Origin of the sequence: Streptomyces sp. 840.1, assembly GCF_003751445.1 — a bacterium.
Lineage (GTDB): Bacteria > Actinomycetota > Actinomycetes > Streptomycetales > Streptomycetaceae > Streptomyces.
Map to the genome: position 1 here is coordinate 4,830,196 of NZ_RJUU01000001.1, position 57,178 is coordinate 4,887,373.

Here is a 57,178-nt window from a genome sequence, read left to right on the forward strand (position 1 = left end):
CGACGCAGTGCTCATCGACTTCTCTGGGCGACAGGGGAGGATCCTGAGCCCGTACTCCAAGCTGACCAAGCTCTGAGAGAAGCCACGAGCACGCGCCGCGTCCGCCGTAGTCCTCGTCGTCTGCTCTGCCGACGGCCTCTTTCCCGCCGACGGCCTTCAGGGGCACCCGCACCAGCCGGGTGCCCCTGAAGCCGTTCCGCCCTAGAGCGACTGGGCCGCAGGCTTCACCATGCCCCGGACGGTGCGTGACTTCACGAAGTCGCCCACCGCTGTCATCTCCCACTCGCCGGAGAACTGCTTGATCAGCTTGGCCATGATCACGCCTGTCTGGGCCTCGGCGCTCGTCAGGTCGAAGCGGACCAGCTCCTCGCCGGTGGCCGCGTCGATCAGCCGGCAGTAGGCCTTGGCCACCTCGGTGAACTTCTGGCCGGTGAAGGAGTTGACCGTGAAGACGAGGCCGGTGGCCTCCGCCGGGATGCGGCCCAGGTCGACGACGATCACCTCGTCGTCCCCGGCGCCCTCGCCCGTGAGGTTGTCGCCCGAGTGCTTGATGGCGCCGTTGAGGATGGAGAGCTTGCCGAAGTAGCAGCTGTCCAGGTGGTTGCGGTTGGGCCCGTAGGCGATCACCGACGCGTCCAGGTCGATGTCCTTGCCCCGGAACGCGGGCTCCCAGCCGAGGCCCATCTTGACCTGGGAGAGCAGCGGCCGGCCGCCCTTGACCAGCGACACCGTCTGGTTCTTCTGCAGGTTGACCCGGCCCTTGTCCAGGTTGATCCGGCCCGGGGCGGGGGCCGCCGGAGGGGCGGCGGGCGGGGCCGGCGGCGCGGCGGGCACCGGCGGGGCGGCGAGCCTCGGGTCCACCGGTGCGGCGGCGGGCGCCGGGGGCGCCGCGGGGGCGGGCGCGGCGGCGGGCACCGGGGCGGCCGCGGGCTCGTCCTCGACGGAGACGCCGAAGTCGGTGGCGATGCCCGCCAGCCCGTTGGCATAGCCCTGGCCGACCGCGCGTGCCTTCCAGGCCCCACCCCTGCGGTACACCTCGATGACCACGAGCGCGGTTTCGGCGCCCAGCTGCGGCGGGGTGAAGGTGGCGAGCGCGCTGCCGTCGTCCGCGTTGCGCACGGTGGCGGTCGGCTCGATGCCCTGGAAGGTCTGACCCGCTCCGTCCGGGCTCGCGGTCACGACGATCTTCTCGATGCCGGGCGGCACCGCCGCGGTGTCCACCACGATCGCGTCGGGCGCCGTGCCGCCGCCGGAGCGGTAGGTCACACCGGGGCCCGAGGGCTGGTTGTAGAAGATGAAGTCGTCGTCGGAGCGCACCTTGCCGTCGGCGGTGAGCAGCAGGCCCGACACGTCGAGCCGCACCGGAGCGGCGACGTCCACCGCCACGCGGGAGGCGGAGAGAGGGATGTTCGAGCCGGGTGTCATAGCGGTCATGTCGGGGCTAACGAATGACCTGGCTTTGCCGTTCCCTTACCTAACGGGCTCGTCAGTGCGGCCAGATCGGCGGGTTGGTGCAGAAGTGGCCGCCGAGGTGGGCGTGGTCCGGGTTGTCCGGGTCGAGTTCGCCCTGCTCGGCGATGAGCTTCGCCGCGTACGGCTCCGAGTCGTCCTGCGGTTCGTAGCCGAGCGAGCGTGCCGAGGCCAGGTCCCACCAGAGCCGGGTGTTGTCGGACGAGCCGTGGATGACCGTGTGTCCGACGTTCTCGGCGGTGAGCGCGGCGTCGAACAGGCGGGCGCCGTCGCCGGGGCTCATCCAGACCGAGAGCATCCGTACGGAGGTCGGTTCCGGGAAGCAGGAGCCGATGCGCACCGAGACGGTCTCCAGCCCGTGCCGGTCCCAGTAGAGCTGGGCGAGGTCCTCGCCGAAGGACTTGGAGAGCCCGTAGAACGTGTCCGGGCGGCGCGGGGTCCCGATCGGGATCAGCGGGTCGCCCGGGAGCGGTCGGGGGGTGAATCCGACGGCGTGGTTGGAGGAGGCGAAGACGATCCGCCGTACGCCCTCCGCGAGGGCGGCCTCGTAGAGGTTGTAGGTGCCCTCGATGTTCGCCCGGAGAATCTTGTCGAACGAGGCTTCCAGTGAGATCCCCGCGAGGTGGATGATCGCGTCGACACCCCGCACCGCCTCCCGCAGCGCCTCCGTGTCTGCCAGGTCGGCGGTGATCGCGTCCGGCTCGCCCTCGACGGGGACCATGTCCAGGAGGCGGAGCCGGTAGCCGTGGGCGGGCAGCAGTCCGCGCATCAGGGTGCCGAGGCCGCCTGCGGCGCCGGTGAGCAGGACGGTGCGGGGAGCGGGCATACGCGGATCTCCTCGGTACGGGGGCGGCTGCGCTCGCCGGGTCCTTGGATGGGGTTCACATGCGTGGACAAAATATGGAGCGGGATGGGGTGGCGTCAAGAGGGATCACCCCGGACCGGCGCGCGGGATTCCGTCCTCGGCCGTCGGACCGGCTTGATTGGAACCCGAGCCTGTCCGGCGCTTGAGGACGGAACCCCCACTCCGGACCGGAGTGACCTGTCTTGACCCCGGTAAGCCGCTGCTCTAGCGTGAAGGTGTTCATGAATATGGACACCAGTCAGAATTGTGCACGCCTGAATCCGCTCAGGGAGCGCCCGTGACCTCAGCCCCTCTTGCCGCCCGACTCACCGCTGTCGCCGGGCCGCTCTTCTTCCCCGTCACCCCTTACGGACCCGACGGCTCCGTCGACCTGGAGGTCTTCCGCGCGCACGTGCGCACGGGCATCGACGCCGGTGCGGCGGCGGTCTTCGCCTGCTGCGGGACCGGTGAGTTCCACGCCCTGACGCCCGAGGAGTTCCGGCTCGTCGTCGCGGCGGCCGTCGAGGAGACGGCCGGCCAGGTGCCCGTCGTGGCGGGCGCCGGATACGGCACCGCGCTCGCGGTCCAGTTCGCGAGGCTCGCGGAGGAGGCGGGCGCGGACGGGCTCCTCGCCATGCCGCCGTACCTGGTCGTGGCCGACCAGGAGGGGCTGCTGGCCCACTACACGGCGCTCGCCGCCGCCACGGGCCTTGAGACGATCGTCTACCAGCGCGACAACGCCGTCTTCACCCCGCAGACGGTCCTCGCCCTGGCGCAGACGCCGGGCATCATCGGCCTCAAGGACGGTTACGGCGACCTCGACCTGATGCAGCGCATCGTCAGCGCCGTCCGCACCGGACTGCCCGGCCGGGACTTCCTGTACTTCAACGGGCTGCCCACCGCCGAGCTCACCGGCCTCGCCTACCGGGGCATCGGCGTCACGCTCTACTCCTCCGCCGTCTTTGCCTTCGCGCCCGATATCGCGCTGGCCTTCTACCGGGCCCTGGAAGCGGGCGACGACGACCTCGTCAACGCGCTGCTCGACCACTTCTACCGGCCGCTCGTCGAACTGCGGTCCAAGGGCCGCGGCTACGCCGTCTCACTGGTCAAGGCGGCCGTCCGGCTCCAGGGCCTGGACGTCGGTGAGGTGCGCAGCCCGCTCACCGAGCCGCCCGCCGCGCACATCGAGGAGCTGACCGGGATCATCGCGAGCGGCCGCGCGCTGCTGGAGCGGAACGCCGCCGGCGCCGGGGAGCGCGGGTGAGGACCTCCGCCTTCCTGTACCCCTGGGACGTCGTCGGGGACCCGGACGCGGCCGCCCGCGTCGCGGACCTCGGCGTCCAGCAGGTCACCCTCGCCGCCGCCTACCACTCCACCCGGGCGCTGACCCCGCGCCACCCCGGCCACCGCATCGTCACGGCCGAACACGCGGCGGTGCTCTACCCGTCGGACGCCGCACGCTGGGCGGGGCGCCGGCTGCGCCCCCACGCACAGTCCTGGGTGGACGCGCGGGACCCCTACGCCGAGGCCGCCGAGGCGCTGACCGGTGCGGGGCTCCAGGTGCACAGCTGGGTGGTCCTCGCGCACAGCTCCCGGCTGGGCGCCGAGCACCCGGACACCTCCGTGGTCAACGCCTACGGCGACCGCTACCCGTGGGCACCGTGCATCGCCCGGCCCGAGGTCCGCGCCTACCTGGTGGATCTGGCGGCGGAGGCGGCGGTGCGCGGCGGCACGCACGGCACCGAGCTGGAGTCCTGCGGCTGGTACGGCTTCGCGCATCTGCACGCCCACGACAAGATCGCGGGCGTCAGCCTCGGTGACGCGGCCCAGTACCTGATGTCGCTCTGCTTCTGTCCCGACTGCCGGGCCGGGTACGCGGGTCAGGGCCTGGACGCCGACGAACTGGCAGGGGCGGTACGCCGGGCCCTGGAGCCGGCCTGGTCCGGCGCCGGCTCCCCGGAAGCCGGCTGGTCCGGCATCGAGAAGCTCCTCGGCGCGGACCTCGCCGCCGCCACGCTCGGGTGGCGCACCGAGGTGGCCCGCGGCCTCCAGGAGTCGGTGGTCGGCGCGGTGCGGGCGGCGGCCGCACCGGACTTCCAGGTGCTGCTGCACGCCGACCCCGCGCCGTACCGCACCGGCGCGAACGTGGGCGTGGACCCGGAGCACATCCTGTCCGTGGCGGACGGCGTGGTGCTGCCGTGCACCGGCGCCGACCCGGTGCGCGAGGCCGTGCTCGGCCCGTTCACCGGGCGGGCCGGTGTGCTCGCGGCCAACCTCACCGCGGTGCGGGGGATGGGCGGCAGCCCGGACACCCTGGAGCGCGACGCGCGGCACGCGCTCTCGCTCGGCGCGAACCAACTGCGCCTGTACCACGCGGGGCTGGCATCGGACCCGGATCTGCGGAGCGTCACCGAAGCGCTCTCACGCCTGGGCCGATGAGGGGAGCGGGCCGGCGGGGACCCGCCGCCGGCCCGTGACCAGTACGGCCGCGCACGCCAGCGCCACCGCTCCCACCAGCACCACCAGCACCGTTACGTCCACCAGCGCGACCAGCCCCGCGCCCAGCGCCAGCGCCACCGCGTTGGGCGCGAACATCAGCGTGCCGGCGGCCGCCGCCGTCCGGCCCAGCAGGGCGTCCGGCGTCTCCCGCTGCACCGCCGTCATCGCGGCGATCAGCACGCACGGCAGTCCGGCCCCGATCAGCCCGCACGCCACCAGTGCCACCGCGTCGCACGGCACCGCGCGCAGCCCCACCGCCGCCCCGAACACGGCGATGCCCGCCGCCGTGAACACCCGCTCCGGCAGCCGCCGCAGCAGCGGTCCGGCCAGCAGCCCGACCGCGACGGACCCGACGCCCTGCGCCATGGAGAGCACACCCGCGTACGCGGGGGAGTGGCCGAGGACCCGGTCCACGACGGCGTACAGCGTCGCCCCGTTGAGCCCGGCGCACAGCATCGTGACCGATCCGGCGAGCACCAGCGGCCGCAGTACCGGCGAACCCCACACCTGCCGCACCCCGGCGCTCCAGCCGCCCGCCGCACCCCCGGCCGTCGCCGGGGCCGCCCGCCGCACCCGCAGCAGCCCGTAGAGCCCGGCGGCCAGCGCGAAGGAGGCCGCGTCCAGCAGGGCCACCGAGGCGCCTCCGAAGCGGGTGAAGAGCGCCGCGCCGGTGAGCGGGGCCACCAGCTTCATGCCCTCGTTCGCCGTCATCCGCAGCCCGTTGAAGTCGCCCAGCAGCCCGGCGTCCACGGCCCCCGCGACCAGCGCCGACTCCGCCGAGTCCATCAGCGCGGAGCTCGTCCCGTAGGCCATGAGCACCGCGAACAGGATCCAGACCCGGCCCGCCGAGTCCACCGCGGTCAGGGTGGTGAGCAGCACGGCCATGACGACGTTCGCCCCGACCAGCAGCGGCTTCCTGGGCAACCGGTCGGCCAACGCCCCGAGGACCGGCCCGAAGAGCACCGGCAGCCAGACGCTGAACAGGGCGAGCGCCGCCAGACTGTCCGAGCCCGTGAGCGACTTGACCCAGATCCCGGCCGCGAGTGACATCGCGGAGCTGCCGAACCCGGAGACGACGACCGCCGCGAAGAAGAGACCCGCCGTCCGGTCGCCCAGTACCCGTCCCGCCGCCGAACCCGCCATCGTTCCCACCGAACCCCCCTGACCTGCACCTGTGTTGTGCGATCAGGCTGGCGGCTGAGGCGGGCGCGGGGCATCGGGAGGATGCCGTAGGCCGTCCGGCGGGGCGGCCCGCCGCCGGGACGCGGGTACGGCACACGTCGTAGTCCGGCGAAGTTCTTCTGCCGGAAGCGTTGACGAAACATTCCCGGCGCCTCTAGCTTCATCGCGTCGTACTTCGTACGTCATATATGAGACGCGATACGCGAGATGCGAGAGCCCTTCACCCATGACCTTTGCGCCCACCCCGATTCCGTCCCGCACCCAGTACGTGCTGGAGGCGATCAAGCACGCGATCCTCACGGCGCAGCTGAGACCAGGGCAGGCGCTCGTGGAGACCGAACTGGCCGCGCAGTTCGGGGTCTCCAAGACCCCCGTCCGCGAGGCGCTCAAGACCCTCGCCGGCACCGGACTCGTCGTCATGAGCCAGTACAAGGGCGTGACCGTGCGCCTGGTCGACGCGACCATGGCCAGGGAGGTGTACGACGTACGGCTGCTGCTCGAACCGGAGGCGCTGCGCCGCTCCATCACCCGCAAGGCCTCGCTCGACGCGGCCCAGGAGGCCCTGGAGCGGGCCGACTCGGCCGGCGACAAGGCGGACAGGTCGCTCGCCAACCGGGACTTCCACCGGGCCCTCTACCTGCCCTGCGGAAACCCGCTGCTGTCGCGGATGCTCGACGAGGTCCGCGACCAGGCGGCCCTCGTGTCGACCGTCGCCTGGGCGACCATCCCGTCCTGGGAGCGGGAGGCGGCCGAGCACCGGGAGATCCTGCGGCTCGCGCTCGCCGACGACGCGGACGCCGCGGCCGGCGCCCTGCACGACCACATCGCGTCATTCGTCCGCCGCGCCTTCCCCGACGACGAGGACGGGGGCGGTGCGGCGTGAACCACCGGCACACCGACGAAAGGCCGGTCCGCATGGACCTCACACCGCTCAGGGCAGCCCTCGCGGACGTCGTGGCGATCCCGGTCACCCCGTTCGCCGAGGACGGCACCGTCGACACCGCGGCGCACCGCGCCCTGCTGCGGAGGCTGCTCGACGGCGGCGTCCGCATCCTCACCCCCAACGGCAACACCGGCGAGTTCTACGCGCTCACCCCCGAGGAGCGGCGCTCCGTCACCGAGCTGACCATCGACGAGGCGGGCGGCCGCGCCACGATCCTGGTCGGCGTCGGCCACGACGTGCCGACCGCCGTCGCCGCCGCCGAGCACGCCCGGGACACCGGCGCCGACATGGTGATGGTGCACCAGCCCGTCCACCCGTACGTCTCGCAGGGCGGCTGGATCGACTACCACCTGGCCATCGCGGAGGCCGTCCCCGGACTCGGCGTGGTGCCCTACATCCGCAACCCGCAGCTGGACGGCGAGACCCTGGCCGTGCTCGCGGACCGCTGCCCCAACGTCATCGGCGTCAAGTACGCCGTCCCGGACGCAGCCCGCTTCGCCGCCTTCGCCCGGGACGCGGGCCTGGAACGGTTCGTCTGGATCGCCGGGCTCGCCGAGCTGTACGCCCCCTCGTACTTCTCCGCCGGCGCCACCGGATTCACCTCCGGCCTCGTCAACGTCGCCCCCGGCGTCTCGCTGGCCATGCTGGAGGCGCTGCGGGCCGGCGACCACCCGGCCGCCATGAAGGTCTGGGAGCGCATCCGCCGCTTCGAGGAACTGCGCGCCGAGGGGCAGTCCGCCAACAACGTGACCGTCGTCAAGGAGGCCCTGGCCTCGCTCGGGCTCTGCGGCCGCGAGGTCCGCCCGCCCAGCCGGGTGCTGCCCGAGGCGCTGCGCGCCGAGGTCGCGGACCAGGTCGCGGGGTGGTCCATATGACCGGCCGCATCGCCCCCGGGGAACTGCGCAGCCACCAGTGGTACGGCACCGACGGGCTCCGCTCCTTCAGCCACCGCGCCCGCACCCGCCAGCTCGGCTACCTCCCCGAGGAGCACCTCGGCAAGCCGGTCGTCGCGATCCTCAACACCTGGTCCGACATCAACCCCTGCCACGTCCATCTGCGCGACCGCGCCCAGGCGGTCAAGCGGGGCGTCTGGCAGGCGGGCGGCTTCCCGCTCGAATTCCCGGTCTCCACCCTCTCGGAGACGTTCCAGAAGCCGACCCCGATGCTCTACCGCAACATGCTGGCGATGGAGACGGAGGAGCTGCTGCGCTCCTACCCCGTCGACGGCGCGGTGCTGCTCGGCGGCTGCGACAAGTCGACGCCCGCGCTGCTGATGGGCGCCGCCTCCGCCGACCTGCCGGCCGTGTTCGTACCGGCCGGGCCGATGCTGCCGGGGCACTGGCGCAACGAGGTCCTCGGCTCCGGCACCGACATGTGGAAGTACTGGGACGACAAGCGGGCCGGACTCATCGGCGACTGCGAGATGGCCGAACTGGAGAACGGGCTCGCCCGCTCGCCCGGCCACTGCATGACGATGGGCACCGCCTCCACCCTGACCGCCGCCGCCGAGGCGCTCGGAGTCACCGTCCCCGGCGCCTCCTCCATCCCGGCCGTCGACTCCGGCCACGACCGGATGGCCGCCCGCTCCGGCCTCGCGATCGTCGAACTGGTCTGGCGGCAGCGGAAGCTGTCCGACATCCTCACCGCCCAGGCGTACGAGGACGCCGTCGCCACCGTCCTCGCGCTCGGCGGCTCCACCAACGCCGTCATCCACCTCATCGCGATGGCGGGCCGCTCCGGGGTCAGGCTCACCCTCGACGACTTCGACCGCGTCGCCCGCACCGTCCCCGTGCTGGCCAATCTGCGGCCCGGCGGGAAGTACCTCATGGAGGACTTCCACTTCGCCGGCGGGCTGCCCGGCTTCCTGTCCCGGCTCACCGACGTACTGCACCTGGACCGCCCCACGGTCACGCACGACACCCTGCGCGCACAGCTCGACGGGGCGCTCGTGCACAACAGCGACGTCATCCGGGAACGCGACAACCCTCTCGCGGAGGAGGGCGGCGTGGCGGTGCTGCGCGGCAACCTCTGCCCCGACGGCGCCGTCATCAAGCACATCGCCGCCGAACCGCACCTGCTGCGCCACACCGGTCCGGCGGTCGTGTTCGACGACTACCGGGAGATGCAGCGCACCATCAACGACCCGGCCCTGGCCCTCACCCCGGACCATGTGCTGGTGCTCCGCAACGCCGGCCCCAAGGGCGGCCCCGGCATGCCCGAGTACGGCATGCTGCCGATCCCCGACTACCTGCTGAAGCAGGGCGTACGGGACATGGTGCGGCTCTCCGACGCCCGGATGAGCGGCACCAGTTACGGGGCCTGCGTGCTGCACATCGCGCCCGAGTCCTACGTCGGCGGCCCGCTCGCCCTCGTCCGCACCGGCGACCCGATCACCCTGGACGTCGAGGCGCGCCTGCTCCACCTCGACGTGAGCGAGGAGGAGCTGGAGCGGCGCAGGGCCGAGTGGAAGCCGCCGGCCAACCGGTACGAGCGCGGATACGCGGCGCTCTACCAGGACCAGATCACCCAGGCCGACACCGGCTGCGACTTCGCCTTCCTGGCCCGGCCGGGAGAAGTCCCCGACCCGTACGCCGGCTGAACGGCCCACCGGAATTCCGCGCAAGGCCTTGTTCGATATGCCGAACGCTATGCGGCAAGCGCTTGCGCACTACACGCATCACCCGCACCCGAAGCACCCGCACCAGACGCACCCGCACCCGCAGCACCCGTATCCCGTACCACCAGAGAACGGAGACGTGTCATGGCCCAAGCCGCCGCTGTGGCCACACCGCCCAAGGTGCCCAGGCGCCGCTCCGCGAGTCCCCGCCGGCTGCCGTACCTGCTGATCGCCCCGGCGGGACTGCTGATGCTCGGCTTCATCGCCTACCCGGTGATCAGCGTCTTCTACTACAGCCTGCAGAACTACAACGTCACCAAGCCGTGGCGGAACGGCTTCGCGGGCTTCGACAACTTCACCCGGATCTTCACCGAGGACGACCAGTTCTGGACCACCCTGGGTTTCAGCGCCCAGTGGGTGGTCACGCAGGTCGCGCTCCAGCTCGCCCTCGGCCTCGCGCTCGCCCTGATCGTCAACCAGACCTTCATCGGCCGCGGCATCTCCCGCGCCATGGTCTTCTCCCCGTGGGCCGTCTCCGGCGTGCTGACCAGCACCATCTGGATCCTGCTCTACAACTCCTCGACCGGCTTCAGCCGCTACCTCGCGGATGCCGGCATCGGGGACTACGGCACCTCGGTGCTCTCCGACACCGGCACCGTCTTCTGGGCGGCGACCGTCGCCGAACTCTGGCGCGGGGTCCCCTTCTTCGCCATCCTCATCCTCGCCGACCTCCAGTCCGTCTCCAAGGAGCTGTACGAGGCGGCGTCCGTCGACGGCGCGGGGCGGCTGCGCCAGTTCTTCCACATCACGCTGCCGCACCTGCGGGACGCGATCATCCTCGCCACCCTGCTGCGCGGCGTCTGGGAGTTCAACAACGTCGACCTGCTCTACACCCTCACCGGCGGCGGCCCGGCCGGCGAGACCACCACACTGCCGCTCTACGTCGCCAACACCGGCATCGAGGGCCACGACTTCGGCTACGCCTCGGCGCTCACCACCGTCGCCTTCGTGATCCTCCTCTTCTGCTCGATCGTCTATCTACGCCTGAGCAAGTTCGGAGGCGACCACAAGTGACTGCCGCCCTGGCCGAGAAGAACGGCACCCACTCCGCGCACCCGCCCGCGCCGCACACCCGCCCGCCCGCCGCGCACCGGCGCCGCAGGCCCGGCCGCGAGCGCGCCTTCGACGAGGTGCCGCGCTGGCAGATCTACGTACCCCTCGGCATCTACCTGGTCTTCACCCTCATCCCGTTCTACTGGATGCTGCTGTTCGCCGTGCGCCCCGCCGGCTCCACCTCGCTGGTGCCCTGGCCGATGACCGGCGAGCACTTCGACAAGGTCTGGAACGAGCGCAGCTTCGCCGTCTTCTTCCAGAACAGCATGATCGTCGGCATCTGCACCCTGGTCACCACCACGCTCGTCGCGCTGGCCGGCGGCTACGCACTGGCCCGGTTCAACTTCCGGATCAAGAACGCCTTCATGCTGGCGCTGCTCTGCTCGCAGTTCATCCCGGGCGCGCTGATGCTCGTACCGCTCTTCGAGATCTTCAAGAACCTCCAGCTGATCAACTCGCTGGGCAGCGTGGTCATCGCCGAGACGGTCTTCCAGCTGCCGCTCTCCATCATCCTGATCAGCGGATTCATCAAGAACGTGCCGGTCTCCCTGGAGGAGGCCGCCTGGGTGGACGGCTGCTCGCGCTTCCGGGCCTTCTGCGCGGTGGTGCTGCCGCTGCTGAGGCCGGGGCTGATCGCCGTCGGCTCGTTCGCCTTCGTGCACAGCTGGAACCACTTCCTGTTCGCCCTGATGTTCCTCAGCGAGCAGGACAAGCAGACGATCCCGGTCGGCCTGAACACCCTCATCGGCGCGGACAGCGTCGACCTGGGCGCGCTCGCCGCGGGCGGGGTGATCGCCGCGGTCCCCGTGGTGATCGTCTTCGCCTTCATCCAGAAGTGGCTGATCACCGGCTTCAGCGCCGGCGCCGTGAAGGGGTGACCGACATGCCGTCCCTGCCCACGACCACACCCGTCCCGATCGTCCTCGCGGGCGCCCGCGGTCACGGCCGCTGGCACCTCGCCAACATCCGCCGCCTCCAGGACCAGGGCCTCGTCCGGCTCGCCGGGGTCTGCGAACTCAAGCCCCTCGACGACGGCGAACTCGGCGCCTTCGCCGGCGAACTCCCCGAGCAGTCCGCCGACTTCGGGGCGCTCCTGGACTCCACCGGGGCCCGCGCCGCCGTCATCTGCACCCCCATCCAGACCCATGCCGGGCTGGCCCTCACCGCCGCCGCACGCGGCGTCCACCTCCTGCTGGAGAAACCGCCCGCCGCGACCCTCGCCGACTTCCAACGGATCCTGACCGGGGTACGGAAGGCGGGCGTCGCCTGCCAGGTCGGCTTCCAGTCCTTCGGCTCGCACGCCGTGCCCGCCATCCGCGAACTGGTCCGCACCGGCGCCGTCGGCACCGTGCGCGGCTACGGGGCCGCGGGCGCCTGGGTCCGCGACGACGCCTACTACCGGCGGGCGCCCTGGGCGGGGCGGCGGCGGATCGGCGGCACCGACGTCGTCGACGGCGTCCTGACCAACCCGCTCGCCCACGCCGTCGCCACCGCACTCGAACTCGCCGGCAGCGGCGAGGCGCGGGACATCACGTCGATCGAGACCGAACTCTTCCGCGCCCACGACATCGAGGCCGACGACACCTCCTGCGTACGCCTCACCACCACGTCCGGCCCGCCCGTCACGGCCGCCGTCACACTCTGCGCCGAACAGGCCGGGGAACCCTATGTGACCGTCCACGGCGACCGGGGCCGGATCACCTTCTGGTACAAGCAGGACCGGGTCCTCGTCCAGCGCGCCGGTCACGGCCCCCAGGAGACCGTCCACGGGCGGACCGACCTGCTGGCGAACCTCGTCGACCACCTGACGCACGGCACCGCGCTACTGGTGCCGCCGCACCGCACCGGCGCGTTCATGGAGGTCGTCGAGGCCGTACGCACCGCCCCCGAACCGCGCGCCCTGCCCTCCGGCGCCTGGCACACCGCCCCCGCCCTCACCGGCGGCGGCACCCGCCGGGTGGTGCGCGGGATCGACGCCCTGGTCGCCGAGGGCGCCGACACCCTCGCGCTCTTCTCCGAACTCGGCGCCCCCTGGGCGCTCCCGACCGAGGTGAGTTCACCGTGACGACCACCGCACTCCTGAGCTGCGCCGGCCGCCCCGTCGGCCGCTACACCTACCTCCCCGCCCCCGACGGCCGCCCCTACCTCCACCCGGTCACCACCCTCGGCGGCACCCCGGTCACCGAGGAGCACCCGGCCGACCACCTGCACCACCTGGGCACCTCCGTCGCCGTGCCCGACGTGGCGGGGCACAACTTCTGGGGCGGCCGCACCTTCGTCCGCGACCAGGGCCCCACCGCACTCGACAACCACGGGATCCAGCGCCACCTCGGCTGGAAGCTCCGCGACCCGGACGGCTTCGTCGAGGAGCTCAGCTGGGAGGCCGGCGACACCGAACTGCTCCGGGAGCACCGCACCGTCGCCACCGCCGAACTCTCCGCCACCGCCTGGGCGCTGGACTTCTCCTTCTCGCTCACCAACCGGGGCACCTCGGACCTGTCGATCGGCAGCCCCGCCACCAACGGCCGGCCGGGCGCCGGATACGGCGGCTTCTTCTGGCGCGCGCCCAAGGAGCCCTCGGCGCCGGCCGTGTTCAGCGGCCGGGGGGACGGCGAGGACGCGGTGCACGGGCACCCCGCCGACTGGGTCGCGATGAGCGGCGACGGCTGGACCCTGGTGTTCGCGGGCGCCACCGAGGAGACCAGGCAGGACCCGTGGTTCGTGCGCACCACCGAGTACCCGGGCGTCGGCTCGTCCCTCGCCGCCGCCCGCCGGCTGCCCGTCCCCGCCGGTGCCACCGTGGTGCGCCGGGTCGTCACCGTGATCGCGGACGGCCGCCTGGACCGGGACGGGGCCGCGGCCTACGTCCGCCGGGCGGTGACCGCGTGAGCACCGCCCGGGAGCGCCGCCCCTGGACCGCCGACCTGGGGGACGGCACCTACCGCAACCCGGTGCTCAACGCCGACTGGTCCGACCCGGACGTGGTGCGGGTCGGCGAGGACTTCTACCTCACCGCCTCCAGCTTCGGCCGGGCCCCCGGACTGCCGCTGCTGCACTCGCGGGACCTGGTCAACTGGTCGATCGTCGGCCACGCCCTGGACCGCCTCGAACCCGCCGCTGACTTCGCCGTACCGCGCCACGACCGAGGCGTGTGGGCGCCGTCGCTGCGGCACCACGCCGGACGGTTCTGGATCTTCTGGGGCGACCCCGACCACGGCATCCAGCAGATCAGCGCCGAGGACATCCGGGGCCCGTGGACCGCGCCCCACCTGGTGAAGGCGGGCAAGGGGCTGATCGACGCCTGCCCGCTGTGGGACGAGGAGACCGGCGAGGCGTACCTGGTGCACGCCTGGGCCAAGTCCCGCTCGGGGATCAAGAACCGGCTCACCGGCCACCGGATGAGCCCGGACGGCCGGGAACTGCTCGACGAGGGCAAGACCCTGGTCGACGCCGACACGATCCCCGGCTGGTTCACCCTGGAGGGCCCCAAGCTCTACCGGCACGAGGGCGAGTTCTGGATCCTCGCCCCGGCCGGCGGCGTGGCGACGGGCTGGCAGGGCGCCTTCCGCTCCCGCGACTTCTTCGGCCCGTACGAGGAGCGGGTCGTGCTCGCCCAGGGCCGCACCCAGGTCAACGGACCGCACCAGGGCAGCTGGGTCCGCACGGCGGCCGACGAGGACTGGTTCCTGCACTTCCAGGAGCGCGGGGCGTACGGCAGGGTCGTCCACCTCCAGCCGATGCGCTGGGCCGCCGAGGACGGCGGCTGGCCGGTCATCGGCGACGCGGGCGAACCCGTCCGCGCACACCCGAAGCCGGCCGCGCCCCGCCAGGTCGTCGAGGCCCCGGCGAGCAGCGACAGCTTCCCCGGTGGCCGCTACGGCAGGCAGTGGCAGTGGACCGCCAACCCCCGCCCCGGCTGGACCGTCGAGCACGGCGGGGACGGGCTGCGGCTCGGCTGCGTACGGACCGCGTACGCGCACGACCTGCGGGCCCTGCCCAACGTGCTGGTCCAGCGGCTGCCCGCCGAGACGTTCACCGCCGAGGTGGAGCTCTCCCTGAGCAGCGAGGAGGCGGGCGCCAAGGCGGGGCTCGCCGTGCTCGGGGACGCGTTCGGCTGGATCGGCCTGGAGCGGTCGGGTAGCGGGGAAGTGCGGCTCGTCCACCGGTACGCCGAGACCGTCGCCGAACACGAACGGGACGCCGAGCACAGCCGGCCGGCCCCCGAGGGGTGGGCCCGGCTGCGGATCGAGGTGGCGCCCGGAGCTCGCTGCCGCTTCCACGCCGACACGGGGGACGGGACCGGATCCAGGCCATCGGGCCAGGTCTTCGCCGCGACGCCCTGGCGCTGGGTCGGCGCCCTGCTCGGACTGTTCGCCACCGCACCCACCGGGACCGGGCCGGCCGGAACGGCCTGCTTCACCCGGTTCCGCACCACCGCCTGACCGTACGAAGCCCCCCACGCAGCAACCCGTCACCCGGACCACCCACAGAGAAGAGCCGACCATGAAGATCTCGAAGACGCAGCGGGGGCGTGCCGCGGCAGCGGTCTCCGTCGCGGCGGTACTCGCGCTGACCGCCACCGCCTGCGGCGACGACGGCAGCGGGAGCGGAACCGAGGGCAGCGGCAAGGGCGAAATCACCTTCTGGGACAACAACGGCGGTCCGCGCACCGCCATCTGGACCGAGATCATCAAGGATTTCGAGAAGGCGAACCCGGACATCAAGGTCAAGTACGTGCCCATCCCGATCGCCGACGTGCAGTCCAAGTACGACACGGCCATCGCCGGCGGCGGGCTGCCCGACGTGGGCGGCGTCGGCACGGCCTACCTCGCCAACATGGTCTCGCAGGAGGCACTGGAGCCGCTCGGCGAGCGGATCAAGGGCTCCGCGCTGAAGGGCAAGCTCGTCGAGGGCATGGTCGAGAGCGTCAAGGACGCGGGCGGCCGGGGCGCCGACATGTTCGCGGTGCCGACCTCCGCCAACAACGGCGCCCTCTGGTACCGCACCGACCTGTTCGAGTCCGCAGGCCTGAAGGCGCCCGCCACCTGGGCCGACTTCTACAAGGCGGCCGACAGGCTCACCGACGCCAGGAAGAACAGGTTCGGCTACACCATCAGGGGCGGCGCCGGATCCATCGCCCAGGCCATGGACGCCGCGTACGGCCAGTCCGGCATCACGGAGTTCTGGAACGGCGACAGGACGACCCTCAACGACCCGAAGAACGTCGCCGCGCTGGAGAAGTACGCCGCGCTCTACAAGAAGTCGACGCCCGCCGCCGACGTCAACAACGACTTCACCAAGATGGTCGCCCAGTGGGACACCGGCACCATCGGGATGCTCAGCCACAACCTCGGCTCCTACCAGGACCACCTGAAGGCCCTGGGCAAGGAGAAGTTCGCCGGGATACCCAACCCCATCGGGGACGGCGGCACCCGGGTCCAGGTCTCCAACCCGGTCGACGGCCTCGGCCTGTTCCGGTCCAGCGAGAACAAGACGGCCGCCTGGAAGTTCATCGAGTTCGCCGCCTCGCACGCCTCGAACAGCAAGTGGAACGAGTCAGCCGGCGCCATCCCGGCCAACACCGAGGCCGCCAAGGACCCCTGGATCAGCGAGGCCGAACCGACCGAGCTGGCCGCGAAGGCCCTCACCGACGGCTCCACCAAGATCGTGCAGCTGCCGTACTACCTGCCCGACTGGAACAACATCAGCAAGGCGGACAACGAGCCGGAGTTCCAGAAGCTGCTGCTCGGCAAGGTCACGGCCAAGGCCTTCCTGGACAAGATCGCCGAGGAGCTGAACAAGGCCCAGGCGGAGTGGAAGGAGATCGGCAACGGCTGATCCGGCCGCCCGCCGGGCCGGCGCCCCGGTGACCGGGGGGCCGGCGGCGGTTCGGGTCGCCTCCCGCCGCCGGTCCCTTCCGCCCGCACTTCTTCTCCGGTACTCCGTACCGCGGTCCGCACGTCGTCGTACGCACCGCTACGCATCCACGAGAGAGGCAGTCCCACCGTGTCACTCACGCGCAGGCAGACCGCGGCAGCCATCGCCGCGCTGCCCCTGGTGCTCGCCACCGGCACCGCGGCGGCGGCGCACAGTCCGGGCGGCCGCCCCCGTACCGTGCACATCGCCGGCGATTCGACGGCCGCACAGAAGTACGCCGACGCGGCGCCCGAGACCGGCTGGGGCATGGCCCTGCCGTTCTTCCTCGGCCGCCCCCTGGCCGTCGCCAACCACGCGATGAACGGCCGCAGTTCCAAGAGTTTCATCGACGAGGGGCTGCTCGCCGCCCTGTTGGAAGAGGTGCGCGAGGGTGATCTCCTGCTGATCCAGTTCGGACACAACGACGAGAAGACCGAGGATCCGGCCCGGGGTACCGACCCGTACACCACCTATCAGGACTGTCTGCGCCGGTACGTGCACGGCGCACGGTCCCGCGGGGCGCGGCCGGTCCTGCTCACCCCGGTGGAGCGCCGCCGGTTCGCCGAGGACGGTACGGCGAAGCCCAGCCACGGCGAGTACCCGGCCGCGATGCGCGCGCTGGCCGCCGAGGAGCGCGTACCCCTGCTCGACCTCCAGGCGCTCACGCTCGCGCGCTGGCAGGAACTCGGGCCCGACGGTACGACGGCGTACTTCAACTGGCTGGAGCCGGGCCGGTCCCCGAACTACCCCGACGGCCAACAGGACAACACGCACTTCCAGCCCCGCGGTGCCATCGAGGCCGCGCGGCTCGTCGCCCGTGCCCTCGTGGCCGGGAAGGTACTCGCCGCGCGCGAGGTACGACGCACCGATTCCGCGGTCCCGCCCGAATGGATCACCTGGCCGCAGGCCTGAGCCGGCCGCCGCCCCCGCCCCCCTCCTCCTCTTTCACCTCACCTCACCTCACCATCGAAGGATCCGCCATGCCCGCACGCATCTGTCATGCTCGCGCCATCGCCTTGGTGATGGGCTGCGCCTCCCTGGCGCTCGCCGTGTCCGTACCCGCCCAGGCCACCGGGCGACCGGGCGGGGCCCCCAAGGGCATCGACCGGGCCGTCCTCGCCCAGAACGACGGCTGGGCCGCCGCCGAGGGCTCCACCACCGGCGGCTCCGCCGCCACCCCGGACCACGTCTACACCGTGAGCAACCGGGCTGAACTCATCGCCGCCTTCGAGGACGCGGGCGATGCACCCAAGATCATCAAGATCGACGGCACCGTCCACGGGAACTCCGACGCCGAGGGCACCCCGATCGGCTGCGAGGCGTACCGGACCGACGGCTACACCCTGGACAAGTACCTCGCCGCCTACGACCCGGCCACCTGGGGCCGCACCGAGGTTCCGTCGGGCCCTCTGGAGGACGCCCGGCTCGCCTCTGCCAAGCTGCAGAAGGCCGCCGTGAACGTCTACGTACCGTCCAACACCACGCTCATCGGCGCCGGCAAGGACGCGAAGGTCATCGGTGCCAGCCTCCAGATCCAGAGCGTCTCCAACGTCATCGTCCGGAACATCTCGTTCGAGGACACCTATGACTGCTTCCCCCAGTGGGACCCCACCGACGGTGAGACCGGGCACTGGAACTCCGAGTACGACAACCTCGTCGTCTACGGATCCGACCACGTCTGGGTCGATCACAACACCTTCAGCGACGATGACCGCCCCGACGCCGGTCAGCCGGTCTACTTCAACGAGCGGTTCCAGCAGCACGACGGACTCTTCGACATCGTCAAGGGCGCCGACCTCGTCACCGCCTCGTACAACGTCCTCAAGGACCACGACAAGACGATGCTCATCGGCAACAGCGACGGTGCCGGTGCCACCGACAGCGGCAAGCTCCGGGTCACCCTGCACCACAACCTCTTCAAGGACGTGAACGAGCGCGCGCCCCGCGTCCGCTTCGGGCAGGTCGACTCGTACAACAACCACTTCGTCGCCACCAAGGGCAGCGTCTACGGCTACACGTACGGCATCGGCTCGAAGTCCCAGCTGGTCGCCGAGCACAACGCGTTCACTCTCAGCGGTGAGTTCGACAAGGCGAAGATCCTCAAGAAGTGGTCCGAGTCCCCGCTCACCGCAGCGGACAACTACGTCAACGGCCGCCGGACGGACCTCATCGCCGTCCACAACGCGGGTGTTCCCGAGGAGCGGCTCACCGCAGGCGCCGGCTGGACGCCGGCGCTGCGCACCAGGGTCGACCACCCGCTGCTCGTGCCCCTGATCGTCGGCCTCACGGCGGGCGCCGGCCGGATTCCGGGTGCCTGACCACTCGTAGAGCCCCGTACCGGACGGGATTCCCACCGGTTGCCTCTCCGGAACCGTGCGGATCCCGTCCGGACCCGTCGCGCACCCGCGTAAGGAAGTAAGGAAGTACCGCCATGCCCAGCAGACGCAGCGCCCTGGCCCTGCTCGCGGGCGGCAGCGCCGCCCTCGCCATCGGCGCGGCCCCCGGCGCGCACGCCCACGGCCGGCCCGACGCACGCCGCCCCTTCGGACGCCACGGCTCACCGTCGTCACGCCTCGACGCCGCCACGCTGTACGTCGACGTCCACGGCAGGGGCGACCACACCACCGTCCAGGCCGCCGTGGACGCCGCGACCGGCACCGGCCGCACCCTGGTGATCGCCCCCGGCACCTACCGCGAGACGGTCGACATCCCGGCCGACCGGACCGGACTCACCCTCATCGGCGCGAGCGAGGACCCGCACGACACCGTCATCGTGTACGACAACGCCAACGGCACCCCGCGGCCCGACGGTTCGGGAACCTACGGCACCAGCGGCTCCGCCACCGTCACCGCCGGTCCCGCAGGACTCACCGCCCGGAACCTGACCTTCGCCAACGACTGGCTGCGCGCCGACCACCCCGAATACACCGGGACCCAGGCCGTTGCCATCAAGGTGCAGGGCGACCGCTCGGCGTTCTACGGCTGCCGCTTCCTCGGGCACCAGGACACCCTGTACGCCGATTCCCGCACCCTGTCCGACGTCGCCCGCCAGTACTACCGCGACTGCTACGTCGAAGGAGACGTCGACTTCGTCTTCGGCCGGGCCACCGCCGTCCTCGACCGCTGCCACCTGCGCACCCTGAACCGCACCGACCTGGCGGCAGAGCCCTACGGCTTCGTCTTCGCACCCAGCACCGCCGGCGCCAACCCGCACGGTTACCTGGTGCTGCGCTCCGCCGTCACCAGCACCGCGCCGGACGGGTACTTCAAACTGGCCCGCCCCTGGGTGCCCTCCTCCGACCTCACCGCACACCCGATGCTGACCGTGCGCGACAGCCACCTCGGCGCCGGGATCGACACGGACGAGCCGTACGGCACCATGGCCGCGGGCTTCCCCTGGCAGGAGCAGCGGTTCGCCGAGTACCACAACACGGGCCCCGGCGCGCGCGTCACCGTGCCCGCCAACCGCCCCCGGCTGTCCGTGTCCGAGGCACGCCTGCACACCCCGGCCGCCTGGTTGGGCGACTGGCGTCCGTTCCGGTAGAACACGCTCCGCGCATGACGGGGCCCCGCCGGACCGGTCCGGCGGGGCCCCGTCATACGCGGGACGAGGCTCAGTCGTAGCTGATGTCCGAGCTGCTGTACTTGCAGTACGTGCCGTCCGGCCCGCTGCCCGTCTCCGTCGGCTCGTCACCGTCGTCGTTGCCCGTGTAGCGCACGCACGGCTTGATCTTCTTGCTGCTGTCACCGTGGATCCGGACCGACTTCAGGGTCGCGGTGTCCCCGTAGTTGGTGTTGATCCCGGCCAGGGCCTTGCCGGGCGCCGTCACATCGACGTCGCTGACCACGATCGTGCGCTTGTACTGCTTGGAGCAGTTGCCGCAGGACCGCACGAGCTTGCCGAAGTCCGAGACCTGGAAGCCGCTGATGGTGAGTGTGCCCGCGCCGTTGAACTGGAAGACCTTGTCCTCGGCCTTCCTGGCGCCGCCGCCGGTCACCTTGTACGTGGCGCCCGGCGAGGTGCCCTTGAAGGACGCGGCGTCCTCGCCGACGTCCTCCCACCACACGTTCTGGATCGTGCAGCTGCCCGCGCAGTGAATGCCGTCGGCGGCGGGCGAGCCGATGACCACGTTCTTCAGGACCGCCCCGTCGGCCAGTTCGAAGATCGGGTCCTGGCCCTCCTCCTGGCCGTCGCCGCCCAGGTCCCCGCTGCCGTAGAAGCGCTTCAGGGTGCCGTCGTACGTTCCGGAGACCTCGATGGTCGCTGGGACGGCCTGCGAACCTGCGGGGGTGGGCCAGGCGGCGGCCGCGGGCGCCGCGTCGGCCGACTGGACCAGCAGGCCGGTGGAGAGCGCGGCGCCGGTGAGCGCCAGCGCGGCGGCCGAGGCGGAGATCGTGCGGCGGCGGCCGGTGCGCCGTGCACCGCTGCCGGGAATTGCGGCTCGTTTCGTCATGTCGGTGTCCTGTTCCTCGATGGTGGGGGGAGCGTTGCGCTCCTGGGTCGCCGCCGAGGGGAGGAAGGGTTGCCGGGTCGGGGAAACATCCGGGGATTCCTTGCCGGAGGTCCGGAGGCCGAGAGGAGCCCGGCGGTCGCGGTCGCGGTCAGCGCTCCCGGCCGAAGGAGTAGCGAACCGTGGCCGGTTGGCCGGAGGCGCGCACGGCGTGCGCCGTCAGGTAGTCGCCCGAGGCGTCCCGGGCGCCCTCCGCGTGGTTGTACTGCCCGGCGAACGTGTGCGTGCCGGCCGGGACCGTGCGCCCCGGTTTCAGCGTCCAGCGGTAGACGAGGAAGCCGCCGTCCTCGGTCGCGGACACCGTGAAGTCGCGCTCGGGCAGCGAGCGCCAGGAACCGGTGCCGGCCACCCCGCCGGTGAGCGCGATCCGCAGCTCGACGGTGAGCGAGGAGAGGGCTTCGCTCGTCCGCAGCGTCACATTGCTCTGCGCCCAGTACGCGTTGCTGTGCGGGTCGACGGCGCCGTCCGCCCTGAGCGGCCCGTCCTCCGCGCGCGGCGCACCGTCCGGTGCGGACGGCGTGGCGACAGCGGACGGCGGCGGGGCCGCCGCCCGCTCCCCGGACGGCCCGTCACCGCCCGCCGACGTGACCGCGAACGCCCCGGCCGCCAGCACCGCGCACACCGCCACCGTCGCCCCCGCGACCCGCAGCCACGGCGTCGCCGCCCGCGGCGGACGCGCGACCCGCGCCGGCGTGCGGCCCCCGGCCATGCCGCGCGCCACCCGGGCCCGCATCCGCTCCCGGTCCGGCCGGTGCGCCTGGGCGGCGCCCCGCAGCCGCCCAGGCAACTCCTCGTCCATCACTGGCTTCCTCCGGTGCGCTGCGCCGCGACGGCCACGTGCACGTGCGCGGCGGGCGTATCGGGACCGAGCAGCCGCTGCAGTTCCGCGACGGCGCGCGAGGTCTGGCTCTTCACCGTACCCACCGAGACCCCGAGCACCAGTGAGGTGTCCCGCTCGGAGAGGTCGAAGGCGTGCCGCAGCACCACGCAGGCGCGCTTGCGGAACGGCAGTCTGCGCAGCGCCTCCTGGACGTCGACCACCGCCGACACGTCCGGGTCCTCGACCGCGTACCCGTCCCCGCCGCCGCGTGGCGCCCAGAACAGCGCGATCCGGCGGCGCTCGCGCACCGCGCTGCGGATCCGGGTCCTGGCCAGATTGGCGACCACCCCGCGCGCGTACGCCACCGGATGATCGGCGTTCCTGACCCGGTCCCAGCGGTGCCAGAGCGCCAGCAGGGCGTCGGCGGCCAGGTCGTCGGCGGCGTCGGCCTCACCGGTCAGCAGGTGGGCGAGCCGGGCGAGTTCGGCGTAATGGGCCTCGAAGAACGCATGGAACTCGGCGGCGGCATCGTCGGCGTCGATGGATGTGCCCACAGCTACCCCGTCCCTGCGCTCGGATGCCGGTGCCCGTGTCGGCCCCGGCCGTGCACGTTGCCGGCCGGGTACGCCCCGGACACCGCCCGTGGTGTGCGGGCGGGGGGCGAGAGCGTACCAGCGCACCCCGGAAGCGCTTCGACACGGGTGCGTAACCAAGTAAGGCGCACCACGGCGAAAACCTGAAGGGCCCGGGACACGCGAACACCTGAGGACACGCGAACGCCCGGGGACACGCGAACGCCCGGGGACACGCGGACACGCGAACGCCCCGGGGGGACGCGGACACCTGAGGACACGCGAACGCCCCGGTATCCCGAACCGGGGTACCGGGGCGTCGTGCCGTGCCGGTCACCGCTGGAGCGCGGCCTTCATCATCTTCTGCGCGATCGGGGCCGCGAGGCCGTTTCCGCTGACCTCGGAGGCCGCCGAACCGGAGTCCTCCACGATCACGGCGACCGCGACCTCCTGGCCGCTCGACCTGTCCTTCGCGTACGAGGTGAACCAGGCATACGGGGTGTTGCTGTTGCCCACACCGTTCTCCGCCGTACCCGTCTTGCCGCCGACCTCCGCGCCGCCGATCCGGGCGTTGGTGCCGGTGCCCTGCTCCACGACGGTCACCATCGCGCTGCGCAGCTGCTTGGCGGTGGACTCGGAGACGATGCGCTTCATGTCGCCGTCCGCGAAGTCCTCCAGCGTGCCGCCCTTGGAGTCCGTCACCTTGGAGACCATGTGCGGCGCCGCCAGCTCACCGCCGTTGGCGAGGGCCGAGGAGACCATCGCCATCTGGAGCGGGGTCGCGGTGACCTCGAACTGGCCGATGCCCGACAGCGCCGTCTGCGCGTCGTCCATCTTCGCCGGGTAGACGCTCTTGTACGCCCTGACCGGGACGTCGAGGTCATCCGTGTTGAAGCCGAACTTCTCGGCCATCGCCCGCACCTTGTCCTGGCCCAGGTCGGCGGCGACCTTGCCGAAGACGTTGTTGCACGAGTACTGGAGCGCCACCCGCAACGTCGCGTTCTCGCAAGGTGCGGAGGCGCTCTCGTTCTTCAGCGGGGTGCTGGTGCCGGGCAGCGTGTACGGCACCGGGCTCTTGGTGGCCTCGTCGACCGAGCTGTACAGCCCGTTCTCCAGCGCGGCGGACGCCACCACCAGCTTGAACGTCGAACCGGGTGCCAGCGGCTGCCGCAGCGCGCGGTTGACCAGCGGCTTGTCCGGGTCCGCGAGCAGCTTCTTCCAGGTGTCGCCGTCCGTCGTCCCGCTGATGTCGGACGGGTCGTAGGACGGCGAGGAGACCATGCCCAGGATCTGCCCGCTCTTCGGGTCGATCGCCACGGCCGCGCCCTTGTCGTCGCCGAGGGCGTCGGACGCCGCCTTCTGCACGTCCGGGTCGATCGTGGTCAGCACGCTGCCCGGGGCGGTCTTCTCACCCGTCACCACGTTCAGCGGGTTCTTCAGCCGGTCGTCGGTGCCGTCCAGCACATGGCTGTAGATCCCTTCGAGCTGGGTGGAGCCGTAGGCCTGCGAGCTGTACCCGGTGACGGCGGCGTAGAGGTCGCCCTGCTTGTAGGTGCGCTTGTACGCGAGATCACTTCCCTTCGTCCTCTTCGATCCGGTGACCGGCGAGCCGGCCACGATGATGTCCCCGAGCGGCTGCGCGTACTGCGCGATGGTGTTCCGCCGGTTGTGGTCGTCGTCTGCGAGCGCCCGTGCCTGGTACGCCTGCACCCATGTCGCCCGCCCCAGCAGGGCGAGGACCAGCAGCAGGCAGAAGACCGAGGCGCGCCTTATGGTCTTGTTCATCCCGTACAGGGGACGTGCGGGGCGCGGTGCGGCGTTCCCCGTTGTGCCGCTTCTCACCCATTACTCATCGTCGCGCTCACCGGCGCCGCCGCTCGTCACCGCCCCCGCCCGGCGCGATGAACCCCGACTCGTAAGCGGCGATGACCGCCTGGGTACGGTCCCGGGCACCGGTCTTCGCGAGGACGCCCGCCACATGGGTCTTCGCCGTCGCCGCGCCCACCCCCAGCCGGGCGGCGATCTCCGCGTTGGTGAGGCCCGCCGCCATCAGCCGCAGGACGTCCGCCTCCCGGTCGGTGAGCCGGGCCGCCCAGGCGGGCGCGGCGGCGGGCCGGCCCCGCCCGTACTCGGCCGCCAGATCCCGCACCGCGGCGGGGAAGAGCAACGAGTCGCTGCGGGCCACCAGCCGCACCGCCTGCACCAGGTCCTCGGCCGCCGCCCGCTTGAGGAGGAAGCCGGCGGCCCCGGCGCGCAGCGCCTCGTACACGTAGGCGTCGTGCTCGAAGGTGGTGACGACGACGACGCGGGGCGCCGGGTCGACCAGGGCCAGGATCCGCTCGGTGGCCCGGATGCCGTCGGTCTCCGGCATCCGCACGTCCATCAGCACCACGTCGGGGCGCAGCGCCCGCACCACCGAGACCGCCTCGGCGCCGGTCGCGGCCTCGCCCACGACCTCCAGTCCGGTTTCGGCGTCCAGGATGACCCGCAGGGCGGTGCGGACCATGCGCTCGTCGTCGGCCACGACGATCCGGACCGGCGTGCTCATGGCCGCTCCCGGGCGCGCAGGGGGAGGCAGGCGGTCAGCCGCCAACCGCCCTCGTGCGGCCCGGCTCCGGCCCGGCCGCCGAGCAGTACGGCGCGCTCGTGGACGCCGCGCAGCCCTCGGCCGCCGCCGGGGCGTGCCGGGGGCGGCCGTCCGGGCAGCGCGCTGTCCATGACGATTTCCAGTTCCTCCGTGCCCACGGTGATCCGCAACCGCACCGGCGCACCGTGCCCGCCGTGCCGCAGCGCGTTGCTCAGCCCCTCCTGCACGATCCGGTACGCCTCGCGCGCCACGGCGTCGGGCACCGGGCCCCGGTCGCCCTCGGCCGTGTAGGCGACGGGCACCCCGCAACGCGCCAGCAGCCCGTCCAGCGCGTCGAGCCCGGGGCCGGCCGGGCCGCCGGTGCTGTCGGCGTCCTGCCGGAGCAGCCCGAGCACCGAGTCGAGTTCGTCGACCGTGCGCCGCGTCGTCTCCTCTATCGCGGTCAGCGCCTCGCGGACGAACTCCGGGTCGCTGTCCAGAACCCTGCGGGCGGCGCCGGCCTGGAGGGTGACGGCGCTGAGCGCGTGGCCGACGGAGTCGTGCAGCTCCCGGGCCAGCCGGTTGCGTACCGCGAGGGCGGCCGCCCGGCGCTCGGCGGCGGCCAGCCGGTCGTCCGGGGTCGGCCCCAGCAGTACCGGTGCCCGGTTCGCCAGCAGCGCCCCGGCCGCCGCCGCGCAGCCCGCCATCGCCGCCAGCATCGCGATCCCGGCGAGCGGCGCCAGGACCGGGAGCCACGGCCCGTCCAGCGCCTGCGGCACATCGATCACAGGGGAGTCGCGCACGGCCGCGAACAACGGCAGCAGCGTCACGCCCACCGCGAAGGGGGTCAGCGCCAGCGTCATGCCGCTGACGATGCCGCCGAGCGCCACGTGCAGGGTGTACCAGAGCGCCGTGCGGACTCTGGCCTGCCCGGTCCTGGCCGGCCCGTCCGCGAGCGGCCGGTCCGGCGGCAGGCCGCACAGGGCGCGGGCGGCGGACACCGACAGCGGCCGGGCGAGCGGGAAGAGCGCGGTGAGCGCGGCCATCGGCAGCGCGAAGGCGAACGCGGTCAGCTGGCCCACCGGCGAGCTGAACACATGGGCGCCTGCCCGGAACGAGCCGACGATCACCGTGCCCACCAGGAAGTACGGCATCAACAGGGCGCCGCCGATGATCAGATGGAGCCAGCGCAGCCGGGCCCGCCGCCCGAGCAGCGGCCTCACGCCCGGAGACCGGACGGCGGTCGCGCACCGGCCGCGCGCTCGGTCAGGAAGTACGCGCCCATGGCCACCACCAGCGTTCCGACCAGCATCTGCACAGCGTAGGTCAGCACCACGGCCGCGGTGGGCCGATGGGCGATGTCGTCGACGCTGGTCAGCGCGGCGAGGCCCATCCAGCCGCCCCAGCAGCCCACCGCGCCGGAGCCGCCCCAGGCCAGCGCGAGCGGCACCCGCAGCGGCAGCGCGGAGCTCCGGCGGAAGGCGAGGAGCAGCACCCCGGCGGCCGCGGCGGCGGTGAACAGGACATGCACCGCGTCCACGACGTGGGAGCCGCTGTTGCTCTCCGCTATCAGCGCCGCGTTGAGGCCGGCGGTCGACCCGGCGGCCCAGAGCAGATGCATGGTGCCGGGGATCAGGGCGATCAGCGAGGCCGCGACGGCGCAGGCCCGCAGGGCGGGAGCCGTGGGACTGGCGGGCAGATCACGCAGGGTGCCCTGCCAGAGGTGGCCCCAGCGGTCCTTCGCGTAGAGGGCGAAGAGAGCTCCCAGGGTCAGGCCCTGGACGATGAAGCCGGTGTAGACGACGGCGAAGACCCACTGGTCGAGGAAGGGCCGGGCGGATCCGGCGCTGCCGGTGATCTCGCCGCCCAGGGCCTGGACCAGCAGCTGGAGCGGATAGCCGGCCATGATCGGCAGCAGCAGACCCGTCGCCACCCACATCGGCAGAACGAGCAGCCAGGTGGTCACGCGCCGGCCCCAGGCCTGGGTGAGCAGCAGGGCGATGACCACGACCGCGCCGTCCATCAGGACCGAGCAGCTGTTGGCGACGATCATCGTGGCGCGGTGGTCGAGCAGCGAGCTGTCGTCGGGGATGCCGAGGTGACTGCCCGAGATCCAGGCGGTCTTGAGCACGATGTAGGGCAGGCAGGCGACGATCGCGAGGACGCGCAGCACGGTGCGCGTCCGCGGAGTGACCGGGGCGGCCGCCGGTGCGGGGGCCGCTGCGAGCGGTGTCTGTGTCATGCCGTCCACGCTCCCGCGCGGGCGGCTCGCGCACCTCATACCGGATGGTGATCCGCCTCCCCCGCGCGGGGGAGGCGGGCCGCCCGCCGCTCATCCGGGCAGGGTGAACAGCAGCTCGGCCGTCTCCTCGCCGCGGGCATGCGCGTAGCCGCGGTCCTTGCCCGTCACGGTGAACCCGCACTTCTCCAGTACCCGCCGCGACCCCGCGTTGTCCGCCGCGGCGCGCGCGTACAGCGGACGTTCCGGCACGCGGACCAGCAGCGCCCGCAGCGCCGCGGTGGCCAGCCCCTGGCCCCATCGCGCACGGTCGATCCAGTAGGTGACATCGCGGTCGTCCGGCGGTCCGTAGACCCCGGCGTTGCCGACCACCGCGCCGTCGGCGAGGACGCTGCACATCACGACCGACGGGTCGGCCAGGATCCGCGCCCAGTGGGCGTCGAACGCGTGCCGGTCCGTGGGGTCCTCACTGGTGAACGCGGCGGCGTGGACCGCCACCGGGTCGGACATCCAGTCGAAGAACAGCGGCAGATCGCCGTCCCGCACCGGGCGCAGTGTGACCTCCACGGTCAGAGCCTCCGGGTCGCGAGGGTCAGCCGGTCGCGCGCGTCGAACAGTGAGTCCTTGACGGTCTGTTCGTGCGCGGGCGTGAGCCGGGCGACCGGCACCGAGCAGCTGATCGCGTCGCGCGCCGGGGTGCGGTACGGGATCGCGACGCCGAAGCAGCGCAGCCCCAGGGTGTTCTCCTCGCGGTCCACCGCGTATCCCTGCTCGCGGATCAGGTGCAGCTCCTCGATGAGCTTCTCCCGGTCGGTCAGGGTGTGCTCGGTCAGCGCGGGCAGCGTCTCGGGCATCATCTTGCGTACCTGCTCGTCGCTGTGGGTGGCCAGCAGGGCCTTGCCGAGCGAGGTGGAGTGCGCGGGCAGCCGGCGGCCGACCCGGGTGAAGGGGCGCAGATAGTGCTGGGACTGCCGGGTGGCGAGGTACACCACGTTCGTCCCGTCCAGGCGGGCCAGGTGGATGGTCTCGGTGGTGTCGTCGGAGAGCCGGTCCAGGGTGGGGCGGGAGGCCGCGACGACCTCGTCGCCGTCGATGTACGAGGTGCCGACCAGCAGCGCCCGTACGCCGATCCCGTAACGCGTCCCGGTCGCGTCCGTCTCCACCCAGCCCAGCTCGACCAGGGTCCGCAACAGCATGTAGAGGCTGGACTTGGGATATCCGACGGCCTCCTGCACCGCCGCGAGCGAGTGCATGCCGGGCCGCCCGGCGAAGTACTCCAGCAGCTCCACCGTCCGCACCGCGGACTTGACCTGTGCCCCACCAGACTCGGCAACCGACATCGCCCTACGCCCCTTCCAGCCCACTCTACGAAACCTGCCCACTTATGAACCCGCCCGCGCGCGGAACCCGCCCGCTTACGGAACCCACGACTTCTTGCCAACACCGAACGCCCGGAAATAGAGTCGCTTCATATTCACGATCAGGAACTTTGTTCAGAATACCGAACAACTTCCGATGTGTGGCAGTGGAGCGGAAGGAAAAAACGGTGGCAGCAGCACCAGTCTGGAGCGTCGACCCCCGCACCGGGAACCCGCGTGAGCAGGTTGCGGTGGAGGCTACAGCGGAGGAGGTCGACCGGGCGGTCCGGGCCGCCCACGCCGTCCGCGCCTCGCTCGCCGACCGCACCGTGCGCGCCGCGTTCCTGCGCACCGCGGCCGACCTGCTCGCCGAGGCAGGGGAGCACGTCATCGAGGCCGCCGACGCCGAGACCGCGCTCGGCCCGGCCCGGCTCACCGGTGAACTCGCGCGCACCGCAGCCCAGTTGAGGGCCTTCGCCGAGGTCGTGGACGAGGGTGCGTTCCTCGACATCCACATCGACCACGAGGACGCCACCCGCACCCCGCCCTGGCCCGACCTGCGCCGCTACAAGATCCCGCTCGGGGTCGTCGCCGTCTACGCGGCCAGCAATTTCCCGCTCGCGTTCTCCGTACCCGGCGGCGACACCGCCAGCGCGCTGGCGGCCGGCTGCCCGGTCGTCGTCAAGGCCCACCCCGACCACCCGGCGACCTCCGAACTCTGCGCCTCCGTGCTGCGCAGGGCCGCCGCCCAGGCAGGACTGCCCGAGGACGTCGTCACCGTCGTGCACGGCTTCGAAGCCGGCGTCGAACTGGTCAGGCACCCCCTCGTCAGCGCGGCCGGCTTCACCGGCTCGGTGCGCGGCGGCCGCGCCCTCTTCGACGCGGCGGCGGCCAGGCCCGCCCCCATCCCCTTCCACGGCGAGCTCGGCTCCCTCAACCCCGTCGTCGTCACCGAGGCGGCCGCCGCCGAGCGCGGCGAGCAGATCGGCACCGGGCTCGCGGGCTCGATGACCATGGGCGCGGGCCAGTTCTGCACCAAGCCCGGATTCGTCCTCGCCCCCGCGGGCGATACCGGCGACCGGCTCCTGAAGTCCCTCACCGAAGCCGTCAGCGACACCGAGGCGGGCGTCCTGCTCGACCACCGGATGCGCGACGCCTTCCTCGCCGGAGTGCGCGAGCGCGCCGGACTCCCGGACGTGCAGGCCCCGGTCACCCCGGGCGCGGGCGGCGAGCACACCGTCGCGGCCGGCTTCCTGACCGTACCGGCGGCACTGCTCACCGCCGAGGGCCCGCACGACGCCCTCCTGGAGGAGTGTTTCGGCCCGGTCACCGTGGTGGCCCGCTACACCTCCCAGGAAGAGGTCGCCGCGGTCCTGTCCCGGCTGCCCGGCAACCTCACCGCCACCCTCCAGATCGCCACGGAGGAGGCCGACGACGACGCCGCCGGACTCCTGGCCGCGCTCACCCCGCTGGCGGGCCGCGTCCTGGTCAACGGCTGGCCGACCGGCGTCGCCGTCGCGCCCGCCCAGCACCACGGCGGCCCCTACCCGGCCACCACCTCCACCTCCACCTCGGTCGGTGCCACCGCGATCGAGCGCTGGCTGCGCCCGGTCAGCTACCAGACCACCCCCGAGGCCCTGCTCCCGCCGGAGCTCCGCGAGGACAACCCGCTGGGCCTGCCCCGCCGGGTGGACGGGCGGCGCGCATGACCCTGCGACTCCCCGAACTCCCCTTCGGCCTCGAACCGTCCGGCCCCGCCACCGGGTGGAGCTACGAGGACGGCACCCTGACCGCTCGCGCGGGCGCCCGGCAGGACCGATTCGTCCCGCCGGCCGGCGATGCCACCGACCCCGCGAGCGACGCGCCCCGGCTCCTGGGCACCGCCCCGGAGGGCGACTTCCAGCTGATCGCCCGGGTACGGGTCGGCTTCGCCGCCCCCTTCGACGCGGGCGTCCTCTACCTCCACGTCGGCGACCGCGAGTGGGCCAAGCTCTGCCTGGAGCTCTCCCCGGACCGCCCCACCATCTGTACGGTCGTCACCCGCGGCCACTCCGACGACGTCAACTCCGCCGTCGTGGACGGCGACACCCACTGGCTGCGCCTGAGCCGTACCGGCAAGGCCTTCGCCTGCCACGCCTCCGCCGACGGCGAGAAGTGGACCTTCGTCCGCGTCTTCGCCCTGGGCACCCCGGAGCAGGCGGCCGCCGCGTCCATCGGCTTCCTGGTCCAGTCACCCACGGGCGACGGCTGCGAGGCCGCCTTCGACCGGATCACGTTCCGCCCGAGGGGGCTGGTGGACCTGCGCGACGGGAGCTGACCGGACCGCACGCCCCCGAGCGTGTTCGACGGGCAAGGTGCGGGATAGTCATGGATGCTACTTTTCGACGGTTTTTCGCGGTTTTTGTCGAAAGGTGACGAACGGTGACGTCTCTCTACGATGCGGACCTGACGGGCGACGAGACGATCGAGACCCCTTTCGGTGCGCTCACGCTCGAACACACCTTGCCCACCGATGAGACCTCCGAGCTGCTGTTCGATCAGATGGACGCGCAGCGCGCCGCCCAGGCGTACGTGTGGATGAAGACCGTCGCCCGGGACGGCTGGTTCGTCCACTTCCGCCTCTACGGTCCCACCCAGCCGTTCTTCGACCGGAGCTGGGCCCTGCCCGACTTCCGAGCCGTGTGACGGCCGGGGGTCCGGAGTCCGGTGAGGGCTGCGGGGCGGGTGCGCGCCGCGGGCGCAGGCTTCCGTCCGCTGAACGGAAATCACCTCCTCGACCCGGCAACCCCCCGCCCTCCGGCGACGACTACAGGGAGCCAGCGGCCGCCAAGCGAGCGCACCGCGCCGCGTACGAGCCGCTCGGCACAGCACCCTCCCCGCACGTCGTCGTACCGAAGGGACATCATGCGCACCCAACTCCGCACCCGCAGCCGTGGCCTCACGGCCCTCGCCGCCGGGACAGTCGCCGTCGTCGCCGTCGCCCTGCTCCCGGGCTCCGCCGGGGCCGCCGAAACCTCTCCCGTGGGCTACGGGGCCGGCACGACCGGCGGCGGCAGCACCGCCGCCGTGACCGTCACCAGCCTCGACGCGTTCAAGACGGCCGTCACCGGCACCGCCGCCAAGACCGTCAAGGTCAGCGGGATCATCTCGCTCAGCGGCCAGGTCGACATCGGGTCCAACACCACCGTCCTGGGCGTCGGTTCGTCCTCCGGGTTCACCGGTGGCGGGCTGCGGCTGAAGAACTCGACGAACATCGTGATCCGCAACCTCAACATCAGCAAGCCGGTCGCCCCCGCCGACGGGATCACCGTCCAGAAGTCCACCAAGGTGTGGATCGACCACAACACCTTCTCCGCCGACCGCGACCACGACAAGGACTACTACGACGGTCTGCTCGACATCACCCACGCCTCCGACCAGGTCACCGTCTCCTGGAACACCTTCAAGGACCACTACAAGGGCAGCCTGGTCGGCCACAGCGACAACAACGCGAGCGAGGACACCGGCCACCTCCATGTGACCTACCACCACAACTACTTCAACAACGTCAACTCCCGTATCCCCAGCCTCCGGTTCGGCACCGGCCACTTCTACGACAACTACGTCGTGGGCGCCTCGACGGCCGTGCACTCCCGGATGGGCGCGCAGATGCTGGTGGAGAACAACGTCTTCCGCAGTACCGGTGTAGCCATCACCACCATCCGGGACAGCGACGAGGACGGCTACGTCGTGGAACGCGGCAACGACCTCGGCGGCGCGGCCACCGAGATCTCGCAGGTCGGTACGTTGACCCGGGCGCCGTACTCGTACACCGCCGAACCTGCCTCGTCCGTGGTCTCCTCGGTGACCGGCGGAGCGGGCGCCGGGAAGATCTAGGGCCTCTCGTCCGGATCATGCCGGGCTCGCGGTGTCCGGTGCGCACATCTGCGGCGTTCCGTCGGTCGCCAATGCTCCTTTCCCAGGCTCTCGGCTTCGCTCGGGCAGGGGAGGCCCCATCCCGCTCCCTCGTCCGCCTCGCAGCTGCACGCACCGGACACCGCTCCCTGATCCGGCCTGATCCACCGAAAGACCCCAGTGCTGTGACTGCATACGTTCACCGTGCCCCCGCACCGCCCGGGGCGCGGCCCGCTGCCGGTCCGGCCGCAACCCGTCGCCGGTCCGGCGCGTCCCCTTCAGCATGATCCGAACAGCCACGCCCGCCGATCTCGACGACATAGTCCGCCTGCACACCGAAGCGCGTGCCACCTACTACCGAGGCCACCTCCCGGAGGAGGAGTACCTGGGCGCCGAGGAGGTCGGCCGCAGCCGGGGCGGCTGGGCGCGCGCCGTCGACCGGGAAGGCGCCACCGTGCTCTGCGCGGAGCGCGACGGCGTCCTCGCCGGCATCGCGGCCCACGCCGTCCGCGACGGCGTCATGCACCTGACCCAGCTCCACGTGGCACCGGACCGGTGGCGCCAGGGCGTCGGCACCGAGCTGCACGAGGCGTGCGTGGCGGCCTGGCAGCGCGACGGGGTGGCTGAGGCCCGGCTGGAGGTCTTCGTCCACAACACCCGCGCCCAGTCCTTCTACGTGGCCAGGGGCTGGGCCCCCGATCCGGATCATCCCCGCACGAGCGACCATCTGGTGCTGCGCCTGGCGGTGCCGGCCGGGGTACGCGCCTGAGCGGGGCGGGAACGAGCGGGCGGGAATGACCCGGGCCCGGACAGGTGTTCCCACAGGAGCGGAGGGTCCCTCCGCGCTGTTTTCGAGCAGCCCCCGAGAGCCCGGAGAGTTGAAGAGTCATGCGCGTCGAGATCTGGAGCGACATCGCCTGCCCGTGGTGCTACATCGGCAAGGCCCGTTTCGAGAAGGGCCTGGCCGGGTTCGCCCACCGTGACGAGGTCGAGGTGGTGCACCGCTCCTTCGAGCTCGACCCGGGGCGGGCCAAGGGCGACACCGTGCAGGTCCTCGACATGCTGGCGCGGAAGTACGGGCGCAGCCCCGAGGAGGCGCGGTCCATGGAGGCGAACGTCGCCGCCAACGCGCACTCCGAGGGGCTCGGCTACCGCACCGAGGGGCGGGACCACGGCAGCACCTTCGACATCCACCGGCTGCTGCACCTGGCCAAGGCCCGCGGGCGTCAGAACGAGCTGCTGGACCTCGCCTACCGGGCGAACTTCGCCGAGGAGCGGTCCGTCTTCGACGGCGAGGTGCTGGCCGAGCTCGCCGTGGAGGCCGGACTGGACGCCGACGAGGCGCGTGCCGTGCTCGCCGACCCCGAGGCGTACGCGGACGAGGTGCGGGCCGACGAGCGGGAGGCGTCCGAGCTGGGCGCCAACGGGGTGCCGTTCTTCGTGCTGGACCGGCGGTACGGGATCTCCGGCGGCCAGCCCGCCGAGGTCTTCGCCCAGGCGCTGGAGCAGGCGTGGCAGGACCGCCCGCTGACGGCGATCGGCGGGGACGCCGCGGCCTGTGACGCCGACGGCGCGTGCGAGGTTCCGGCTGCGGGCGGCAACGGCTGACCGCAGCCCGCCTGTCCGCATAAGCATCGCTTGGGGATGCCCCTTGACTATTGGTGATTGACTATGGGTTGAGGGGCCTCCAGGCTGGGCGGATGATGATCTCTTCGCTCAGCCGTGCGGTCGACGCCGAGTTCGCGCCGGAGACCGCCTACCTCAACACCTCAAGCTGCGGGCTGCTGCCCCGCCGGACCGTGGCCGCGGTGAAGGCCCTCGCCGAGGAGAACGCCACCGGCCGCCGGGACGGGGCCGGCGACTTCGGGGCCGCCGACGCCGCGCGGGAGGGCTTCGCGCGGATCGCCGGTGTCGGGGCCGGCCGGGTCGCGGTCGGCAGCTCGGTCTCCGTCCACGTCGGGCTGATCGCCTGCTCGCTCCCGGCGGGGGCCGAAGTGCTCGCGCCGGAGGGGGAGTTCAGCTCCGTCGTCAGTCCGTTCGCGGTCCGCGGCGACCTCCGGATGCGGTACGTCCCGCTGGCGGGGCTGGCCGAAGCGGTGCGTCCGGAGACCGCGCTCGTTGCCTTCTCCGCCGTGCAGTCCGCCGACGGCCGCACCGCGGACCTGGACGCGGTGCGGGAGGCGGCGGCCGTCCATGGCGCCCGTACGCTCCTTGACGCCACCCAGTCCGCCGGCTGGCTGCCGCTCGACGCCGGGGCGTACGACTACACGGTCGCGGGCGGCTACAAGTTCCTGCTCTGCCCGCGCGGCGCGTCGTTCCTCACCGTCACCGAGGAGGCGCAGGAGTCACTGCCGGCGGTCTTCGCGGGCTGGGTCAGCGCCGAGGACCGCTGGGGGAGCACCTACGGGCCGGTCGCCGAGCTCGCCCCCGACGCCCGCCGCTACGACGAGCCGCCCGCGTTCCTCTCGTACCACGGAGCCGAGCACTCCCTCGCGCTGCTGAACGAGATCGGCATCGACGCCGTCCACGACCACGCCACCGGCCTGGCGGCCCGCTTCCGGGCCGGTCTGGCGGGGGCGGGGCACGAGCCGGTGCCGGGGGACTCCGCCGTGGTCGCGGTGCCCGGACTCGGGGACCGCGCGGCGGAACTGATGCGGGCCGGCGTGATGGTCTCCAACCGGGCCGGCAACCTGCGCGCCGCCTTCCACCTGTACAACACGGCGGCCGACGTGGACCGCGCGCTGGACGTACTGACCGCCTGACCCCCGCGCTCCGCCCGCCCGCTACGACTGCGGGGCGTCGGCCGGCGGGGCTCCGTGCCACTTCCACGACGACACCCGTGCACGGCCCGGGAGTTCGGCGCGACCGGTGGACCACAGCAGTACGGTCCACCGGTCGCTGTCGTCCGGGGCGTCGGGGAAGAGCCGGGCCAGCACCCGGTCGCACAGCTCTGCGGGCGGCGTCCAGTCCAGGCCCAGGCCCTCGGCCAGGTCATGGGTGTGCACCAGGGTCTCCACGATGCCCATCGCGGCGAATCCCTCCGCGTCGGAGATCCCGAAGCCGTGGTACGAGCGGACGTCCGGCGCGGTCGTGGCGACCATCGCCGCGAGCATCGCCCCGCTCGCCTCCAGGACCTGCAGCAGACCGGCGGTGCCGGCCGCCGGATCGGCGAAGATCGCGTTGGACGGCCCGCCCTCGCGCCGCGGGCTCCAGTGGAACGGCACCTCCCCGTCCAACGGCGGTGACTGCGGTCCCAGTTGGGCCGCGTACGCGAACAGGTCGTCGCTCAGGTGCTCCACGGTCTCCCAGCAGGTCCAGCTCAGCGTCCCGGCCGGGGAGTGCCAGTTGTCCGCCGGGGCCTCCCTGAGCGCGGCGACCGCGAGCCGGACCGACGAGGTCACGTCGGCCGCGGTGACCGGGAGCCGCGTCCCGGTCAGCTCCGCCCGCTCGCGCGCACTGCACTCCACGCAGAACTCGTTGCCCTCCGGATCGGCCAGGGTCGCCCAGCCGCGCCCGTTCGGCTTGCGGTGATCGCCGACGAGGGTGGCGCCGAGGGCGAGCAGCCGCTCGACCTCCTCGTCCCGGGTGCGGTCGTCCGGCTGGATGTCGAAGTGGACGCGGTTCTTGGTGCTCTTGGGCTCGGGCACGGTGATGAACAGCAGCGCGGTGTCCGCGGTTTCGACGAGGGCCTCGGGGTCACCGGGGGAGTCCTCGTCGGATACGGGAGAGCCCAGCACCCCGGCCCAGAACGTGGCGAGCTCGTAGGCGTCGGCGCAGTCGACGGTGACGTGGTGCACGTGTGAAGTCATGGGCCACACTGTCGCCCGTGGCCGCCGGTCGGGTCCAGCGAGATACCCGGAGGCCCGGCCGGGCAAGCGATCACACGTTCCTGAGGGCTGTCCCGCTCCGGCGCGGATGCTCGCGGCAGCGGCGAAGGAGTGATCGCGCACGACGGCGGAGGGGGTGGGACGGCGCACCGTCCCACCCCCTCCGCCGTATCGCGGTCGGGCCCTACTTCACCGGCGTGAAGTCCCGCGCCCCGATGAACTCCGGGCGGCGGATCGGAGCCGCGAAGGGCTCCTCGGCCTTGTTCTCCACGCTGTTGAACACGATGAAGACGTTGCTGCGCGGGTACGGGGTGATGTTGTCGCCCGAACCGTGCATGGCGTTGCAGTCGAACCAGGTCGCCGAACCGGCCGGCCCCGTGAAGAGCTTGATGCCGTGCCGGTCGGCCATCTTCGTCAGCGCCTCGTCGGACGGGGTGCCCGCGTCCTGCATCTGCAGCGACTTCTTGTAGTTGTCCTTCGGTGTCTCACCCGCGCACCCGAGGAACGACTTGTGCGAGCCGGGCATGATCATCAGCCCGCCGTTGGTGTCGTAGTTCTCGGTCAGCGCGATCGAGACGGACACCGCCCGCATGTTCGGCAGACCGTCCTCGGCGTGCCAGGTCTCGAAGTCCGAGTGCCAGTAGAACCCCGAGGCACCGAAGCCCGGCTTGACGTTGATCCGGGACTGGTGGACGTACACGTCCGAGCCGAGGATCTGCCGGGCCCGGCCGACCACGCGCTCGTCGCTGACCAGCCGGGCGAACACCTCGCTGAGCCGGTGGACCTCGAAGACCGACCGTACGTCCTGCGACTTCGGCTCGATGATCGAGCGTTCGTCGGCCCGGACCGCAGGATCGGCGATCAGCCGCTCCAGTTCGGCGTGGTAGCCGGCCACTTCGTCCGGTTCGATCAGCTGGCCGACGGTGAGGAAGCCGTCGCGCTCAAACCCCTGGAGGTCCTTCGCGGAGACCGGCCCCGGTGCGCCCGGCGCGGACCAGATGACCGGGTCCTGGCGGGGAGTGGTCATCTCGGCGGCGCCGCGCGATGGGTACAGGTCGGCGCGTACATCAGTGGTCATGATGGTTCAGCCCTCCTCGGTCAGCAGCGGGTAGACACCGTTCTCGTCGTGGTCCTCCCGTCCGGTGACGGGAGGATTGAAGACGCACACGCACCGGAAGTCCGTCTTGGGACGCAGGGTGTGGTGCTCGTGCCCGTTCAACAGGTACATCGTGCCCGGGGCGATCCAGTGCTTCTCACCGGTCTCGTCGTTGGTGAGTTCTGCCTCGCCCTCCGTGCAGAGCACGGCCTCGATGTGGTTGGCGTACCACATCGAGGTCTCCGTGCCCGCGTACAGCACGGTCTCGTGGAGCGAGAAGCCCACCTTCTCCTTGGCGAGCACGATGCGCTTGCTCTCCCAGGTGCCGGAGGCGGACTTCACGTGCCGGTCGGTGTTCTCGACGTCACTGAACGATCGGACAATCACGGTGGGTCGGTGCCTTTCTCTCTACGGTGTATCTCATCGGGGCCGCCCGGGGGCGGCCCCGGGCCGGAGGCGGTCGGGTGACCTGGGGCCGGGCACCCGACCGCCTCTCAGGCGGTCTCGCGGACGCAGCGGGCCAGCGTGCGCAGGCCCTCGTCCAGCTCCTCGGGGGTGATGGTCAGCGGCGGGAGCAGCTTGACGACCTCGCTCTGCGGGCCGGACGTCTCCAGCAGCAGCCCCAGCTCGAAGGCGCGGGCGCACACGGCCGACGCACGCGCCGGGTCATCGAACTCCAGACCCCACACGAGTCCGCGGCCGCGGAACCGCGCGCTGTCGTGCTCGCCGCAGATCGCCAGCAGGGTCTGTTCGACCTGCTGGCCGCGGGCCCGGGTCTGCTGCGCCATCTGGCCGTCGGCCCAGTAGGCGTCGAGCGTGGCGGCGGCGGTGACGAAGGCCGGGTTGTTGCCGCGGAAGGTGCCGTTGTGCTCGCCCGGCTCCCAGATGTCCAGCTCACCCTTGAAGAGGCAGAGTGACATGGGCATGCCGTAGCCGCTGATCGACTTCGACAGGGTCACGATGTCCGGGACGATGCCGGACTCCTCGAAGGAGAAGAAGTCGCCGGTACGGCCGCAGCCCATCTGGATGTCGTCGACGATCAGGAGCATGTCCTGGCGGTGGCACAGCTCCTGGAGCGCGCGGAGCCACTCGGCGCGGGCGACGTTGATGCCGCCCTCGCCCTGGACCGTCTCCACGATCACGGCGGCGGGCTTGTTGAGGCCGGATCCCTGGTCCTCCAGGAGGCGCTCGAACCAGAGGAAGTCGGGGATCTGACCGTCGAAGTAGTTGTCGAACGGCATCGGGGTGCCGTGCACCAGCGGGATGCCGGCGCCGGCCCGCTTGAAGGCGTTGCCGGTGACGGCCAGCGAGCCGAGCGACATGCCGTGGAAGGCGTTGGTGAACGACACCACGGACTCGCGGCCCTTGACCTTGCGGGCGAGCTTCAGCGCCGACTCGACGGCGTTGGTGCCCGTCGGGCCGGGGAACATCACCTTGTACGGCAGGTCGCGCGGCCGCAGGATGACGTTCTGGAAGGTCTCCAGGAAGGCCCGCTTGGCGGTGGTCGCCATGTCGAGGCCGTGGGTGATGCCGTCGCGCTCGATGTAGTCGATCAGCGCGCGTTTCAGCACCGGGTTGTTGTGGCCGTAGTTGAGTGATCCGGCTCCGGCGAAGAAGTCGAGGTACGAGTGGCCGTCCTCGTCCGTCAGGCGGGCGCCCTGCGCGCGGTCGAACACGGCGGGCCAGCCTCGGCAGTAGCTACGTACCTCGGACTCGAGGGTTTCGAAGACACTCAGGGCGGGCGGGGTGATGGTCACAGCGGGTCTCCTGCGTGAGGGGGGTGTGACGTGCGGCGGTGAAGGGGGGCGCGGCGGGCACCGGGGCCCGTCGGCGGAAGTGCTCGCTCAGGCGTGGAACGGGCCTATGCGGTAGAGCACTTCCGGCAGATGAGTGCCCTCCGGGAACAGGCCGCCGTCGAAGAGCACCTCGCGCTCCAGCGCCACGTCGTGGCGCTGGGCGTAGGACGTGAAAAGGCGGTCCGACGCGGTGTTGTCCGGTGTGATGGTCGTCTCGAGCGAGGCCAGGCCCTGGTGTGCGGCGACCCGTGAGGTCAGCTCGTCCAGCAGCTTCGCCGCCAGGCCCGTGCCGCGGTGGCCGTGGTCGACGGCCACCTGCCAGACGACGAGCGTCTCGGGGCGGTCTGGCCTGATGTACCCGGTCACGAAGGCGACCGGGCTGCCGGTCTCGTCGCGGGCGACCACGGAGGTCGCCGCGAAGTCACGGCACCACAGCAGGTAGCTGTACGAGGAGTTGAGGTCCAGGACCTTGGAGTCGCGGGCTATGCGCCAGATCGCGGCTCCGTCCTCCACTCGTGGGGTGTCGATGGTGATGAATTCGCTTCGGGCACGTGCAAAATCTGCTGGTGCGGCGGTCATGGATTTGAATTTACCCAGCAAATTTCGAAATTGCATCGAGGAAAAGGGTTGGGTGAAGACGCCTTCTGTGCTATCACGCGGGTGCGCGCTCCAGCGCGAAACGGTTGCGATTCCTTCCGAATTGACCCGGATTTATCGGGCAAAACGAACTCGGTGTGGAGTCGGTCACAACGTGATAACTCTATGGAGACGTAACCGAAATGAGTGACGGACCCTCGTGGAAACTGGGGCGTTTAGTCTTCGGAGAAGCGGGCAGAAGAATGCGGGGAGCTGTTCTCGACGAAACAACTCCCCGCATTCTTGAATTGCGCACGATTTATTCGCTGGGCCAGGTTTCCGAAACCGCCTTGCGGGCAGCTTCGAAATTGACCTGCCGGCCCGCATCGGCCAGCGCCGCCCCCAGAGCAGCGAGCGAGGAGAGCACCGCGCCCCGCGTCGCGTCCACCCCGTAGTGATTGACCCGGATCATCTCCCCGGCCAGCGCCCCGCCGCCCGCGATCAGCGGCAGCGAGGGGTCCTCGGACAGTGCCCGCGCCACCAGGCCCGCGGCGTCCACGCCCTGCGGAGCGCGCAGCGTGGTCGCCACCGGTGCGGCGTCCTTCGCCTCACGCACGTACGGGGCCAGCCCGCCGCCCAGCGCGAGCGCGCCGGCCCGGGTGGCCGCAGCCGCGGCGGCGTGCCGGGCCATGACGGCGTCCAGGCCCTCCGCCTCGATCCGCTCCGTGCAGGCCTCCAGGGCCAGCATCTCCAGCTGGGCCGGTGCATGCGGCAGCGCCTTGCGCCCACCGTCGATCCAGCGCTCCTTCCAGTCCAGCAGCGAGAGGTAGGAGCGGCGCGGGGCCTGCGGGTTGGCCGCCAGCCGCTCCCAGGCGCGGGCGCTCACCGACACCGCGGACACCCCGGCCGGGCCGCCCATCGCCTTCTGCGCGCCGATCACGCACAGGTCGACGCCCCACGCGTCCGGCAGCAGCGGCTCGGCGCCCACCGAGGCCACGGCGTCCAGCATGAACAGCGCCCCGTGCGCGCGCACGACCTCACCGATCTCCGCGACCGGGTTGGTGTTGCCGGTCGCCGCCTCCGCGTGCACCAGCGAGACGAAGTCGATCTCCGGGTTGGCGTCCAGCGCCTGCGCTACCTGTTCGGCGGTGACGGCGGTGTGGAAGGGCACCGCCAGGTCGACGACCTCGGTGCCGCAGTCGCGCAGCCAGTTGCCGAAGGTCTGCCCGTAGGGACCCGTCACCACGTTCAGGGCGGTCGACCCGGGCCGGGCGCCGCCCCGGATGCAGCCTTCGAGGGGGAGCAGGGCCTCGCCCTGCGTGATGACGACATCCTGCTCGGTGGCCAGCAGCCGGGCCACCCGCCGCTCGATCGACGCGAAATGCGCGGCGGTGAGCGGGCTGAGGTCGAGGAAGGGGTGCGTCACGGTGCTGCTCTCTTCGGGATCGGGACGGTGTACGGGCCTGCGGACCGGGCCCGCACCGAGCGTACCCAGCACCTCGCGGCCCGCCCGAGGGGTCCCTCGTACAGTGCTGTCCATGAGTGATCACCAGGCGCCGAGGGTGCTGCATGTGAAGGGGCGGGTGCTCGTCGGACCCGAAGAGGTCAGGGACGAACTCTGGGCGGTCGACGGGCGCGTCACATACGAGCGGCCCCCCGGCGCGGACGGGGCGACCGTCCTCACCGGCTGGACGCTGCCGGGGCTGGTCGACGCCCACTGCCACGTCGGGCTCGACCACCACGGGGCCGTCGACACGGCGACCACCGAGAAGCAGGCCGTCGACGACCGGGAGGCCGGCGCGCTGCTCCTGCGCGACGCGGGTTCGCCCGCCGACACCCGGTGGATCGACGACCGCGAGGACCTCCCGAAGATCATCCGGGCCGGCCGCCACATCGCCAGGACCCGGCGCTACACCAGGAACTACGCGTACGAGATCGAGCCGGACGAGCTTGTCGCGTACGTGGCGCAGGAGGCGCGCCGCGGCGACGGCTGGGTGAAGCTGGTCGGGGACTGGATCGACCGGGAGGTGGGCGACCTGACCGCCTGCTGGCCGCGCGAGGCGGTCGGGGCCGCCATCGAGGAGGCACACCGGCTGGGCGCCAGGGTCACCGCGCACTGCTTCGCGGAGGACTCGCTGCGCGATCTCGTCGAGGCCGGGATCGACTGCGTCGAGCACGCGACCGGGCTCACCGAGGAGACCGTCCCGCTCTTCGCCGAGCGCGGGGTGGCGATCGTCCCGACGCTGGTCAACATCGCCACCTTCCCCTCGCTGGCGCGCGGCGGCGACGCCAAGTACCCGCGCTGGTCGGCCCATATGCGCCGGCTGCACGAGCGGCGTTACGACACGGTGGGCGCCGCCTACGACGCCGGGGTCCCCGTCTTCGTGGGCACCGACGCGGGCGGGGTGCTGGCCCACGGGCTGGTGGCCGACGAGGTCGCGGAACTGGTGAAGGCGGGCATCCCGGCCCTGGAGGCGCTGTCCGCGGCGGCCTGGGGCGCCCGCGCGTGGCTCGGGCGGCCGGGGCTGGAGGAGGGGGCCCCGGCGGACCTGGTGGTGTACGACGAGGACCCGCGGGCGGACGTGCGCGTGCTGGCCGCGCCCCGCAGGGTCGTGCTGAACGGACGGGTGATCGGCTGACGGGTGCCCCGGGGCGGACCGGCCCCGGGGTGCGCCGTGTTGACCGGCAGTTACCGGAGCCCGGACCGTTCGTTGAACCACTTCTGCGTGCGCCCCGGTACCGCCGTCCCCGAGCCGCTCACACTCAGTGAAACGGGTGAACCCGAGGAACGCACGTGCCGGAATATTCGAATACAAGCACGGAAACCCCCCTTTGGGGTGAACTCACCTCAGGTATCCGCCAGTTCACCCTCCGTGCGTAAAGATTCACGGAGTCGAGGCCACCGGTGCCCGCGATGTCCCCCATTGGACGGCGCCGGCGGCTCCAAGTCTCTTGTGGGGGTTCCACCATCTTGAACAGCAACACCTTCCGCCTCGCTGCCCTTGCGGTCGCCGCCGCTCCCGTCGCGCTGCTGGTCGCCGTCCCGGCCCAGGCCGCCACCGCGACCACCGCCGCGACCACCGGCGGCGGGAAGGCGAGCGCGGTAGTGCTCCGCACCGCACTCGACGTCTCGCTCCTGAACAAGACGATCGATGTCCCGCTCAGGACCACGCTCAACGAGGTACACGCCCCGGCCACCAAGAAGGAGACCGCGCTCAGCGTGCGGCTCGACGGCGTGGAGCACGGACAGCCGGTCAAGGTCCTGCGCGCGGATGTCGCGACGGCGAACGCGACCGTCGACAAGCACCGTGCCGAGGGCTACACGAACATCGCGAAGGCCCGGCTCCACCTGCCCGGACTGCCGTTGCTCTCGCTGATCGAGGTCGAGCAGATCACCACGAAGGCGGTCTGCGAGGTGGGCCACCGGCCGGTGGCCGAGGCGAACGTGCTGGGGCATGTGAAGGTGCTCGGCCGGCGCGTCACCCTCACCACCGGAGGCACCACCGAGATCAAGGTGCCCGGTGTCGGTGAGGTGGCGCTCGACCTGGCGAAGACGGACACCACCTCGCGCACCGCGGCGGCCACGGCGCTCCGGCTGAAGGTCTCGGTCAACCCGCTCAAGCTCAACGTCGCCGATGTGCAGGGCGAGGTCACGCTCGCCGAGGCCACCTGCGAGACCCCGAAGGCGCCCAAGCCGGGCGGCTCCACCGGCGGCTCTTCGGACGGCGGCTCCTCGAACGGTGGTTCGTCCGACGGTGGTTCGTCCGACGGTGGTTCCGACAACGGTGGTTCGTCCGACGGGGGCTCCAGCACCAACGGCTCCGGCAGCTCCGGCAGCTCCGGCACTTCGGGCAGCGGGGGCAGCTCGGGCAACGGGGGCAGCAGCAGTTCCACCTCCGGTCACTCCGGTGGTGACTCCGGCGGCGATGTGAAGACGCAGACCGGCACCGGCAACGCCCCCGCGGCCACCGACGCCGACCTCGCCGAGACGGGCTCCAGCTCCACCACGCCGTACATCGCCGGTGGCGCGGCCCTGCTGCTGGCAGCCGGCGCGGGCGCCATGGTCGTGGCCAGGCGGCGTTCGCAGAACTGACCTGCGGGGGAGTGAGTCAGGGCCCGAGGGGGCGGCCGGGGGGCCGTAGGTAAAGGGGGCGGGGAGCGGTGTTCCACGGACGGAGCACCGCTCCCCGCCCCTCGGCGCGACACCTGCCGGGCGGGGCCGTCACCTGCTGACGGCGGTCAGCGCCTGGAGCGCCTGGTCGAGCACCTGCAGAAACCGGTTGGTCGTCGTACGGTCGCGCACGGCCAGCCGCAGCCAGTCGGTACCGAGCCCCGGGAACGTGTCGCCGCGCCGGGCGGCGAAGCCCAGCATCCGCAGCCGCTCCCGTATCTCCGCAGCCCGTTCGAGCCGGATCAGGACGAAGGGCGCCTCGGCCGGCTCCACCACCCGGATCTCGGTGAACTCGCGCAGCCCGGCGACCAGATGACACCGGTCCACCGCGATGCGCTCCGCAGCGGCCGCCGCCTCGGCCAGCGCGCTCGGCTCCACGCACGCCTCGGCCGCCGCCAGAGCGGGCGAGGACACCGGCCACAGCGGCTGCGCCTGCGCCAGCCTGCGCACGGTCTCCGGCGCGGCCGTGACGTAGCCGATCCGCAGCCCGGCGAGCCCCCAGGTCTTGGTGAGGCTGCGCAGGACCACGAGCCCGGGGACGTCCGTACGGCCGCACAGCGCCTCGCGCTCACCGGGCACTGCGTCCATGAACGCCTCGTCGACCACGAGAGTGCGCCCCGGGCGGGCCAGCTTCTCCAGGACGGCGGAGGGGTGCAGCACGGATGTCGGGTTGGTCGGATTGCCGACCACCACCAGATCCGCGTCGTCCGGAACGGCGGCCGGATCCAGCCGGAAGCCGTCCTCGGCCCGCAGCAGCACCCGGCCCACCTCGTGCCCGGCCGCGCGCAGGGCGGCCTCGGGCTCGGTGAACTGGGGATGGACCACCACCGGCCGCCGGGCCGGCAGCGCGCGTGCGATCAGCACGAACGCCTCCGCCGCACCCGAGGTCAACAGGACCCGCTCGGGCGGCAGCCCGTGCCGTGCGGCGACCGCCGCGAGCGCGGGGCGTCCGTCCGGATAGGCGGAGAGTGCGCCCAGCGACGCGGCTATCCGCTCCTTCAGCCAGGCCGGTGGGGTGCCGGCCCGTACGTTGACGGCGAGATCGGTCAGATCCCGGCCCCGTCCCCGTACCTCCGCGTCACCGTGATGCCGCAGATCGTGGGCGCCCGCGCCGGTCGCGTCGGGGCTCTCAGTGGGAGTGTGCATGACCGCCATGGTGGGGGTGGGGGTGGGGGGAATGGCCGTCGTCGTCAGGGTGGGAGTACGGAAGAACGACTATGCGCCCCCCGGCAGGCTTCACGCAACGGTCCGGACCCGACGGCGCGAGGTGCGTGACCGGCGGCAGGAGCGCCGTCGCCGCCCCCGCGACGGCGGGGTGCCCGCGCGGAGCCCGGCGGACGACGGCGCAGGTGACCATCGCCGCGCGCCCCTCCGGGCGCGACTTCCGCTTCGGCACGAGGAGTTCACCGCCCTCGGCGAGCGCGGCGGCCTCCGCCACCGAGGGCGTGCCGACGGCTGCCAGCGGTGCGCCGGACGGATGCGGAACCCCGACACGGGCCAGCACCTCGGCGGCGTACGCCCGCAGCGGCACACCGAGCTCGGCGGCGGCGGCCACGATCCCCGGCTCCCCGGCCCTGGCGTCGACGGTCACCAACTCCGCGACGCTCAGCGGCGAGAGCCCCGCCCCGGCCAGGGTCTCCCGGATCAGCCCGACCACCTCGTCCCGAGGCGCGCCCCTGGACGCGCCGACGCCGACGATGAGCGAGGCGGGCTCCGGCCCGTACGTCGGCGGACCGGGAAGCGGACCGGGAAGGCGACCGCGGGCACTCTCGGTCATGGGACGGTCCTTCCGGCAGGAGTGGTGGTGGCGTCCTGAGATGCGCGCACCGGGGTCGATCGGCTAGCAAGAGCCCATGGCGGTGTTCGTCGCGCTCGGCGCGTTCCTGATGACCCTGGCCGGTGGCTGGGTCGCCCAGCGCGTCACCGACCGCCGCCACCTCGTACTCGGCTTCGCCGGCGGACTGATGCTCGGCGTGGTCGGCCTGGACCTGCTGCCGGAGGCGATCGAGGCCGCCGGCGGCCTGGTCTTCGGGGTACCGGCGGCCCTGCTGCTGTTCGTCGGGGGCTTCCTGGTCGCCCACCTGGTGGAGCGGCTGCTCGCGGTGCGCCAGGCCGCGCACGGGGCGGGCGAGGAACGGGTGCCCCAGGTCGGGCTGACGGCGGCGGCGGCGATGGTCGGCCACAGCCTGATGGACGGCGTGGCGCTCGGCGCGGCCTTCCAGGTCGGCGGCGGCATGGGCGCGGCCGTCGCACTCGCCGTCATCACCCACGACTTCGCGGACGGCTTCAACACCTACACGATCACCAGCCTGTACGGGAACGCGCGCCGCAAGGCCCTCACGATGCTCTACGCGGACGCGGCTGCGCCCGTCATCGGTGCGGCGACGACGCTGCTGTTCACCCTTCCGGCGGAACTCCTCGGCTGCTATCTCGGTTTCTTCGGCGGAGCGCTGCTCTACCTCGCCGCCGCCGAGATCCTGCCCGAGGCGCACCACGACCACCCGGCCCGTTCCACCCTGCTCTGGACGATCGCCGGAGTGGGCTTCATCTGGCTGGTCGTGGGCATCGCGGACTGAGCTGCTCACCGCGCCGCGCCCGGTGCGCCGTCGCCCGGCGCGAGTTCCGCCGGGACCTCCCGGCACCGCTGGACGAACCGGAGGGCCGTACCGGGCGCCGAGGCCCAGTGGGTGTGCAGGTAGCTCGCGTGCACGCCCCGGTGCACGTACCCCTCCACGCGCTTCTCCGGCCGGTGCATGCCCCACGCCGGCCGGTCCCCGGCGCCCGGCTCCAGCACGGTGCGGTGGAACTCGTGCCCGCGCATCCGGGTGCCGGCGGCCGCGAGCGCGCTGTCGGACAGTGCCACGGCCTCCCGGTAGCCGAGCGTCAGCCGCTGGGACATCCGCCCCTCGGCGTCCAGCACCCCGCACATCGGCAGCCCGTCGAGCGACCGCGCCAGGTAGAGCAGCCCCGCACACTCGGCGGCCACCGGAGCCCCGGACGCCGCCAGCTCCGCGACGGCCTTGCGCAACGGCTCGTTGGCCGACAGACCGGGCCCGTACACCTCGGGGAAACCGCCCCCGATGACCAGCCCCGAAGTCCCTTCGGGCAGTGCCTCGTCCCGCAGCGGATCGAACGGCACCACCTCGGCCCCGGCGGCGGTCAGCAGCTCACTGTGCTCGGCGTAGGAGAAGGTGAACGCGGCCCCGGAGGCAACGGCGACACGCGCCCCGGCCCCACGCGGCCCCTCCGGCGGGCTGCTCAGCCCTGCCGGCGTCTGGGGAGCCGGGTCCGGGGCGGCGCTCCGGTCAGAGCCGCCCGCCGCGTCCACCGCCCCCGCCGCGTCCCACACCTCACCCGTCACCGGCGGCGCCGACCGCGCCAGGGCCATCAGCCCGTCCAGGTCGCACCCGGCCAGCACCTGCCCCGCCATCGCCGCGACAGCGGCCACCGCGTCGCCCCGCCGCTCCGCCACCGGCACCAGGCCGAGGTGCCGCGACGGCACCGCCAGTTGCCCGGCCCGCCGCAGCGCCCCCAGCACCGGCACCCCGGACTCCTCCAGGGCCTCGCGCAGCAGCGCCTCGTGCCGGTCCGAGCCGACCTTGTTCAGGATCACCCCGCCGATCCGCACATGCGGGTCCCACGAGGCGAAACCGTGCACCAGCGCCGCCACCGACCGGGACTGCGACGACGCGTCCACGACCAGCACCACCGGCGCTCGCAGCAGCTTCGCGACATGCGCGGTGGACGCCAGCTCGCCGAGCCCCGAGGCTCCGTCGTACAGCCCCATCACGCCCTCGACGACCGCCAGGTCACAGCCCAGTGCCCCGTGCGCGAACAGCGGGGCGATCAGCTGCGGCCCGCACATGTACGCGTCGAGATTGCGCCCCGGCCGCCCCGTGGCGAGGGTGTGGTAGCCCGGGTCGATGTAGTCGGGCCCCACCTTGTGCCCGGACACGGCGAGTCCGCGCCCGGCGAAGGCGGCCATCAGACCCGTCGCGACGGTGGTCTTGCCGCTGCCGGACGACGGCGCGGCTATGACCAGGCGCGGAATCGTCACCACTCGATGCCCCTCTGGCCCTTCTGCCCGGCGTCCATCGGGTGCTTGACCTTCGACATGTCGGTCACCAGGTCCGCCGCGTCCAGCAGCGCGGCGGGCGCATTGCGCCCGGTGATCACGACGTGCTGCGAGCCGGGCCGCTCGCGCAGCACCTGGACCACCTCGTCGGTGTCGACCCAGCCCCAGTGCATCGGGTAGGCGAACTCGTCGAGCACGTAGAGCCGGTGCGTCTCGGCGGCGAGGTCGCGCTTGACCTGCTCCCAGCCCTCGCGGGCCGCCGCCTCGTTGTCCAGCTGCTGGTCGCGCTGGACCCAGGACCAGCCCTCGCCCATCTTGTGCCAGACGACGGGCCCGCCCTCGCCGCTCGCGCCGAGCACCTTCAGCGCGTTCTCCTCACCGACCTTCCACTTCGCGGACTTCACGAACTGGAAGACGCCGACCGGCCACCCCTGATTCCAGGCGCGCAGCGCCAGCCCGAAGGCCGCCGTCGACTTCCCCTTGCCGATGCCGGTGTGCACCATCAGCAGCGGCCGGTTGCGGCGCTGCCGGGTGGTGAGTCCGTCGTCCGGCACACTTACCGGCTGTCCCTGCGGCACTATGCGGCCCTCCTGTTGTCACCCTGAACGTCCTTGACCAGCCCGGCGATCGAGTCGGCCCGCAGCTCGTCGAGCGTGACGGCGGTGCCGCCCAGCTCGGCCGCGAGACCCGCCGCGAGGCCGAGCCGCACCGGCCCCGCCTCGCAGTCCACGACCACGGACGCGATGCCCTCAGCCTCGTGCAGCCGGGCCGCCCGCGCGGCCAGGGCCACCGGCTCCGGCCCGCCGGTCGCGCGCCCGTCGGTCACCACGACCAGCAGCGGCCGACGCGACGGATCGCGCAGCCGCTCCACCCGCAGCACGTCATGGGCCTTCAGCAGCCCGGCGGCCACCGGGGTGCGGCCACCGGTGGGCAGCGTCTCCAGCCGTGCGGCGGCCGCGTCCACCGAGGAGGTCGGCGGCAGCACCACGGCCGCCTCCTTGCCCCGGAAGGTGATCAGCCCGACCTTGTCCCGCCGCTGGTAGGCGTCCATCAGCAGGGAGAGGACCGCGCCCTTCACCGCAGTCATGCGCTGCCGGGCCGCCATCGAGCCCGACGCGTCCACCACGAACAGCACGAGATTGCCCTCGCGCCCCTCCCGGGTGGCCTGCCGCAGATCGTCCCGCCGCACCACCAGGCCCGGCCCCGAACGGCCCCGCGCCCGCTGGTGCGGGGCGGCGGCCTGCACGGTGGCGGCCAGGTGCAGCTTGGTGAGCGCGCCCTGCGGACGCCGTGCGCCGGTGGTACGCCCGTGTTCGGTACGCGCCCGGGAGCGCCGCCCCGCCGCGCCCTCGCCCAGGCCGGGCACGCTCAGCATCTTCGTCCGGAACGGCTCGCCGGCCCGCACGGGCTGCTGCTCGCCGCCCCCGGCGGGCTGCCCCTGTCCCGGCTCCCGCTCCTTGCCCTGTTCGGGCACGGACTGCTCGGGCCCCGCCCCCTCGGGCGTGTCGTCGGCGCCGCCCTCGGGCTGCGGCGGTGCGTCGGGTCCGTCGCCCTGCGGGGGCGGGGCGCCGCCACCGGGGCCGTCCGGGTCCGGATCCTCGTCCTCGCCGCGGTTCTGCTCCAGCGTGTCGTCGAGCTTGTCCTCGTCGAGCCCCGGCGCGTCGAACGGATTGCGCCGGCGCCTGTGGGGGAGCGCGAGCAGCGCGGCCTGCCGTACGTCCTCGGCCTGGACGTCGGTGCGCCCCGCCCAGGCGGCCAGTGCCGTGGCGGTCCTGGCCATGACGATGTCGGCCCGCATCCCGTCGACCTCGAAGGCCGCGCAGGTGGCCGCGATCTGCCGCAACGCCCCGTCACCGAGCCGCACTTGCGGCAGCAGTGCCCGCGCGGCCGTGATCCGGTCCCGCAGCGTCCCCTCCTCCTCGGCCCACCGGGCGGCGAAGGCGGCCGGGTCGTCGTCGTAGGCGAGCCGCCGGCGCACCACCTCGACCCGCAGGTCGGTCTCACGCGAGGCGGCGACCTCGACGGTCAGCCCGAACCGGTCCAGGAGCTGCGGCCTGAGCTCGCCCTCCTCCGGGTTCATCGTCCCGACGAGCAGGAAGCGCGCGGCATGCCGTACGGAGACGCCTTCGCGCTCCACGTACGAGGCGCCCATGGCGGCCGCGTCCAGCAGCAGGTCGACCAGGTGGTCGTGGAGGAGGTTGACCTCGTCCACGTACAGGATGCCGCGGTGGGCGTCCGCGAGGAGCCCCGGCTCGAAGGCCTTCACGCCCTCGGCCAGCGCCCGTTCGATGTCCAGGGCGCCGACGAGCCGGTCCTCGGACGCGCCGACGGGCAGCTCGACCGTCCGCGCCGCCCGCGACACGCCGGGCGCCGGCTCGTGCGGGCCGTCGGGACACGCCGGGTCGGGCGATGCCGGGTCGCAGGAGAAACGGCACCCCGGGACGACGGCCACCTCCGGCATCAGCGCGGCCAGCGCGCGCACGGCGGTGGACTTGGCGGTGCCCTTCTCGCCCCGCACCAGCACCCCGCCGACGGCCGGCGAGACGGCGTTGAGCAGCAGGCCGAGCCGGAGATCGTCCTGCCCGACGATGGCGGTGAAGGGGTACGGCGTACTCACAGGGCCTCCTTGGTGGCGGCGGATTCCAGCGGTTGCGACGGGCGTCCGGGCCCCGGTGGCGGCTGCGGGGCGGGGACCGGTGTGCGGGGCCCCGTCACGTCCGGGCTCCCGGGGGCCGGGGGCGCTCCCGGCGGGACGAAGGGGAGTCCGGCGGGTGCGCCCGACTCGATGAGCCGCCACAGCGCGTCGGTGTCGGCGTGTTCCTCGATGAGGTCACCGAGGCGGTCGAGCTGCTCCTCGCGCAGTGCGGCGAAGCAGGTGCCGGGGGCGGGGACGAAGCGGCGCCCCGCGGCCCGCGCGACCTCGGTCAGGAAGCGGCGGCGGAACGCGTCGCTCTCCAGCGAGCCGTGCCAGTGCGTGCCCCACACCGCGCCGGACCGGCAGCCGTCCAGGCGTCGGCCCCGCGCGTCGGTGAGGAACGGCTCGCCGCCCCGCACGTCCGCGACGCCGTGGTGGATCTCGTACCCCTCGACGGGGGCGCCGAGCGCCTCGCCGACCGGCCGGGCGAGGGTCTTCTCGCGTTCGAACCGCACGCGTACGGGGAGCAGGCCGAGCGCGTCGACCTGCCCGGCGCGCGACTCCACCTCGTCCTCGATGTGCTCGCCGAGGATCTGGTAGCCGCCGCAGATGCCGAGGACCGGGCGGCCCTCGGCGGCGCGCCGCAGCAGCGCGTCGGCAAGGCCGCGCTCGCGCAGCCAGGCCAGCGCCTTCACCGTGCCCCGGGTGCCGGGCACGATGACGAGATCGGCGTCGGACAGCTCCTCGGGCCGGTCCACGAACCGCACGACGACGCCGGGTTCGGCGGCCAGCGCGTCGACGTCGGTGAAGTTCGACATCAGGGGCACCGCGCACACGGCGACGCGCAGGACGTCCTCGCCGTGCGGAGGCGCGACGACGGACTCGCGCACGGTGCCGCGCAGCGAGACCCGCAGCCCGTCCTCCTCGTCGATGCCGAGGCCGTGGGCGAACGGCAGTACCCCGTACGTCGGCCGCCCGGTGAGACCGAGCAGCATGTCCAGGCCAGGCTCCAGCAGTGACACGTCACCCCGGAACTTGTTGACCAGGTAACCGGCGATCAGTTCCTGGTCCTCGGCGGCCAGCAGCGCCGTCGTACCGAAGAACGAGGCGAAGACCCCGCCCCGGTCGATGTCCCCGACGACCACCACCGGGAAGCGGGCCGCCCGTGCGATGCCCATGTTCACGATGTCGGTGCGCCGCAGGTTGATCTCGGCCGGACTGCCCGCCCCCTCGCAGATCACCGCGTCATATGTGGACCGGAGCTGCTCCAGGCAGTCCACGACGGTGGACAGCAACTGCTCCTGCCTGCCGCCGTGGTAGCCGCGGGCGCTCATCTCACCGACCGCGCGCCCCATCAGGACGACCTGGCTGGAGCGGTCGCTGCCCGGCTTGAGCAGTACCGGGTTCATCAGCGCGGTCGGCTCCACCCGGGCGGCCTGGGCCTGCATGGCCTGGGCCCGGCCGATCTCGGCGCCCTCGCGGGTGACGAAGGAGTTGAGGGACATGTTCTGCGCCTTGAACGGCGCGACCTTCACCCCCTGGCGCACCAGCCAGCGGCAGATGCCCGCCGTGACGACGCTCTTGCCCGCGTCCGATGTGGTCCCGGCGACCAGCAGTCCGCCGCTCATGTCGGTCTCCGTCCTGAGGTGCGCGCACTCGGGGCAGGCGTGCCCGGACCGCGCGTCGAGGTGATCCGCCGTGCCGCGGCGCCCGCGCCCAGCCGGGCCGCCACGCTCACACCGAGGGCCAGCACGCCGATCCGGCGCGAGAGCCGTACGGCGCGTTCGATGTCCTTCGTCCCCACCGCCCGGCCGGCAGCGCCGTTGAGTACGGGGCGGTGCTCGACCCGGCCGCCGTAGGCGAGGGTGCCGCCGAGCCGTACGCCCAGCGCGCCCGCGAACGAGGCCTCCACGGGGCCCGCGTTGGGGCTCGGATGCCGGTGGGCATCCGCCCGCCAGGCCCGCAGCGCACCCCGGGGCCGCCCCCCGGCGGCGACCGCGAGCAGCGCGGTCAGCCGGGCGCCGGGCCAGCCCACGAGGTCGTCGAGGCGGGCCGAGGCCCAGCCGTAACGCAGGTGGCGGGGCGACCTGTGCCCGACCATCGCGTCCAGGGTGTTGGCGGCCCGGAAGCCGACGAGCCCGGGGACCCCGCCCAGCGCGCCCCACACCAGGGCGCCGACCACGGCGTCGGAGGTGTTCTCGGCGACGGACTCCACCACGGCGCGGGCGATCTGCGGTCCGTCCAGGGACTGCGGATCGCGGCCGCACAGGTGGGGCAGCCGCTCGCGGGCCAGTTCGAGGTCGCCGGCGGCCAGCGCGCCGCCGATGGACCGGGCCTCGCGCCCCAGCGACGTACCGCCGACGACGGCCCAGGTGGCGGCGGCGGTCAGGGCCACGGACGCGGCGGGACGGCGGCGCAGCGCACGGGCGGCCAGTGCCGCGCCGCCGGCGGCGCCTCCGGCGCAGACCAGGGTGTGCAGCGCGCCCCACCCGCGGTGGTCGCGCCACAGACGGCGTTCGACGCCTGCCGCGGCCCGCCCGAAGGCGGCGACCGGATGCCCCCGGCGGGGGTCACCGAGCAGCAGGTCACCGATCAGACCGGCCGTGGCGCCGTACGCGAAGATGCGATCGGCACGCACGGATCAGCCGGCCGTCGCGCCTCGGACGCCCTTGGTGGGGGCAGTTGGCGGCGGGGGAGACACGGATACGGACGCACGGCGGCCGGGCATGGCGATATGTCCTCACTCAGGGTCCGCGCCCTGGTTCGACGTGATCGGCGACCAGAGTCTCCTGGCTCCCGGATCCGCAGTTCCCCCGGTCTTCCAGTCCACTCGGCGTGGACCGTGACTTCCGGTGGTGGGGGACTGCTCCCCGGTGACAGTGGCGGGACCGCGCCGGATTCGCACCGGCTTCCTCTGCTGTCGCCGTAATGGCTCCGGCAGTCCACCACGCTCCGCGAACGCCAGTCAACCTACCGTTGACCTGCGGCGGTGCAGTGTGCTGAGACCCACATCGGGCCGGCCGCACGCGAGGTGCGGCCGGCCCGATGCGGCGGATGGTTCAGGTGCGGTGGTTCAGGTGCGGTGGGTCATGGACTGCGGTTCAGGCGACGATCAGGTAGATGCCGTAGGCCACCGCCGCCGCGCACAGCCCGAAGCAGGCGTACGCGCCCGCGCGGGCCAGCATCAGGGACCCGCCGGCCTGCCCGCCCGGCGCGGCCGGTCCGGGCTGCCGGGAGAGGCCGACGATGCCCAGGGTGAAGAGGCCCACCAGGGCGACGGTGGCGACGAGAGAGACGCCGAAGACGGTGCCGAGGGCTGCCCAGTCGATGTTCATGGAGGATCTTCCTTACACCGTGGCAGGTCGTGCCGGGTCGGCGGCTACGGGTCCGGCCGGGGCCGGGATGGTGGTCTTGAGGTCCTGCTGGGCCTGGGCCGCGGTGGGCGGCGGGCTGACGGCCGCGATGGCGGTGGTGACGATCCCGGCGGGTTCGGCGTGCCCGCCGGCCGAGACGCCGTCCTGGCCGCCGGGCGCGACGTCGTCCTGGCCGACCGGCTTGCGGCGGGACAGGACCCAGATCGCTCCGGAGCCCGCGACCAGCAGCACGGCGACGAGCACGACGCCCCAGGTGCCCTGCTTGGTGAGGAACTCCGCCCCCGCGCCGACCAGGCCGGCGGCGGGCAGTGTCAGACCCCAGGCGACGAACATCCGGGTGGCGGTGGACCAGCGGACCACACCGCCCCGCCGGCCGAGGCCGGCGCCCATCACCGCCCCCGAGCAGGACTGGGTGGTGGAGAGGGAGAAGCCGAGGTGCGAGGAGGCCAGGATGACCGTGGCCGCACTGGTCTGGGCGGCGAAGCCCTGCGGCGGCTTGAGCTCGGTGAGGCCGCTGCCCATGGTGCGGATGATGCGCCAGCCGCCCAGGTAGGTGCCGAGCGCGATGGCCAGACCGGCGCTGACGATGACCCAGACCGGCGGGTTCGCACCGGGGGAGAGCACTCCGCCGGTGACCAGGGCCAGCGTGATGATGCCCATGGTCTTCTGCGCGTCATTGGTGCCGTGGGCGAGCGAGACCAGCCCGGCGGAGGCGATCTGCCCGGCCCGGTAGCCCTTGGCGGTCGCCTTCTCCTGGGCGTCGTTACGGATCTTCCCGCCGATCCGGTACGTCAGCCTGGTGGCCAGCAGTGCGGCCAGACCGGCGACGAACGGGGCGGCGACCGCGGGGAGCAGCACCTTGGTGACGACGGTGCCGCCGTCGACCGAGGACCAGCCCGCGGACATCACCGCGGCGCCGATCAGACCGCCGAAGAGGGCGTGCGAGGAGCTGGACGGCAGTCCGACCAGCCAGGTCAGCAGATTCCACAGGATGGCGCCGACGAGCGCCGCGAAGATGACCTCGGTTCTGAGGCCGTTCTCGTTGATGATCCCGCCGGAGATCGTCTTGGCGACCTCCACCGACAGGAACGCGCCGACCAGGTTGAGAACGGCGGACATCGCCACCGCTGTCTTGGGTTTGAGTGCGCCGGTCGAGATGGTGGTCGCCATCGCGTTGGCGGTGTCGTGGAAACCGTTCGTGAAATCGAACACTAGAGCTGTCACGATCACAATCGCGAGCAGCAGCGTGATGTGTTCCATTTACCCAGGCAATCGTTCGACGTCAGTGGCACGTGGAACGTAGGCAACCTGAGTGAACGGAAGATGAACTGAACGGGGCGTCGCGGTGACTCCAATCGGAGTGACGATGCCCCGTTTGGCCGTGCTCCGACAGGGCGGGGCGGGCGCCGGCCGGTGTGGGCCCGGAATCCGGGTCCGGCAGGCCTCCGGAAACGGGGCAGAAACATGGACCGCTCATCAGTGGAAAGGATCTTCGTATGAGCGATGGGCGGCAGGGTCCGGTCGAACAGGCCGTGGGCGCAGAACACACCGCAGGCACCGGACGGGCCGGGGACGCCCGGCCGTCCGGGGACATCGGGCGGGCCTGGGGCGCGGTCGTCGCCACCGCCCGCCGGACGGCGGCCGACGGACTGGTCGTCGGCACCTCGGGCAACGTGTCGGTGCGGGTGGGCGGCACCGTCCTGGTCACCCCGAGCGGCGTGCCGTACGACCGGCTCCGCCCCCAGGACGCGGTCGGCGTCGATCTGGAGGGCAACCAGATCCTCGGCGAGCTGGCCCCGACCAGCGAACTCCCGCTCCATCTCGCTCTCTACCGGAACACCACGGCGGCCGCCGTCGTGCACACCCACGCGGTGCACGCCACGGCCGTCTCCACGCTCGTCGCCGAGGTCCCGCCGATCCACTACGCGGCCGCGCTGCTGGGGGGTCCCGTCCGGGTCGCCCCATACGCCCGGTACGGCACCGACGAACTCGCCGCGAACATGCTGGCCGCCCTGCGGGACCGCACCGGCTGCCTGCTCGGCAACCACGGGACCGTCACCTACGGAGCCACCCTCGACGAGGCGTACGACCGCACCGCCCAGCTCGAATGGCTGTGCCGCCTCTGGCTCGCCGCGAGCGCCGTCCCCGGCCGCTCCCCGGCCCTGCTCACCCCGGACCAGCTGAGCGACGTCCGGGAGGCGCTGAAGGGCTACGGGCAGCCGGGCTGAGGCCGCCGGGGCGGGCGGCCGCCACCGGACGGCCCCCGCCCGCTGGCCGAGTGCGCGGGCGCCCAGGAGACTGAGGGCGTGCGCCCGGTTACAGCGACGGCAGCAGTCGTCACCTCCCTCATCGGCGCCGGTGCGGCAGCGGTCGCGGCCGGCCGGTACGCCGGCGACGCCGCCCTCGGGGCGCCGCCCGGCCGTCCGTTCCCCGCCGACCGCAGACTCACCGTGCACGCGACGGCGGCGGGACAGGTCACCCTGACCCGTTCCTTCGCCGCGCTGCGCCCCGGCACCTACGGGCTGGTCGGTGACGACGTCCACGCCGTCGTCGGCCCGGTCATCGACCGGGCCCACCAGGCCGCCGACACCGTCGTGCGCCGCCTGGAGCGCGTCAGCCACGGCACCCTGCGCCCCGGGGCCAAGGTCCGCCTCACACCCGAGGTCTACAGCGGCGACCCCACCGCGGCCCTCGGCCTCGAACACCGCGAGGTCGAGATCACCGGTGAACTCGGCGCCCTGCCCGCCTGGTTCGTGCCCGGCGCCCGCGACACCTGGGTCATCGCCGCGCACGGCATCGGCACCACCCGGGAACACCCCCTGAACCTGCTCCCCTTCCTGAACGGACAGCAGCTGCCGGTGCTCGACCTGGCCTACCGGGGCGACGCCGGAGCACCGCGCTCCCCGGACGGGCTCAGCCACCTCGGGGAGTCCGAATGGCGCGACCTGGACGCGGCCATCCGCTTCGCGGTCCGCTACGGCGCCGAGAAGGTCGTGCTGCACGGCTGGTCGACCGGCGCCTCGATGGCGCTCCACGCCTCCGCCAACTCCGCGCTCCGGGACCGGATCTGCGGCCTCGTCCTCG

52 protein-coding genes, 1 pseudogene and 1 riboswitch (2 of these 54 running past the window's edge) are annotated in these 57,178 nt (G+C 72.6%); of the genes and pseudogenes, 27 read left to right on the top strand and 26 right to left on the bottom strand.

The window, feature by feature from the left end:
• Nucleotides 1-76, top strand: the end of a protein-coding gene (locus tag EDD93_RS40300) for a hypothetical protein (protein WP_037711258.1). The gene continues 155 nt to the left of window position 1, outside the view; only the last 76 of its 231 coding nucleotides appear in the window; its start codon lies off the left edge, out of view; its stop codon occupies nt 74-76.
• Nucleotides 77-201: 125 nt separating this feature from the next.
• On the opposite strand, the gene EDD93_RS22065 is transcribed toward EDD93_RS40300, so the two are convergent.
• Both EDD93_RS22065 and EDD93_RS22070 read right to left on the bottom strand, forming a co-directional pair.
• A complete protein-coding gene (locus EDD93_RS22065) occupies nt 202-1,434 on the bottom strand; it encodes a TerD family protein (RefSeq protein WP_185092402.1) in 1,233 nt (410 codons plus the stop codon).
• A 52-nt stretch (nt 1,435-1,486) separates the two neighbouring features.
• Nucleotides 1,487-2,296: an NAD(P)-dependent oxidoreductase gene (locus EDD93_RS22070; RefSeq protein WP_123526790.1), complete on the bottom strand. Its 810-nt coding sequence runs from the start codon at nt 2,294-2,296 to the stop codon at nt 1,487-1,489.
• A gap of 316 nt (nt 2,297-2,612) precedes the next feature.
• On the opposite strand from EDD93_RS22070, the gene EDD93_RS22075 reads away from it, so the two are divergent.
• The gene (locus tag EDD93_RS22075; protein ID WP_123526791.1) at nt 2,613-3,578 is read left to right on the top strand and encodes a 5-dehydro-4-deoxyglucarate dehydratase; all 966 of its coding nucleotides are present in this window, start codon (nt 2,613-2,615) and stop codon (nt 3,576-3,578) included.
• Entirely contained in the window at nt 3,575-4,753 is a 1,179-nt protein-coding gene (locus EDD93_RS22080) for a hypothetical protein (protein WP_123526792.1), read from the top strand. The genes EDD93_RS22075 and EDD93_RS22080 overlap by 4 nt, the downstream gene beginning before the upstream one ends.
• On the opposite strand, the gene EDD93_RS22085 is transcribed toward EDD93_RS22080, so the two are convergent.
• Entirely contained in the window at nt 4,736-5,956 is a 1,221-nt protein-coding gene (locus EDD93_RS22085; RefSeq protein WP_123526793.1) for an MFS transporter, read from the bottom strand. The genes EDD93_RS22080 and EDD93_RS22085 overlap by 18 nt on opposite strands.
• Nucleotides 5,957-6,221: 265 nt before the next feature.
• On the opposite strand from EDD93_RS22085, the gene EDD93_RS22090 reads away from it, so the two are divergent.
• The 12 genes from EDD93_RS22090 to EDD93_RS22145 all read left to right on the top strand — a co-directional run bounded on the left by EDD93_RS22090 (nt 6,222) and on the right by EDD93_RS22145 (nt 20,128).
• On the top strand, nt 6,222-6,878 hold the full coding sequence (locus EDD93_RS22090; protein WP_024494075.1) for a GntR family transcriptional regulator: 657 nt from the start codon (nt 6,222-6,224) through the stop codon (nt 6,876-6,878).
• Nucleotides 6,879-6,910: 32 nt separating this feature from the next.
• Nucleotides 6,911-7,813 (top strand): dihydrodipicolinate synthase family protein, encoded by a 903-nt coding sequence (locus EDD93_RS22095; protein WP_123527917.1) that lies wholly within the window; start codon nt 6,911-6,913, stop codon nt 7,811-7,813.
• Nucleotides 7,810-9,537 carry an L-arabinonate dehydratase gene (gene araD / locus EDD93_RS22100; protein ID WP_123526794.1) on the top strand — a complete coding sequence of 576 codons (1,728 nt, stop codon included), beginning with the start codon at nt 7,810-7,812 and terminating at the stop codon, nt 9,535-9,537. The genes EDD93_RS22095 and araD overlap by 4 nt, the downstream gene beginning before the upstream one ends.
• Before the next feature lie 162 nt (nt 9,538-9,699).
• Nucleotides 9,700-10,629, top strand: a complete 930-nt coding sequence (locus EDD93_RS22105; protein WP_123526795.1) for a carbohydrate ABC transporter permease — start codon at nt 9,700-9,702, stop codon at nt 10,627-10,629.
• Nucleotides 10,626-11,546: a carbohydrate ABC transporter permease gene (locus EDD93_RS22110; RefSeq protein ID WP_123526796.1), complete on the top strand. Its 921-nt coding sequence runs from the start codon at nt 10,626-10,628 to the stop codon at nt 11,544-11,546. The genes EDD93_RS22105 and EDD93_RS22110 overlap by 4 nt, the downstream gene beginning before the upstream one ends.
• A 5-nt stretch (nt 11,547-11,551) precedes the next feature.
• Complete coding sequence (locus tag EDD93_RS22115) at nt 11,552-12,733, top strand: Gfo/Idh/MocA family protein (protein ID WP_123527918.1); 1,182 nt, start codon at nt 11,552-11,554, stop codon at nt 12,731-12,733.
• Nucleotides 12,730-13,557, top strand: coding sequence for a PmoA family protein (locus tag EDD93_RS22120; protein ID WP_123526797.1), 828 nt, complete (start codon nt 12,730-12,732; stop codon nt 13,555-13,557). The genes EDD93_RS22115 and EDD93_RS22120 overlap by 4 nt, the downstream gene beginning before the upstream one ends.
• The gene (locus EDD93_RS22125) at nt 13,554-15,110 is read left to right on the top strand and encodes a glycoside hydrolase 43 family protein (protein ID WP_123526798.1); all 1,557 of its coding nucleotides are present in this window, start codon (nt 13,554-13,556) and stop codon (nt 15,108-15,110) included. The genes EDD93_RS22120 and EDD93_RS22125 overlap by 4 nt, the downstream gene beginning before the upstream one ends.
• Before the next feature lie 61 nt (nt 15,111-15,171).
• Entirely contained in the window at nt 15,172-16,506 is a 1,335-nt protein-coding gene (locus EDD93_RS22130) for a sugar ABC transporter substrate-binding protein (RefSeq protein WP_123526799.1), read from the top strand.
• 168 nt (nt 16,507-16,674) lie between these two features.
• A complete protein-coding gene (locus tag EDD93_RS22135; RefSeq protein WP_123526800.1) occupies nt 16,675-17,496 on the top strand; it encodes a rhamnogalacturonan acetylesterase in 822 nt (273 codons plus the stop codon).
• Between the two features lie 68 nt (nt 17,497-17,564).
• Nucleotides 17,565-18,902, top strand: coding sequence for a polysaccharide lyase family 1 protein (locus EDD93_RS22140; RefSeq protein WP_123526801.1), 1,338 nt, complete (start codon nt 17,565-17,567; stop codon nt 18,900-18,902).
• A gap of 113 nt (nt 18,903-19,015) precedes the next feature.
• Nucleotides 19,016-20,128 carry a pectinesterase family protein gene (locus EDD93_RS22145; protein ID WP_123526802.1) on the top strand — a complete coding sequence of 371 codons (1,113 nt, stop codon included), beginning with the start codon at nt 19,016-19,018 and terminating at the stop codon, nt 20,126-20,128.
• 70 nt (nt 20,129-20,198) lie between these two features.
• Here EDD93_RS22145 and EDD93_RS22150 read toward each other — a convergent pair whose 3' ends face one another.
• The 9 genes from EDD93_RS22150 to EDD93_RS22190 all read right to left on the bottom strand — a co-directional run bounded on the left by EDD93_RS22150 (nt 20,199) and on the right by EDD93_RS22190 (nt 28,632).
• Nucleotides 20,199-21,038 (bottom strand): pectate lyase, encoded by an 840-nt coding sequence (locus EDD93_RS22150; RefSeq protein WP_123526803.1) that lies wholly within the window; start codon nt 21,036-21,038, stop codon nt 20,199-20,201.
• 148 nt (nt 21,039-21,186) lie between these two features.
• Complete coding sequence (locus tag EDD93_RS22155; RefSeq protein ID WP_123526804.1) at nt 21,187-21,894, bottom strand: hypothetical protein; 708 nt, start codon at nt 21,892-21,894, stop codon at nt 21,187-21,189.
• Entirely contained in the window at nt 21,894-22,469 is a 576-nt protein-coding gene (locus tag EDD93_RS22160; protein WP_123526805.1) for a SigE family RNA polymerase sigma factor, read from the bottom strand. Before EDD93_RS22160 ends, EDD93_RS22155 begins: the two co-directional genes overlap by 1 nt.
• 351 nt (nt 22,470-22,820) lie before the next feature.
• Nucleotides 22,821-24,272: a penicillin-binding protein 2 gene (locus tag EDD93_RS22165; RefSeq protein WP_123526806.1), complete on the bottom strand. Its 1,452-nt coding sequence runs from the start codon at nt 24,270-24,272 to the stop codon at nt 22,821-22,823.
• Between the two features lie 76 nt (nt 24,273-24,348).
• Nucleotides 24,349-25,035, bottom strand: coding sequence for a response regulator transcription factor (locus EDD93_RS22170; protein ID WP_123526807.1), 687 nt, complete (start codon nt 25,033-25,035; stop codon nt 24,349-24,351).
• Nucleotides 25,032-26,276, bottom strand: coding sequence for a sensor histidine kinase (locus tag EDD93_RS22175; protein WP_260255814.1), 1,245 nt, complete (start codon nt 26,274-26,276; stop codon nt 25,032-25,034). The genes EDD93_RS22170 and EDD93_RS22175 overlap by 4 nt, the downstream gene beginning before the upstream one ends.
• On the bottom strand, nt 26,273-27,295 hold the full coding sequence (locus tag EDD93_RS22180) for a hypothetical protein (protein ID WP_123526808.1): 1,023 nt from the start codon (nt 27,293-27,295) through the stop codon (nt 26,273-26,275). The genes EDD93_RS22175 and EDD93_RS22180 overlap by 4 nt, the downstream gene beginning before the upstream one ends.
• 90 nt (nt 27,296-27,385) lie before the next feature.
• A complete protein-coding gene (locus EDD93_RS22185) occupies nt 27,386-27,859 on the bottom strand; it encodes a GNAT family N-acetyltransferase (protein ID WP_123526809.1) in 474 nt (157 codons plus the stop codon).
• 2 nt (nt 27,860-27,861) lie between these two features.
• Nucleotides 27,862-28,632 carry an IclR family transcriptional regulator gene (locus EDD93_RS22190; RefSeq protein WP_123526810.1) on the bottom strand — a complete coding sequence of 257 codons (771 nt, stop codon included), beginning with the start codon at nt 28,630-28,632 and terminating at the stop codon, nt 27,862-27,864.
• Nucleotides 28,633-28,838: 206 nt separating this feature from the next.
• On the opposite strand from EDD93_RS22190, the gene EDD93_RS22195 reads away from it, so the two are divergent.
• The 7 genes from EDD93_RS22195 (at nt 28,839) to EDD93_RS22225 (ending at nt 35,306) form a co-directional block, all read left to right on the top strand.
• A complete protein-coding gene (locus EDD93_RS22195) occupies nt 28,839-30,359 on the top strand; it encodes an aldehyde dehydrogenase (NADP(+)) (protein WP_123526811.1) in 1,521 nt (506 codons plus the stop codon).
• Nucleotides 30,356-30,967 carry a DUF1349 domain-containing protein gene (locus EDD93_RS22200; protein ID WP_123526812.1) on the top strand — a complete coding sequence of 204 codons (612 nt, stop codon included), beginning with the start codon at nt 30,356-30,358 and terminating at the stop codon, nt 30,965-30,967. The genes EDD93_RS22195 and EDD93_RS22200 overlap by 4 nt, the downstream gene beginning before the upstream one ends.
• A gap of 104 nt (nt 30,968-31,071) precedes the next feature.
• Nucleotides 31,072-31,335 (top strand): hypothetical protein, encoded by a 264-nt coding sequence (locus EDD93_RS22205; RefSeq protein WP_123526813.1) that lies wholly within the window; start codon nt 31,072-31,074, stop codon nt 31,333-31,335.
• Nucleotides 31,336-31,554: 219 nt separating this feature from the next.
• Nucleotides 31,555-32,526 (top strand): polysaccharide lyase family 1 protein, encoded by a 972-nt coding sequence (locus tag EDD93_RS22210; protein WP_123526814.1) that lies wholly within the window; start codon nt 31,555-31,557, stop codon nt 32,524-32,526.
• A gap of 301 nt (nt 32,527-32,827) precedes the next feature.
• Nucleotides 32,828-33,313 (top strand): GNAT family N-acetyltransferase, encoded by a 486-nt coding sequence (locus tag EDD93_RS22215; protein WP_123526815.1) that lies wholly within the window; start codon nt 32,828-32,830, stop codon nt 33,311-33,313.
• Between the two features lie 119 nt (nt 33,314-33,432).
• Nucleotides 33,433-34,152 (top strand): DsbA family oxidoreductase, encoded by a 720-nt coding sequence (locus EDD93_RS22220; protein WP_123526816.1) that lies wholly within the window; start codon nt 33,433-33,435, stop codon nt 34,150-34,152.
• Between the two features lie 92 nt (nt 34,153-34,244).
• Nucleotides 34,245-35,306: an aminotransferase class V-fold PLP-dependent enzyme gene (locus tag EDD93_RS22225; RefSeq protein ID WP_123526817.1), complete on the top strand. Its 1,062-nt coding sequence runs from the start codon at nt 34,245-34,247 to the stop codon at nt 35,304-35,306.
• A 21-nt stretch (nt 35,307-35,327) separates the two neighbouring features.
• On the opposite strand, the gene EDD93_RS22230 is transcribed toward EDD93_RS22225, so the two are convergent.
• The 6 genes from EDD93_RS22230 to EDD93_RS22255 all read right to left on the bottom strand — a co-directional run bounded on the left by EDD93_RS22230 (nt 35,328) and on the right by EDD93_RS22255 (nt 41,265).
• Nucleotides 35,328-36,353 (bottom strand): VOC family protein, encoded by a 1,026-nt coding sequence (locus EDD93_RS22230; protein ID WP_123526818.1) that lies wholly within the window; start codon nt 36,351-36,353, stop codon nt 35,328-35,330.
• A 202-nt stretch (nt 36,354-36,555) separates the two neighbouring features.
• A complete protein-coding gene (gene thpD / locus EDD93_RS22235) occupies nt 36,556-37,449 on the bottom strand; it encodes an ectoine hydroxylase (RefSeq protein ID WP_123526819.1) in 894 nt (297 codons plus the stop codon).
• A gap of 6 nt (nt 37,450-37,455) precedes the next feature.
• A complete protein-coding gene (locus EDD93_RS22240) occupies nt 37,456-37,854 on the bottom strand; it encodes an ectoine synthase (protein WP_123526820.1) in 399 nt (132 codons plus the stop codon).
• 107 nt (nt 37,855-37,961) lie between these two features.
• Nucleotides 37,962-39,224 (bottom strand): diaminobutyrate--2-oxoglutarate transaminase, encoded by a 1,263-nt coding sequence (gene ectB, locus EDD93_RS22245; protein ID WP_123526821.1) that lies wholly within the window; start codon nt 39,222-39,224, stop codon nt 37,962-37,964.
• Nucleotides 39,225-39,311: 87 nt separating this feature from the next.
• Nucleotides 39,312-39,776, bottom strand: a complete 465-nt coding sequence (ectA, locus tag EDD93_RS22250) for a diaminobutyrate acetyltransferase (protein ID WP_123526822.1) — start codon at nt 39,774-39,776, stop codon at nt 39,312-39,314.
• 382 nt (nt 39,777-40,158) lie between these two features.
• Nucleotides 40,159-41,265 (bottom strand): alanine--glyoxylate aminotransferase family protein, encoded by a 1,107-nt coding sequence (locus EDD93_RS22255; protein ID WP_123527920.1) that lies wholly within the window; start codon nt 41,263-41,265, stop codon nt 40,159-40,161.
• Between the two features lie 136 nt (nt 41,266-41,401).
• Between EDD93_RS22255 and EDD93_RS22260 the strand changes: the two genes are divergently transcribed.
• Nucleotides 41,402-42,478, top strand: a complete 1,077-nt coding sequence (locus EDD93_RS22260; RefSeq protein ID WP_398905121.1) for an amidohydrolase family protein — start codon at nt 41,402-41,404, stop codon at nt 42,476-42,478.
• A 332-nt stretch (nt 42,479-42,810) separates the two neighbouring features.
• Nucleotides 42,811-43,932 (top strand): SCO1860 family LAETG-anchored protein, encoded by a 1,122-nt coding sequence (locus tag EDD93_RS22265; protein ID WP_123526823.1) that lies wholly within the window; start codon nt 42,811-42,813, stop codon nt 43,930-43,932.
• Nucleotides 43,933-44,061: 129 nt separating this feature from the next.
• On the opposite strand, the pseudogene cobC reads toward EDD93_RS22265, so the two are convergent.
• A pseudogene (gene cobC / locus EDD93_RS22270) lies at nt 44,062-45,787 on the bottom strand (Rv2231c family pyridoxal phosphate-dependent protein CobC).
• Nucleotides 45,788-45,863: 76 nt separating this feature from the next.
• On the opposite strand from cobC, the gene EDD93_RS22280 reads away from it, so the two are divergent.
• Entirely contained in the window at nt 45,864-46,586 is a 723-nt protein-coding gene (locus tag EDD93_RS22280) for a ZIP family metal transporter (RefSeq protein ID WP_123526825.1), read from the top strand.
• Between the two features lie 5 nt (nt 46,587-46,591).
• Here the strand turns inward: EDD93_RS22280 and EDD93_RS22285 are convergent, their stop codons facing one another.
• From EDD93_RS22285 to EDD93_RS22315, 7 genes are all read right to left on the bottom strand, one after another.
• Entirely contained in the window at nt 46,592-48,070 is a 1,479-nt protein-coding gene (locus EDD93_RS22285) for a cobyrinate a,c-diamide synthase (RefSeq protein ID WP_123526826.1), read from the bottom strand.
• Nucleotides 48,064-48,663 carry a cob(I)yrinic acid a,c-diamide adenosyltransferase gene (gene cobO / locus EDD93_RS22290; RefSeq protein WP_123526827.1) on the bottom strand — a complete coding sequence of 200 codons (600 nt, stop codon included), beginning with the start codon at nt 48,661-48,663 and terminating at the stop codon, nt 48,064-48,066. The genes EDD93_RS22285 and cobO overlap by 7 nt, the downstream gene beginning before the upstream one ends.
• Complete coding sequence (locus tag EDD93_RS22295) at nt 48,663-50,702, bottom strand: putative cobaltochelatase (protein WP_123526828.1); 2,040 nt, start codon at nt 50,700-50,702, stop codon at nt 48,663-48,665. Before EDD93_RS22295 ends, cobO begins: the two co-directional genes overlap by 1 nt.
• Nucleotides 50,699-52,348, bottom strand: coding sequence for a cobyric acid synthase (locus EDD93_RS22300; protein ID WP_123526829.1), 1,650 nt, complete (start codon nt 52,346-52,348; stop codon nt 50,699-50,701). Before EDD93_RS22300 ends, EDD93_RS22295 begins: the two co-directional genes overlap by 4 nt.
• Nucleotides 52,345-53,358 (bottom strand): cobalamin biosynthesis protein, encoded by a 1,014-nt coding sequence (locus EDD93_RS22305; RefSeq protein ID WP_123526830.1) that lies wholly within the window; start codon nt 53,356-53,358, stop codon nt 52,345-52,347. The genes EDD93_RS22300 and EDD93_RS22305 overlap by 4 nt, the downstream gene beginning before the upstream one ends.
• Before the next feature lie 144 nt (nt 53,359-53,502).
• Nucleotides 53,503-53,636: riboswitch (cobalamin riboswitch) on the bottom strand.
• 185 nt (nt 53,637-53,821) lie between these two features.
• Nucleotides 53,822-54,055 (bottom strand): hypothetical protein, encoded by a 234-nt coding sequence (locus EDD93_RS22310; RefSeq protein WP_123526831.1) that lies wholly within the window; start codon nt 54,053-54,055, stop codon nt 53,822-53,824.
• 12 nt (nt 54,056-54,067) lie between these two features.
• Nucleotides 54,068-55,354 carry an inorganic phosphate transporter gene (locus EDD93_RS22315; RefSeq protein WP_123526832.1) on the bottom strand — a complete coding sequence of 429 codons (1,287 nt, stop codon included), beginning with the start codon at nt 55,352-55,354 and terminating at the stop codon, nt 54,068-54,070.
• A 236-nt stretch (nt 55,355-55,590) separates the two neighbouring features.
• On the opposite strand from EDD93_RS22315, the gene EDD93_RS22320 reads away from it, so the two are divergent.
• Entirely contained in the window at nt 55,591-56,322 is a 732-nt protein-coding gene (locus EDD93_RS22320) for a class II aldolase/adducin family protein (RefSeq protein WP_123526833.1), read from the top strand.
• Nucleotides 56,323-56,400: 78 nt separating this feature from the next.
• A protein-coding gene (locus EDD93_RS22325; protein ID WP_123526834.1) for an alpha/beta hydrolase crosses the window boundary here: on the top strand, nt 56,401-57,178 show its 5' portion. Its footprint extends 350 nt past the window's final position; 778 of the gene's 1,128 nt are visible here — the first part of the coding sequence; it begins with the start codon at nt 56,401-56,403; its stop codon lies off the right edge, out of view.

What these genes read in the sequence shown, in the direction of transcription:
- EDD93_RS22065 (WP_185092402.1), bottom strand. Translation starts at nt 1,434, where the DNA reads ATGACCGCTATGACACCCGGCTCGAACATCCCTCTCTCCGCCTCCCGC.
- EDD93_RS22070 (WP_123526790.1), bottom strand. Translation starts at nt 2,296, where the DNA reads ATGCCCGCTCCCCGCACCGTCCTGCTCACCGGCGCCGCAGGCGGCCTC.
- EDD93_RS22085 (WP_123526793.1), bottom strand. Translation starts at nt 5,956, where the DNA reads ATGGCGGGTTCGGCGGCGGGACGGGTACTGGGCGACCGGACGGCGGGT.
- EDD93_RS22090 (WP_024494075.1), top strand. Translation starts at nt 6,222, where the DNA reads ATGACCTTTGCGCCCACCCCGATTCCGTCCCGCACCCAGTACGTGCTG.
- EDD93_RS22095 (WP_123527917.1), top strand. Translation starts at nt 6,911, where the DNA reads ATGGACCTCACACCGCTCAGGGCAGCCCTCGCGGACGTCGTGGCGATC.
- araD (WP_123526794.1), top strand. Translation starts at nt 7,810, where the DNA reads ATGACCGGCCGCATCGCCCCCGGGGAACTGCGCAGCCACCAGTGGTAC.
- EDD93_RS22105 (WP_123526795.1), top strand. Translation starts at nt 9,700, where the DNA reads ATGGCCCAAGCCGCCGCTGTGGCCACACCGCCCAAGGTGCCCAGGCGC.
- EDD93_RS22115 (WP_123527918.1), top strand. Translation starts at nt 11,552, where the DNA reads ATGCCGTCCCTGCCCACGACCACACCCGTCCCGATCGTCCTCGCGGGC.
- EDD93_RS22130 (WP_123526799.1), top strand. Translation starts at nt 15,172, where the DNA reads ATGAAGATCTCGAAGACGCAGCGGGGGCGTGCCGCGGCAGCGGTCTCC.
- EDD93_RS22140 (WP_123526801.1), top strand. Translation starts at nt 17,565, where the DNA reads ATGCCCGCACGCATCTGTCATGCTCGCGCCATCGCCTTGGTGATGGGC.
- EDD93_RS22145 (WP_123526802.1), top strand. Translation starts at nt 19,016, where the DNA reads ATGCCCAGCAGACGCAGCGCCCTGGCCCTGCTCGCGGGCGGCAGCGCC.
- EDD93_RS22150 (WP_123526803.1), bottom strand. Translation starts at nt 21,038, where the DNA reads ATGACGAAACGAGCCGCAATTCCCGGCAGCGGTGCACGGCGCACCGGC.
- EDD93_RS22155 (WP_123526804.1), bottom strand. Translation starts at nt 21,894, where the DNA reads ATGGACGAGGAGTTGCCTGGGCGGCTGCGGGGCGCCGCCCAGGCGCAC.
- EDD93_RS22165 (WP_123526806.1), bottom strand. Translation starts at nt 24,272, where the DNA reads ATGAACAAGACCATAAGGCGCGCCTCGGTCTTCTGCCTGCTGCTGGTC.
- EDD93_RS22170 (WP_123526807.1), bottom strand. Translation starts at nt 25,035, where the DNA reads ATGAGCACGCCGGTCCGGATCGTCGTGGCCGACGACGAGCGCATGGTC.
- EDD93_RS22180 (WP_123526808.1), bottom strand. Translation starts at nt 27,295, where the DNA reads ATGACACAGACACCGCTCGCAGCGGCCCCCGCACCGGCGGCCGCCCCG.
- EDD93_RS22190 (WP_123526810.1), bottom strand. Translation starts at nt 28,632, where the DNA reads ATGTCGGTTGCCGAGTCTGGTGGGGCACAGGTCAAGTCCGCGGTGCGG.
- EDD93_RS22200 (WP_123526812.1), top strand. Translation starts at nt 30,356, where the DNA reads ATGACCCTGCGACTCCCCGAACTCCCCTTCGGCCTCGAACCGTCCGGC.
- EDD93_RS22210 (WP_123526814.1), top strand. Translation starts at nt 31,555, where the DNA reads ATGCGCACCCAACTCCGCACCCGCAGCCGTGGCCTCACGGCCCTCGCC.
- EDD93_RS22215 (WP_123526815.1), top strand. Translation starts at nt 32,828, where the DNA reads ATGATCCGAACAGCCACGCCCGCCGATCTCGACGACATAGTCCGCCTG.
- EDD93_RS22220 (WP_123526816.1), top strand. Translation starts at nt 33,433, where the DNA reads ATGCGCGTCGAGATCTGGAGCGACATCGCCTGCCCGTGGTGCTACATC.
- EDD93_RS22225 (WP_123526817.1), top strand. Translation starts at nt 34,245, where the DNA reads ATGATGATCTCTTCGCTCAGCCGTGCGGTCGACGCCGAGTTCGCGCCG.
- EDD93_RS22230 (WP_123526818.1), bottom strand. Translation starts at nt 36,353, where the DNA reads ATGACTTCACACGTGCACCACGTCACCGTCGACTGCGCCGACGCCTAC.
- thpD (WP_123526819.1), bottom strand. Translation starts at nt 37,449, where the DNA reads ATGACCACTGATGTACGCGCCGACCTGTACCCATCGCGCGGCGCCGCC.
- EDD93_RS22280 (WP_123526825.1), top strand. Translation starts at nt 45,864, where the DNA reads ATGGCGGTGTTCGTCGCGCTCGGCGCGTTCCTGATGACCCTGGCCGGT.
- EDD93_RS22300 (WP_123526829.1), bottom strand. Translation starts at nt 52,348, where the DNA reads ATGAGCGGCGGACTGCTGGTCGCCGGGACCACATCGGACGCGGGCAAG.
- EDD93_RS22310 (WP_123526831.1), bottom strand. Translation starts at nt 54,055, where the DNA reads ATGAACATCGACTGGGCAGCCCTCGGCACCGTCTTCGGCGTCTCTCTC.
- EDD93_RS22315 (WP_123526832.1), bottom strand. Translation starts at nt 55,354, where the DNA reads ATGGAACACATCACGCTGCTGCTCGCGATTGTGATCGTGACAGCTCTA.
- EDD93_RS22320 (WP_123526833.1), top strand. Translation starts at nt 55,591, where the DNA reads ATGAGCGATGGGCGGCAGGGTCCGGTCGAACAGGCCGTGGGCGCAGAA.